Consider the following 55,839-nt stretch of genomic DNA (forward strand, 5'->3'; position numbering starts at 1 on the left):
CGCCGATGGTAGTTGGGACCTTGTCCCTGTGAGAGTAGGACGTCGCCAAGCAACTAAAACACGAGTCAAATGACTCGTGTTTTTTCGTGTTTCTTTTTATAATTCATAGTAATTTAAAAAATCTTTACTTAAAGAATCGTCCTTTTGATTAAAGACTGGGAAATGTGGCTAGGATAGTGAATAAGCAAAAGAGTTGCAAATTTTTTTAATACGTATATAATTAAAGTCAAAGATAGTCAAAGTCAATAAAGGTGGCGGATAAATGAGAAATATATCTGATATCATTGAGAAATATCTAAAGCAAGTTATTGACTTAAGCAATAATAATGCGATTGAAATCAAGAGGAATGAGGTCGCTGATCGATTCGATTGTGTGCCGTCTCAAATCAACTATGTAATCAATACCCGTTTTACGTTAGAAAGAGGATTCGTAGTAGAAAGTAAACGAGGTGGAGGAGGTTACATTCGCATTATAAAAGTCAAACTGCATGATGATATAGACATTATTGATCAAATGCTTCATATGATTGATCATAGCGTTGCACAAGGAAATGCAGAAAGCATGATTATACGTTTAATAGAAGAGGGTATTATAACAAATCGTGAAGCTAAACTTATGTTAAGTGTACTAGATCGTTCTGTATTATTAATGGATGTTCCTTCTCGAGATGAACTTAGGGCTCGAATATTATGCGCAATGTTAAGAACACTGAAATATAAATAAATATAACTTTTGTTAAGAATGATAACTAAGATAATGCAGTTTAATATTGTAGGGATTTTGAAAGATGACATGTGCTTTTACTAAATGGATTAAGGAAAGAGAACAATCTAGTAATGTATGAAAAGTATCATGAGATAGATCGTTCCTGTTGTAAAGGTGGGGGATAGCGATGACTTGTCAAAACTGTAATATAAGACCAGCAACTTTACATTATACAAAAGTAATCAACGAAAAAAAGGCGGAAGTTCATCTTTGCGAGCAATGTGCAGAACAAAGTGGCTATACGTCTTTCTTTCAATCACCGCAGTCTAATTTTTCATTCCATGACCTATTAGCCGGATTATTGCATGGTGAACCAGCAATGTTTGAAGAAGGGCAAGATGCATTTTCAAATACAAATATATCAAGATGTCCAAATTGTAAGATGACATATGAACAATTTACAAAAGTGGGACGCTTTGGATGTGCTTCTTGTTACGATACATTTAAGGGGCATTTAAAACCATTGTTAAAACGTCTTCACGGTGGGCATACAGATCATTGTGGAAAAATTCCTGAACGTATAGAAGGAAATATCTACTTAAAGAAAGAATTAGATGAACTAAAACTCAATCTGAAACAATATGTACAGAAAGAGGAATTTGAGAAAGCGGCTGAAGTACGAGATAAAATTCGATGTCTTGTAAATCAGCTTAGTGAGCATAGAGAGGGGGAATAGTTCTATGTCACTGGACAGAATTATGAATGAAGCGATTAGTCCATGGATGAAGGGGGATGGCCCTGATTCTGATATTGTTTTAAGTAGTCGAATTCGTTTGGCTCGTAACTTTAAAAAATATCAATTCTCTACTATGCAAAACGAGGAAGAAGCTAAACAGATTCATGAGTTATTTAAGAAGAAGTTTATAAATAAACCTGTAGAACCTTTTGGGGAGTTTGAACTATTAAAAATGAATGAATTAAATCCTCTTCAAAGGAGAGTTTTAGTTGAGAAGCATTTAATTAGTCCAAATCTTGCAGGAACAGAATACGGAGCATGCCTACTATCAGAAAGTGAACATATAAGTATCATGCTTAATGAAGAGGATCATGTTAGGATTCAGTGCCTATTTTCAGGTTTACAGTTATCAGAGGCGCTTCAAAGTGCCAATCAAATAGATAACTGGATCGAGGAACAGGTTGAATATGCTTTTGATGAATCGCTTGGATATATTACGAGTTGCCCCACTAACGTCGGTACAGGATTAAGGGCTTCGGTAATGATTCATTTGCCGGGACTGGTTTTAACGAAAAGAATTAACCGTATTATACAAGTAATTCAAAAATTAGGGCTAGTAGTAAGAGGAATATACGGTGAAGGTAGCGAAGCGTTAGGTAATATATTTCAAGTGTCAAATCAAATGACACTAGGGAAGTCAGAAGAAGATATTATTGCAGATTTAAAGAGTGTCATTCAACAAATCATCCATCAAGAAAAAATGGCTAGAGAATTAATTGTACAAAATTCAAGTATTGAGCTTGAAGATAAAGTATATCGTTCTTACGGAATACTAGCTAACAGTCGTTTAATTCAATCTGCAGAAGCAGCTACTTGCTTATCAGATGTACGACTTGGTATTGACCTAGGATATATACAAGGTATATCGAGAAATATTTTAACTGAGTTAATGGTTCTTACTCAGCCGGGCATTTTGCAACAATATGCAGGAGGACCTCTAGGACCAGAAGAAAGAGATTATCGAAGAGCAACCTTAATCCGTGAGCGATTACGAATTGAACAAAATTAAGCGCAAGTAGGAGGCGATTTCTATGATGTTTGGAAGATTTACAGAACGAGCACAGAAAGTATTAGCTTTATCTCAAGAGGAAGCAATTCGCATTGGGCATAATAATATTGGAACAGAACATATTTTACTTGGGCTTGTACGCGAAGGTGAAGGAATTGCAGCAAAAGCGTTAATTGCTCTTGGATTAAGTCCAGAGAAAGTTCAAAAGGAGGTAGAAGCATTAATTGGACGTGGAACGGAAGCTTCTCAAACAGTACATTACACACCTCGTGCTAAAAAAGTTATTGAGTTGTCTATGGACGAAGCTCGTAAATTGGGCCATTCCTACGTTGGAACAGAACATATTTTACTTGGTTTAATCCGTGAAGGTGAAGGTGTAGCAGCACGTGTTTTAAATAATTTAGGTGTAAGCCTAAACAAAGCAAGGCAACAAGTGTTACAACTTCTTGGAAGTAATGAAGCTAGTTCAGGTCACCAAGGTGGTTCATCAACAAATGCGAATACACCTACACTTGACAGTCTAGCACGTGATTTAACAGTTGTTGCACGTGAAAATCGTTTAGATCCTGTTATTGGGCGTAGTAAAGAAATTCAACGTGTAATTGAAGTGTTAAGCCGTAGAACAAAAAACAATCCAGTATTAATTGGAGAACCTGGTGTAGGTAAGACAGCAATTGCGGAAGGATTAGCACAGCAAATTGTAAATAATGAAGTTCCTGAAACTTTAAGAGATAAGCGTGTTATGACATTAGATATGGGTACAGTTGTTGCTGGAACAAAATATCGTGGTGAATTTGAGGATCGTTTAAAGAAAGTGATGGATGAGATTCGCCAAGCTGGTAACATCATTCTATTTATTGATGAGCTTCATACGTTAATTGGTGCAGGAGGGGCGGAAGGTGCAATTGATGCATCGAATATTTTAAAACCATCTTTAGCACGTGGTGAATTACAATGTATTGGTGCAACAACTTTAGACGAATATCGTAAATATATTGAAAAGGATGCGGCATTAGAAAGACGTTTCCAACCAATTCATGTTGATGAACCAAACTTAGAAGAATCAGTTCAAATTTTAAAAGGTTTACGTGACCGTTATGAGGCGCATCACCGCGTATCTATTACAGATGATGCAATCGATGCGGCTGTAAAACTTTCAGATCGTTACATTACAGACCGTTTTTTACCTGATAAAGCAATCGATTTAATTGATGAGGCTGCATCAAAAGTGCGCTTACGTTCTTATACAACACCGCCAAACTTAAAAGAGCTTGAAGTGAAGCTTGAGGAAATTAGAAAAGAAAAAGATGCAGCTGTACAAAGCCAAGAATTTGAAAAAGCTGCTTCCTTACGTGATATGGAACAACGTTTACGTGAAAAGTTAGAAGATACAAAGCGTCAGTGGAAAGAGAAACAAGGACAAGAAAACTCAGAAGTAACAGTAGAAGATATTGCAAATGTCGTTTCCACATGGACACGTATTCCAGTTTCTAAACTTGCACAAACAGAGACAGATAAATTATTAAACTTGGAATCAATTTTACATGATCGTTTAATTGGGCAGGATGAAGCAGTTGTAGCTGTGGCAAAAGCTGTTCGTCGTGCGAGAGCGGGATTAAAAGATCCGAAACGTCCAATTGGCTCATTTATTTTCCTAGGACCGACTGGTGTAGGTAAAACAGAACTAGCGAGAGCTTTAGCAGAATCTATGTTCGGTGATGAGGATGCAATGATCCGCATCGATATGTCTGAGTATATGGAAAAGCATTCTACTTCTCGCTTAGTTGGATCTCCTCCAGGATATGTTGGATATGAAGAAGGTGGACAATTAACAGAGAAAGTTCGTCGTAAGCCATATTCAGTTGTCTTATTAGATGAAGTAGAGAAAGCTCATCCGGATGTGTTTAATATTTTACTACAAGTATTAGAAGATGGCCGTTTAACAGATTCTAAAGGACGTACAGTTGATTTCCGTAATACAATTGTTATTATGACGTCTAATGTTGGTGCAGACGCATTAAAACGTAATAAACATCTTGGATTTAACGTACAAGATGAGAGCCGCGATTATTCAGATATGAAAGGTAAAGTAATGGATGAATTGAAAAAGGCATTTCGTCCAGAATTTTTAAACCGTATTGATGAAATTATCGTGTTCCATATGCTTGAGAAAAAACATATTCAAGAAATTGTAACTCTTATGGTGAATCAGTTGGTGAATCGCTTAAAAGAACAAGAGATTGAATTGCACTTAACAGAAGGAGCAATTTCAGCAATTGCTGATAAAGGATTTGATCGAGAGTACGGTGCTCGTCCGCTTCGTAGAGCAATTCAAAAACATGTAGAAGATAGACTATCAGAAGAACTGTTAAAAGGTGCTATTGAGAAAGGGCAAAAAGTTATCTTTGATATAGAAGGAGAATCATTTGTCATTCATAGTGCGGAAAAGGTAAAATAAGTATAGACAAACAAAGAGGGCTACGCGATAGCCCTCTTTCTTGTACGAGAAGGATAAACGTTTGTAGATGAAAGTGAAGTGAACTATAAAAGATATGGCTAAAAAGAAAACAAAATTCACATGTCAAGAGTGTGGTTATCAGTCGCCAAAATATATGGGGAAATGTCCTGGATGTGGTAAATGGAATACGCTTGTTGAAGAGATGGAGCCAGTTGTATCATCAAGGCGCCTTAATTATGTCAATGCAATTCAATCAGAAGTAACAAAACCAAGACGCTTAACAGAGGTAGAAACAAATTCTGAGGCGCGTATTGAAACGAAATTTCAAGAGTTTAACCGTGTACTTGGTGGCGGGATTGTAGATGGATCTTTAGTACTTATTGGTGGAGACCCTGGGATTGGAAAATCAACATTGTTATTACAAATTTCATCGCAATTAGCAGATTCTTCATATGATGTACTATACATATCAGGCGAGGAGTCAGCAAAGCAGATTAAACTTCGTGCAGATCGTTTGCATGTAAAGGGTAGTAATCTATTTGTTGTAGCAGAAACTGATCTACAGCGAATTGCAGCGCACATTGAAGAGATGAATCCAGCTTTTGTTGTTATTGACTCTATTCAAACGATACATTTACCTGAAGTGACGTCAGCCCCAGGAAGTGTAGCGCAAGTACGTGAATGTACAGCGGAATTAATGAAGCTTGCAAAGACGAAAGGGATTCCTATTTTTATCGTCGGACATGTGACAAAAGAAGGGGCAATTGCAGGACCACGTATGCTAGAACATATGGTTGATGCAGTTCTTTACTTTGAAGGAGATCGTCACCATACATATCGTATTTTGCGAGCTGTGAAGAACCGTTTTGGTTCCACAAATGAAATGGGTATCTTTGAAATGAAGGAACTAGGTCTTGCAGAAGTACTAAATCCTTCTGAAATTTTCCTTGAGGAACGTCCAGTTGGAGTTGCAGGATCCACAGTGGTTGCTTCAATGGAAGGAACCAGACCGGTTTTAGTAGAAATACAAGCATTAATCTCCCCTACTAGTTTTGGAAATCCTCGAAGAATGGCGACAGGAATTGATCATAACCGCGTTTCACTTATTATGGCAGTGCTAGAAAAAAGAACAGGTTTATTGTTGCAAAATCAAGACGCATATTTAAAAGTCGCGGGTGGCTTGAAATTAGATGAACCAGCAATCGATTTAGCTGTTGCCTTAAGTATTGCTTCAAGTTTCAGAGATAAAGCTACTGCACCAACCGATGCGGTAATAGGAGAAGTAGGCCTAACTGGAGAAATAAGAAGAGTATCAAGAATTGAACAACGTGTACAAGAAGCAGCAAAATTAGGATTTCAACGTGCTATTATTCCTAGGAAAAATTTGGGAGGATGGACAATTCCAGATGGGATTGAGGTAGTAGGTGTTTCTAATTTAGGAGAGGCGCTTCGTTTGACATTAGGAGGCTAGGCTATGGAGGAAAACAAGCAACGTGTCAAAAGTATGATTAACATTCTACAGCTCGTTGCCCCAGGAACACCACTACGCGAAGGGATAGATAATGTACTTCGTGCGCAAACTGGAGGGCTAATTGTTCTTGGGTATAATGAGCAGATTAAAAGTATTGTTGATGGAGGATTTCACATTAATTGTGCATTCTCACCGGCTAGTTTATATGAATTAGCAAAAATGGATGGGGCACTTATTTTAAATGAAACTGGGAGCAAAATTTTAATTGCAAATGCACAATTAGTTCCAGATCCATCCATTGATTCTATTGAAACAGGTATGCGTCACCGAACGGCAGAGCGTGTAGCAAAGCAGACGGCTAGCCTTGTTGTGGCTATTTCACAAAGACGTAACGTAATTACACTATATCAAGGGAACTTACGTTATACACTAAAAGATATAGGTGTAATTTTAACAAAGGCAAACCAAGCTATTCAAACGTTAGAAAAATATAAAGCTGTATGGAATGATGGGATTACGAATTTGGGCATTCTAGAATTTGAAGAGGTCGTTACAATGTCCGAGGTAGTTCACGTTTTACATAGTGTTGAAATGGTACTGCGTATTAAAAATGAAATAGTGAGCTACATTCATGAGTTAGGAACGGAAGGAAGGTTAATTCGTTTACAACTTACAGAATTACTAGCCGACTTAGAAGCAGAGGCAGCGTTATTAATTAAGGATTATTATCAAGAAAAAACGCAGGATCACCATCAAATTTTGAAAAAGTTACAAGATCTTGCAAATACACAGCTTTTAGAGGATAGCGATTTAGTTAAATTGCTTGGCTATCCAGGGCAAATGAGCTTAGAAGAAAGCGTGACACCGAGGGGATACCGAATCGCAAGCAAAATTTCTCGTGTTCCACCACTTATCATTGAAAATTTAATTAATCGATTTAAAACGCTACAAGGTGTTTGTCGTGCAACTATTAATGAATTGGATGATGTGGAAGGAATTGGGGAAGTTAGGGCGAAGAAAATACGAGAGGGCCTAAAAAGAATTCAAGAGCATCTCTATATGAGTAGACACAATTAAGAATATTACATTGATTCCATAATATAACGACACTAGAACATTTTTGGTATATGATATGGTATATTGGTAAATAAAACTATTTATATAAAAAAAACACGTCCGCTTTTGCATTCGGCGTTTTGATTAGCAAAACAATGGTTAATAATGAGTAGGAGGTGGTTGGATGTTAAAAAGGATCGTACAGCTCTTCTTTTTAGTGATCGGGGGAGCGTTAGGGATTTTTCTAATCCCAAAAGTTATTAATGTATTGGACGTCGGTGCTGTTCCTTGGCTTGAGGGATCGTACGTTCGTGCAATTATTGGTGCAATTATTTTATTTTTAACAACATTTTGGCTTGTGGATTATATTGTTCAACTTATTAAACATATCGAAGAAGCCCTTGTAAAGGCACCGGTAGCGGATGTTTTATTTGGTACATTAGGGTTGATCTCTGGTCTTATTGTTGCATATTTAATTTTGATACCAATTCGTGAATTCACGATTCCAGTCATTAGTACAGTATTACAAGTGTTCTTTACTCTTTTACTTGGTTATTTAGGATTCCAAGTAGGATTTAAAAAGAGAAATGAATTGCTAGGATTATTTACATTACCCCAGCGCGGAGGTAAGAAGAAAAACAATAGCGAGAACGAAGAGGTAGAGGTAGAAAAATCTACAACTCATTGGAAAATTCTCGATACAAGTGTAATTATTGATGGACGTATTGCGGATATTTGCCAAACGAAGTTTTTAGAAGGAACAATTGTGATTCCACAATTCGTATTAGAAGAGCTTCAGCATATTGCCGATTCTTCTGATGCTTTAAAGCGTAATCGTGGTCGCAGAGGATTAGACATTTTAAATCGTATTCAAAAAGAGCTACTAATTCCGGTGGAAATTTATGAAGGCGATTTTGAGGATATCCAAGAGGTGGATAGCAAGCTTGTAAAGTTAGCTAAAATCACTGGTGGAACTGTTGTAACAAATGATTTCAACTTAAACAAAGTTTCTGAACTACAAGGAGTAACAGTGTTGAACATTAACGATTTAGCAAATGCAATTAAACCAGTCGTACTCCCTGGTGAAGAATTAAGTGTTTATGTTGTGAAAGATGGTAAAGAACAAAATCAAGGTGTTGCATACTTAGATGATGGCACGATGATTGTAGTAGAAGACGGTAGAGAATATGTCGGTTCGCAACTTAATGTACTAGTTACAAGTGTGTTGCAAACATCGGCTGGTCGTATGATTTTCGCAAAACGTAAATTATTAGAAAAAGCATTATAAGTAGAGGATTATTAATATGTATACATTAATTATTCCGGCAGCGGGTCAAGGGAAACGGATGGGTGCTGGTAAAAACAAGTTGTTCTTACTTATAAATGGAGTACCTATCATTGTGCATACATTACGTGCTTTTGAAAAAGATAAAGCATGTAAACGTATTATCATGGCAATTAACGAAGAGGAACGTCCTTATTTTGAGGAGTTAATACAGAAGTACCCGGTTGAAAAGCAGGTGCAATTTATTCAAGGCGGGGCTGAAAGACAAGATAGTGTGTATAATGCGCTTCAGTATGTGAGCGGAGTTGAGTATGTTCTCGTACACGATGGTGCGCGCCCGTTCGTAACGAATAAGATGATGCAAGATGTATTAACTGTAGCAGAGAAATATGGAGCTTCCATTTGTGCAGTGCCAGTGAAGGATACAATTAAGAAAGTAGAACAGGGTGTTGTTGTTGAAACGGTAGAACGTTCTCAGCTTAAAGCGGTTCAAACACCGCAAGGATTTTCTGTTCCTCTTTTATTAGAAGCTCATAGAAGTGCAAAGCAAAGTTGTTTTCTTGGTACAGATGATGCAAGTCTCGTAGAACGTGTCGGGAAGCAAGTAGGCGTGGTAGAGGGGAGTTACTATAATATTAAAGTGACGACTCCAGAGGATTTACTAATTGCTGAAAGTTTCCTTCATGTTCAGAAGAAATAGAAGTGATGGTATTATAGTAAAGAAAAGCTCGGCAGTTGCCGAGCTTTTCTTTATAGAGATAGCAATATAATATAGAATTCATAAAGTAGTTTAGATTGAGGAGGATGTAAAGAATGTTTCGAATTGGACAAGGTTTTGATGTACATGAATTTGCGGAAGGTAGACCGTTAATTATCGGCGGAATTACAATTCCTCATGAAAAAGGATTAATCGGTCACTCGGATGCAGATGTATTGTTACATACGATTGCTGACGCATGTCTAGGAGCAATTGCAGCAGGAGATATTGGAAAACATTTTCCTGATACAGATCCTGCCTTTAAAGATGCGGATTCAGCTGTATTGTTACAAAAGGTTTGGGAATTTGTGTGTGAACAAGGTTATGAGCTAGGGAACCTAGATTGTACAATTATTGCCCAAAAGCCAAAAATGGCACCGCATATTGAAAGCATGCGTAAACGCATTAGTGAACTACTAGAAACGTCTATTGATAATATTAATGTAAAGGCAACAACAACAGAAAAATTAGGATTTACAGGTAGAGAAGAAGGGATTGCTTCTCAAGCGGTTGTTTTATTACAGAAAAAATAGTGATTTTTAATTCGTAAGATGGATAATCACGTTTTTTTGGTGTACAATTATAGAATGTGTTGACATTAAGATTGGAAGGTGTACCAACTATGGAAAAGCAAGTGAGAGTGCGCTATGCGCCAAGTCCAACAGGACACTTACATATCGGAAATGCGCGTACGGCATTATTTAATTATTTATTTGCTCGTCATCAAGATGGTAAGTTTATTATTCGTATTGAAGATACTGATGTGAAACGTAATGTTGCTGGTGGAGAAGAAAGCCAATTAAAATACTTGAAATGGCTCGGTATGGACTGGGATGAAGGTGTTGATGTTGGTGGTGAATTTGGACCATATCGTCAAACAGAGCGTTTAGATATTTATAAAAAATTATATGAAGATTTATTAGAGCGTGATTTAGCTTACAAATGTTATATGACAGAAGAAGAGCTAGAGGCAGAGCGTGAAGGACAAATCGCTCGTGGTGAAACACCGCGTTATGCAGGAAACCACCGTGATTTAACTGAGGAGCAAATTAAAGGATTTGAGGCTGAAGGCCGTATTCCAAGTATTCGCTTCCGTGTGCCGGCTGATAGCGACTTCACGTTTAAAGATATCGTAAAAGATGAAGTTGCATTCCATTCAAATGATTTTGGTGATTTCGTTATCGTGAAAAAAGATGGAATTCCAACTTATAACTTTGCGGTAGCGGTAGATGATCACTTAATGGAGATTACACACGTACTTCGTGGTGATGATCATATTTCAAACACGCCAAAACAAATGATGATTTATGAAGCTTTCGGTTGGGATATCCCGAAGTTCGGTCATATGACTTTAATTGTAAACGAAAGCCGTAAAAAGCTAAGTAAGCGTGACGAATCTATTATTCAATTTATTGAGCAATATAAAGAGCTTGGATATCTTCCAGAAGCAATCTTTAACTTTATTGCATTACTAGGTTGGTCACCAGTAGGTGAAGAAGAAATCTTCTCTCAAGATGAGTTTATCAAAATGTTTGATGCAGCTCGTTTATCAAAATCACCTGCATTATTTGATTCTCAAAAACTAAAATGGATGAACAACCAATATATGAAAAAACAAGATTTAGATACGGTTGTTGAACTAAGCTTACCGCATTTAGTGAAAGCGGGTCGCGTAGGTGAAAACTTAAGTGAACAAGAACAAGCATGGGTTCGTGATGTAATTGCTTTATATCATGACCAAATGAGCTTTGGAGCTGAAATTGTAGAGCTTTCTGAAATGTTCTTTAAAGATCATGTTGATCATGAAGAAGAGGGACAAGAAGTATTGAAGGGTGAACAAGTACCTGAAGTACTTCGTACATTTGCCGATCAATTAGAAGCTTTAGAAGCAATGGAGCCAGCGGCAGTTAAGGCGGCTATTAAAGCAGTTCAAAAGGAAACAGGACATAAAGGTAAAAACCTATTTATGCCAATCCGTGTTGCTACTACTGGACAAACACATGGTCCAGAGCTTCCTAACGCTATTGCTCTTCTTGGAAAAGAAAAAGTTTTAAATCGTATTCAAAAAGTAATTGGTTAACATTTTCTAGGTTTAGCAATATAATAAGTATACCTAAAATCTAATAAGGAAAAGCGACGAGAAGGAGAAGTAGAAAATCAGGCTTTTTACAGAGAGAACCACCCTTAGGCTGGAAGTGGTTTATAAGCGGATTTTTGAAATGCCCCTTCGAGTCTTCTGTTGAACAGCGAAGTATTTCGCGGAACGTCTTAGGGCGCAAAGTAAACAGAAGCGGTGTAAACCGTTATCATGGATGAGTTTGAGGCTTCTTTAGCCTAAACAGAGTGGAACCGCGCTTAAAAGGCGTCTCTGTCTATATGACAGAGGCGTCTTTTTTTTATACCATGTAAATGGGTGTGAGTATAAGTTTTATCCCCTTGTATAAAGATTCAGGGAGAGTTAGGGGAGTTAGTTCACTCGAAAAAAGCAGCCCATAAAGGGGAGGGAACATCGATGTTTAAGAGGCTTCGGGAAGATATTGAAGTCGTTTTTGAACAGGATCCAGCGGCACGAAGTTATTTCGAAGTCATTTTAACTTACTCTGGATTACATGCAGTTTGGGGCCATCGAATTGCACATGCTTTTTATAAAAGGAATTTTTTCTTTATGGCACGTTGGATTTCGCAAGTTAGTCGTTTTTTTACTGGCATTGAGATTCATCCAGGAGCAACTATTGGTCGTCGTTTTTTCATTGATCATGGAATGGGGGTTGTAATTGGCGAAACGTGTGAAATTGGCGAAAACGTAACAATTTATCAAGGTGTCACATTAGGTGGTACAGGTAAAGAAAAAGGAAAGAGGCACCCTACAATTCAGGATAATGTATTAATTGCAACAGGTGCTAAAGTACTAGGTTCTATTACTGTTGGAGAGAATTCTAAAATTGGAGCAGGATCTGTCGTGTTGAAGGAAGTTCCTGCACATTCTACAGTTGTAGGTATACCTGGCCGAGTCGTTATTCAAAATGGAGTAAAGATTGGTCAAGAATTAAATCATTCTGATCTCCCGGATCCGATTTTTGATAAATTAAAGGTTATGGAAGCAGAACTTGATAAATTGAGAAAGCAACTCGAAGTAAAGGTAGAAAGGAAGGATAAAAATGACTATTCACATTTATAATACGTTAACGCGTCAAAAAGAAGAGTTTATGCCATTAGAAGAAAATAAGGTAAAGATGTATGTGTGCGGACCTACAGTGTATAACTACATTCACATTGGGAATGCAAGACCACCTATGGTATTTGATACAGTACGCCGTTACTTAGAATATAAAGGATATGATGTGCAGTATGTATCTAACTTTACTGACGTGGATGATAAATTAATTAAGGCGGCAAATGAATTAGGTGAAGATGTGCCAACAATTGCAGATCGTTTTGTTGAAGCTTACTTTGAAGATGTAACGGCACTAGGTTGCAAGCATGCAACGGTTCATCCACGTGTAACAGAAAATATGGATATCATTATTGAATTTATTCAAGAACTTGTGAATAAAGGGTATGCATATGAATCAGAAGGTGATGTGTACTTTAAAACGAAAGAATTCGAAGGTTACGGTAAATTATCACATCAACCGATTGCAGATTTACGTCACGGTGCACGTATTGAAGTAGGAGAAAAGAAACAAGACCCTCTTGACTTTGTTTTATGGAAAGCTGCGAAAGAAGGAGAAATCTTCTGGGAAAGCCCTTGGGGGAAAGGACGCCCAGGGTGGCATATTGAATGCTCAGCAATGGCGCGTAAATATTTAGGGGATACAATTGATATTCATGCTGGTGGTCAAGATTTAGCATTTCCTCATCATGAAAATGAAATTGCGCAGTCTGAGGCGTTGACAGGAAAAACATTTGCACGTTATTGGATGCATAATGGATATATTAATATTAATAACGAGAAGATGTCTAAGTCGCTTGGAAACTTCATTTTAGTTCACGATATCATCAAACAATATAATCCACAGTTAATCAGGTTCTTTATGCTATCGGTACATTACCGTCACCCAATTAACTTTAGTGAAGATTTATTGCAAAGTACGAATAATGGACTAGAAAGAATTAAAACAGCTTACGGTAACTTAAAGCATCGTATGGAAAGTAGTACGGATTTAACGGACCATAATGAAAAATGGTTAGCTGAAATGGAAAAGTTCCAGGTTGCATTCGAAGAAGCGATGGATGATGATTTCAATACGGCTAATGCGATTACTGAATTATATAACGTAGCAAATCACGCAAATCAATATTTGTTAGAAGAACATACTTCTAAAATTGTAATTGAAGCGTATGTAAAACAACTTGAAACATTATTTAGTATTTTAGGATTAGAATTAGCGCAAGAAGAGTTGCTTGATGAAGAAATTGAAGCACTAATCCAGAAGCGTATTGAAGCTCGTCAAAATCGTGACTTCGCATTATCTGATCAAATTCGCGATGATTTAAAAGGACGTAATATTATTTTAGAAGATACCGCTCAAGGTACAAGATGGAAAAGAGGATAAGAATGATTGATGCAAAGCAATTGAACAGCTTAGCGTTAGCATATATGGGTGATGCGGTATACGAACAATATATCCGCTATCACCTCCTTCAAAAGGGGAAAGTTCGCCCTAATCAATTACATCGCTTAGGGACGAGCTTTGTTTCGGCAAAAGCACAGGCGAAAGTTGTTTATCATTTATTAGAGACGGCATTTTTGACAGAAGAGGAAGAGGCGGTATTAAGAAGAGGGCGTAATGCGAATTCGGGTACTGTTCCAAAAAATACAGATGTACAAACATATCGACACAGTACAGCCTTTGAAGCGCTAATCGGTTATCATCACTTGTTGAATAATCGTGAAAGATTGGACGAGATTGTATATAAGGCGATTGACGTTTTGGACGAAAAGGAAGGGAGCACATCATCATGAGTAGTGAATATATTATCGGACGTAACCCTGTAATTGAAGCTTTAAGAGCGGGGCGAGATATTAATAAAATTTTGGTAGCAGAAGGTGCTGCCAAAGGACAAGTGCAGATTGTACTAGCATTAGCAAAAGAGAATAAGGTTATTTTGCAACACGCACCAAAGAAGAAATTAGATCAATTGGTTGAGGGAAATCATCAAGGTGTAATTGCTCAAGTAGCTGCATATCAATATGCTGAGTTAGAGGATTTGTTTAAATTAGCAGAAAAACGCAATGAAGATCCGTTCTTCTTAATTTTAGATGAAATTGAAGACCCACATAACTTAGGTTCTATTATGCGTACTGCGGATGCAGCAGGGGCTCATGGGGTTATTATTCCAAAAAGAAGAGCGGTAGGACTTACAGCGTCAGTTGCGAAAGCGTCGACTGGGGCAATTGAATATATTCCTGTTGCACGTGTAACAAATTTATCGCGTACAATTGATGAATTAAAAGAACGCGGACTTTGGATTGCTGGTACAGATGCCAAAGGGAAAACAGATTACCGTAATTTAGATGGTAATATGCCAATCGGACTAGTAATTGGTAGTGAAGGAAAAGGTATGAGTCGTATTATTGGTGAAAAGTGTGATTTCCTAATTACTTTACCGATGGTCGGTAAAGTTACATCCTTAAATGCTTCAGTAGCCGCAAGTTTGTTAATGTATGAGGTATATCGTAAACGTCACGAAATTGGTAAATAAAAAATGAACGATATTTTAATCGTTGACGGTTACAACATTATCGGGGCTTGGGGAGACTTGAAGAAACTGCGGGATGTAGATTTACAGTCATCAAGAGACGCACTTATTGATAAGATGGCGGATTATCAAGGCTATACAGGCACAAAGGTAATGATTGTCTTTGATGCCTATACAGTCTATGGTATTGAAAAAAAGATGAAACAATCGCGGGTGGAAGTAATATTCACGAGAAAGAATCAAACTGCAGATGAAAAGATAGAACAACTTGCGATTGAGCTTAGAAATATAAATACACAAATATACGTTGCAACTTCGGATTATACGGAGCAATGGATTATATTTGCGCAAGGTGCACTTCGAAAATCTGCGCGTGAATTAGAGTTAGAAGTGCAAGCGATGGAACAACAAGTAAGAAGGTGTACAAAAGACACGAAAGAAAAGCAACCCGCCATGCGAAAGATATTTAGTGAGGATATTACAGAAAAATTAGAAAAATTAAGAAGAGGAGAGCGTTGAGGCATTGACGCTCTTTATCTTTTTACTGTATAATATTGCTAAATATATAGCGGTCGGAGGGATCAGGGTGGAAGCAGGCTTCGTAAGTGTAGGCGACGTTACATTTCGTGATTTAGAGGATGAGGCAATCGTTGAGTTAGTTCGAAAAGGTAATACTGACGCTCTAGAATATTTAATTCACAAATATAAGAACTTTGTTCGCGCGAAATCAAGATCTTATTTCTTAGTGGGTGCCGATCGAGAAGACATTGTTCAAGAAGGCATGATTGGGTTGTTTAAAGCCATTCGTGATTATAAAGGGGACAAGCTGTCTTCGTTCAAAGCATTTGCTGAACTGTGTATCACTCGACAAATTATTACCGCTATTAAAACAGCAACAAGGCAAAAACATATTCCGTTAAATTCGTATGTGTCTTTAGACAAGCCAATTTACGATGAGGAATCTGATCGAACACTATTAGATGTTATTTCGGAATCGAAAGTAACTGATCCAGAAGAGATGATTATCAGTCAGGAAGAATATACAGACATAGAATCAAAAATATCTGAATTATTAAGCGATTTAGAAAGAAAAGTGCTCTCTTTATACTTAGATGGTCGTTCCTATCAAGAAATTTCAGAACAGTTAAACAGGCACGTGAAATCTATTGATAACGCATTGCAGCGTGTAAAAAGGAAATTAGAAAGATATATGGAGATGAGAGAGAGTACAACTTTAAATTCATAGCAAGTGCCGCAGGTGTAAAATAATTCACCTGTTTTCTTTTTGTTAAGAGAGTGAAAGTCATGACATTGACATTGTCTTTTGTTGTATGATACATTTTTAGGGACAATGTTACAAGGTTGGTGTAACTAATGAGGAAAAAAGTTGTACTCTCATGTGAAGAGTGTAAAAATCGAAACTACTCTACGATGAAAGATACGAGCTCAGTAGAGCGACTTGAGATAAAGAAGTTTTGTAAAACATGCAATAAGCATACAGTTCACAAAGAAACAAAATAAATAATACACTGGAGGTCCCGTAGATGCGTTTAACGAACTTTTTCGGCGATGTAGGTCGCGAAATGAAAAAAGTAAGTTGGCCTAAAAAAGATGAATTACTCCGCTCAACAACGACTGTTATCGCGACAGTTGTGTTCTTTGCGATTTTCTTCGCAGTGGTTGATATGGGCATTTCTTCTTTAATTCGGTTAATTCTTGGTTAATTCTTGAATAAGAAGCACTTATCCATGATATAATGTTATTTATAAGAACTGTGTAAAAGCCCGGTGAACGGGTTTTTTCATTTGCGCAAAAAAATGTACGTCAGGGAGGGAAGGACGCTCGTCCTAAATGAATGGAAAAAAGTTGGTATGTTGTCCATACTTATTCTGGATATGAAAATAAAGTAAAAGCAAACCTAGAGAAACGTGTAGAATCAATGGGTATGCAAGATAAAATTTTCCGTGTTGTTGTCCCGGAAGAAGTAGAAGTAGAAATGAAAAATGGTAAAGAAAAAATAACGAAAAGAAAAGTGTTCCCAGGTTACGTATTAGTAGAACTAATCATGACTGACGATTCTTGGTATGTTGTTCGTAATACGCCAGGAGTAACAGGTTTTGTTGGTTCTTCTGGTTCAGGATCTAAACCATCGCCTCTATTGGAAGAGGAAGTTGTTACCATCATGAAGCATATGGGAATGGACAATGAAGTGGTTGATTTCGAATTTGAACTTCATGAAACAGTGCGTGTAAATGAGGGGCCATTCGCGGATTATACAGGTGCGATTGAAGAAATTGATGTGGAAAAGAAAAAAGTTAGCGTGCTTGTAGACATGTTCGGTCGCGAGACTCCGGTTGAACTTGATTTCCATCAAATTGAAAAATTATAAAATGAAACTTGAAATGAATTGTAAAAAGTGATAATATCTTTTAAGTCAGTACGTCTTCGGTAACGGAGACGTTTTTTGAAAAAGATTTTATCATTATGATAAAATATGAAGTGGGAGGGCAAATCACTGCCCAATTGACCACATCACGGACTTAAGGAGGTGTGTCTCGTGGCTAAAAAGGTAATTAAAATAGTAAAACTTCAAATTCCTGCAGGTAAAGCTAATCCAGCTCCGCCGGTTGGTCCAGCATTAGGACAAGCAGGTGTTAACATCATGGGCTTCTGTAAAGAGTTTAACGCTCGTACAGCTGATCAAGCTGGTCTTATCATCCCTGTTGAAATTACGGTATTTGAGGACCGTTCATTCACTTTCATTACTAAAACTCCTCCTGCTGCTGTTCTTCTTAAGAAAGTAGCTGGTATTGAGTCTGGTTCTGGTGAACCAAACCGTAATAAAGTGGCAACTGTTAAGCGTGATAAAGTACGCGAAATCGCTGAAACTAAAATGCCTGACCTAAACGCTGCTAGTGTAGAAGCTGCAATGCGTATGGTTGAAGGTACTGCGCGCAGTATGGGCATCGTTATCGAAGACTAATTCGATTTGTTTTTTGTAAAAAAGGTTGCGGGTCTGGAATTCCAATTCGCAACCTTTATTATCGTAAATGATTATCATTTTTAAATAAATGGATGGGCGCACATCCTCGGGGGTTCCCGGAATGAAGGCGTAAACGTGGGAGGTTATTCCGCTAAAACCACATTCAAGGAGGAAACAAACATGGCTAAAAGAGGTAAAAAGTACGTTGAAGCTGCGAAGCTTGTTGATCGTGCATCTGCTTACTCTGCAACAGAAGCAGTAGAATTAGTAAAGAAAACAAACACAGCTAAATTTGATGCAACTGTAGAAGCTGCATTCCGTTTAGGTGTTGACCCTAAGAAAGCTGACCAACAAATTCGTGGTGCAGTTGTTCTTCCACACGGTACTGGTAAAGTACAACGTGTATTAGTATTCGCTAAAGGCGAAAAAGCAAAAGAAGCAGAAGCTGCTGGCGCTGAATTCGTAGGCGATGCTGATTACATCGGTAAAATCCAAAAAGGTTGGTTCGATTTCGATGTAGTAGTAGCAACTCCTGATATGATGGGTGAAGTTGGTAAACTTGGTCGTGTATTAGGACCTAAAGGTTTAATGCCAAACCCTAAAACTGGAACAGTTACTTTCGATGTAACTAAAGCTGTTAACGAAATCAAAGCTGGTAAAGTTGAATACCGCGTTGATAAAGCTGGTAACATCCACGTTCCAATCGGTAAAGTATCTTTCGAAGATGCTAAATTAGTAGAAAACTTCAAAACAATTGCTGACACGCTACAAAAAGCTAAGCCAGCTGCTGCAAAAGGTACTTACATGAAGAACGCAACTGTTGCTTCTACAATGGGACCTGGCGTACGCGTAGACGTTTCTACACTTGCGTAAAAATTGGAAGTTGACTTCTTAAAGAAGTTTTAATATAATCATTTATGTTGTGAATTTTAATAGTGTACCGTAGACAGTAGGAGTCGATTCGACTTAATTCCCTACCTAGGTGTTAATATACGAAGCGGAATCTTTTTTCTGTGACTATATGCCTCCATGTCTACAAGTTGGGCATGGAGGTTTTTAGTGCACTTTCGGTACATCTTCTATATAATCTACAGGAGGTGTAATAACATGAGCAAAGTAATCGAAACTAAACAACAAGTTGTAACTGAAATCGCTGAAAAACTTCGCGCGAGTAAATCTACAATTGTTGTTGACTACCGTGGTTTAACAGTTTCTGAAGCAACAGAATTACGTAAAAACTTACGTGAAGCTGGCGTTGAGTTCAAAGTTTACAAAAACTCTTTAACTCGTCGTGCTGCAGAGTCTGCTGAAATGGCTGAGTTAAACGAATTCTTAACAGGACCAAACGCAATCGCGTTCAGTAACGAGGATGTAGTTGCTCCTGCGAAAGTATTAAACGACTTCGCTAAAAATCATGAAGCTTTAGAAATTAAAGCAGGCGTAATCGAAGGTAAACTTGTAACACTTGATGAGGTTAAAGCTATCGCTACTCTTCCATCACGTGAAGGCTTACTTTCTATGCTTCTTAGCGTTCTTCAAGCTCCAATCCGTAACCTTGCACTTGCTACTAAAGCAGTTGCAGATCAAAAGGAAGAGCAAGGCGCTTAATTTTTTAAAAGATAATTACTTGTTATCTATAAAACAATACAAACCTATTTAAGGGAGGATATTTACAATGACTAAAGAACAAATCATTGAAGCAGTTAAATCTATGACTGTATTAGAACTTAACGACTTAGTAAAAGCTATCGAGGAAGAATTCGGCGTAACTGCTGCTGCTCCTGTAGCTGTAGCTGGTGGCGCTGGTGAAGCTGCTGCTGAGCAAACTGAATTTGACGTAGTACTTGCAAGTGCTGGCGCTCAAAAAATCAAAGTTATCAAAGCTGTACGTGAAATCACTGGTCTTGGCTTAAAAGAAGCTAAAGAATTAGTTGACAACACTCCAAAAGCAATCAAAGAAGGCGTTACTAAAGAGGAAGCTGAAGAAATGAAAGCTAAACTTGAAGAGGTTGGCGCTGCTGTAGAAGTTAAGTAATTAACTTTTGGTGCTTTTAAAAAAAGCTCGCTCTCATGCGAGCTTTTTTTTTAACTGTAAAGAAAAGAGGTGGCCATATGGCAGACCATTATTTTTCTAACGACCCTTCTAGTAAAAGTGATCGTAAACGATGGGAATTTACACTTCGTGAATCTCGATTTACTTTTTTATCTGACCATGGGGTGTTCTCGAAAAACGAAGTGGACTTTGGTTCTCGTCTTTTAATTGAAGCGTTTCAAATGCCAGATGTTAAAGGTAATGTGTTAGACGTAGGATGTGGGTACGGTCCAATCGGTTTGTCGTTAGCGAAAGAGTTTCAAGATCGTGAAATTCACATGGTGGATGTGAATGAAAGGGCCTTGGGACTTGCAAAAGAAAATGCCGCTAATAACAGAATTGAAAATATACGTATTTTGCAAAGTAGTGTCTATGAAAATGTAGATGGCAAGTATGCTGCTATTCTATCTAATCCTCCAATTCGTGCTGGTAAAGATATCGTGCATGAGATTTTAGAAAAGGCTGTGGAGTATTTAGTTTCAGGTGGAGAATTGTGGATTGTTATTCAAAAGAAACAAGGTGCGCCATCTGCGCTTAAAAAACTAGAAGAAGCATTTTCTGAAGTTGAAGTTGTAGAAAAGAAAAAAGGATATTATATCATAAAATCAAAAAAGCGTTGACGGTTATTTTTGGCTATGTTAACATTATACAATGCCAATATATGATTTTCTGCGTTGAGAAAGATGTATATTTTTGTTTCTCTTGGAAAAGATAGTAAAATCAGCAGATTATGAAACAGAATGATGGTTTTCTTATAGAAGCCATTTTTCTTTTTTGAGCAGATAGAAAGACTCAACGTATCTATCTTTAAGAGAAAAAAACTACGCTAATAGCAGTAGTTGTATTTATTTGTGATTTTTGCACAAATTTTTTTGTGCATTTATAATACTCATGATTTGAGGGGTGAAGCAGTTGACAGGTCAACTAGTTCAATACGGACGCCACCGCCAACGAAGAAGTTATGCCCGTATTAGTGAAGTATTAGAGTTACCAAATCTTATCGAAATTCAAACCTCTTCTTATCAGTGGTTTCTTGATGAGGGTTTGCGAGAAATGTTCCAAGACATTTCTCCGATCGAAGACTTTACGGGAAATCTATCGCTTGAATTTATCGACTACAGCTTAGGTGAACCTAAATACTCTGTAGAAGAATGCAAAGAGCGTGATGTGACGTATGCAGCACCACTTCGTGTAAAAGTGCGTCTAATCAACAAGGAAACTGGTGAAGTAAAAGAACAAGATGTGTTCATGGGAGATTTCCCACTCATGACAGAGACTGGAACATTCGTAATTAACGGTGCAGAACGTGTTATCGTTTCCCAGTTAGTTCGCTCTCCAAGCGTATACTATAGTGGCAAAGTGGATAAAAACGGAAAACGTGGTTTTACTGCTACTGTAATTCCAAACCGCGGAGCTTGGTTAGAGTATGAAACAGATGCTAAGGATGTTGTATATGTGCGTATTGACCGTACGCGTAAACTTCCTGTAACTGTTTTGTTACGCGCATTAGGGTTTGGCTCTGATCAAGAAATCACCGAGCTTTTAGGTGATAACGAATACTTAAGCAATACGTTAGAAAAAGACAACACAGATAGCACAGAGAAAGCATTGCTTGAAATTTATGAGCGTCTACGCCCTGGTGAACCACCAACAGTAGAAAATGCAAAGAGCTTACTTGTGTCTCGTTTCTTTGATCCGAAGCGCTACGATTTAGCAAATGTAGGTCGCTATAAGATCAACAAAAAGCTACACATTAAAAACAGATTGTTTAACCAACGTTTAGCTGAAACACTGGTGGATCCAGAAACTGGTGAAATTTTAGCGGCAGAAGGAACAGTCTTAGATCGTCGTACACTGGATCGTATTCTACCTTACTTAGAGAAAAACATTGGATTCAAAACAGCGAAACCAATGGGTGGAGTGGTAGCAGGCGATGTTGAGCTGCAATCTATTAAGATCTATGCTCCAGAATCAGAAGGCGAACGATCTATAAACGTAATTGGGAATGCAAATATTACTCGTGATATAAAAAACATCACACCAGGTGATATTCTTGCTTCTATTAGCTACTTCTTTAACTTGCTATATAAAGTAGGGGATACAGATGATATTGACCACTTAGGAAATCGTCGTCTGCGTTCTGTAGGAGAGTTACTACAAAACCAATTCCGTATCGGTCTTTCTCGTATGGAACGTGTTGTTCGTGAGAGAATGTCGATTCAAGATACAAATGCAATTACACCACAAGCGTTAATTAACATTCGCCCGGTTATTGCATCTATTAAAGAGTTCTTCGGAAGTTCTCAGTTATCTCAGTTCATGGATCAAACAAACCCATTAGCAGAGTTAACTCACAAACGAAGACTATCTGCATTAGGACCCGGTGGTTTAACGCGTGAGCGCGCAGGCTTTGAAGTACGTGACGTTCACTACTCTCACTATGGTCGTATGTGTCCAATCGAAACACCAGAGGGACCAAACATCGGTTTGATTAACTCATTATCTTCGTTTGCGAAAGTAAATGAGTTTGGTTTCATTGAAACGCCATACCGTCGTGTTGACCCAGAAACTGGTCTTGTAACAGGGCAGGTTGATTATTTAACAGCAGATGAAGAAGATAACTATGTTGTAGCCCAAGCGAATATGAAATTATCTGAAGTAGGGGAATTCCTTGATGAAGATATCGTAGCTCGTTTCCGTGGTGAAAACATTGTCACAAATAAAGAACGCATCGACTACATGGATGTATCTCCAAAACAAGTAGTGTCGGCAGCGACAGCTTGTATTCCGTTCTTAGAAAACGATGACTCTAACCGCGCACTTATGGGAGCGAACATGCAACGTCAGGCGGTTCCGTTAATAAATCCGGAATCTCCGATTGTAGGTACAGGTATGGAGTACGTATCAGCAAAAGACTCAGGTGCTGCAGTAATCTGTAAACAGCCTGGTGTTGTTGAGCGCGTAGAAGCACGTGAAGTTTGGGTACGTCGCTATGTAGACGTTGACGGTCAAACAGTAAAAGGCGACTTAGATCGCTACAAAATGCAAAAATTCATTCGTTCTAACCAAGGAACTTGCTACAACCAACGTCCAATCGTAAGTGTTGGAGACCAAGTTGTAAAAGGTGAAATCCTTGCGGATGGTCCTTCTATGGAACTAGGTGAACTAGCTCTTGGACGTAACGTGCTTGTTGGCTTTATGACATGGGACGGTTATAACTATGAGGATGCGATCATCATGAGTGAGCGCCTTGTAAAAGATGATGTGTACACTTCTATCCATATTGAAGAATATGAATCAGAAGCTCGTGATACGAAGCTTGGACCAGAAGAAATTACACGTGATATCCCGAATGTTGGAGAAGATGCACTTCGTAATCTTGACGAGCGCGGTATTATTCGCGTCGGTGCTGAAGTAAAAGATGGAGATCTACTTGTTGGTAAAGTAACGCCAAAAGGTGTAACAGAATTAACGGCAGAAGAACGTCTATTACATGCAATCTTCGGTGAGAAAGCACGTGAAGTACGTGATACATCACTACGTGTACCACACGGTGGTGGCGGTATTATCTTAGACGTAAAAGTGTTTAACCGTGAAGATGGCGATGAATTGCCACCAGGCGTGAATCAACTTGTACGTGCATATATCGTTCAAAAGCGTAAAATTTCTGAAGGTGACAAAATGGCCGGTCGTCATGGTAACAAAGGTGTTATTTCCCGTATTTTACCGGAAGAAGATATGCCTTACTTACCAGATGGTACGCCAATCGATATCATGTTAAACCCATTGGGGGTACCATCTCGTATGAATATCGGTCAGGTATTAGAGCTTCATCTTGGTATGGCAGCAAGATACCTTGGTATTCACATTGCAACACCGGTATTCGATGGTGCTCGTGAGGAAGATGTATGGGGCACAATTGAAGAAGCTGGTATGGCAAATGACGCGAAAACAATCCTGTATGACGGACGTACTGGTGAGCCATTCGATAACCGTGTATCTGTTGGTGTCATGTATATGATCAAACTTGCGCACATGGTTGACGATAAGCTTCATGCTCGTTCTACTGGACCATACTCACTTGTAACGCAGCAACCTCTTGGAGGTAAAGCTCAGTTCGGTGGACAGCGTTTCGGTGAGATGGAGGTTTGGGCACTTGAAGCTTATGGTGCCGCTTATACTCTTCAAGAAATCTTAACAGTGAAGTCTGATGATGTTATTGGACGTGTTAAGACGTATGAAGCAATTGTTAAAGGTGAAAATGTTCCAGAACCAGGCGTTCCTGAATCATTCAAAGTATTGATTAAAGAACTGCAAAGTTTAGGTATGGACGTTAAAATGATGTCGATCAACGATACAGAAATTGAAATGCGTGATACGGAAGATGATGATCATCAATCAGCAGATAAATTGAATGTTGAAGTTGAGACAACTAAGGAATAATTGGGATAACCTGTAGACTAAAAGGGAGGTAGGCCCCTTGATAGATGTAAATAACTTTGAATATATGAAGATTGGACTTGCTTCACCTGACAAGATTCGTTCTTGGTCATACGGTGAAGTTAAGAAACCAGAAACAATTAACTATCGTACGTTAAAGCCTGAAAAAGATGGCTTGTTCTGTGAGCGTATTTTCGGACCACAAAAGGACTGGGAATGTCATTGCGGAAAATATAAACGTGTACGTTATAAAGGTGTAGTTTGTGATCGATGTGGCGTTGAAGTAACGCGTGCAAAAGTTCGTCGTGAACGTATGGGTCATATCGAATTAGCTGCTCCTGTATCTCATATTTGGTATTTCAAAGGTATCCCGAGCCGCATGGGACTTGTCTTAGACATGTCCCCTCGCGCGCTTGAAGAAGTAATTTATTTCGCTTCTTATGTTGTAACAGAAAGTGGAGATACACCACTTGATAAGAAGCAATTACTTTCTGAAAAAGAATACCGTGCATATCGTGATCGATATGGCAGTACATTCCATGCTGCTATGGGTGCAGAAGCGATTAAAAAATTACTGCAAGACATCGATTTAGATAAAGAAGTAGACTTCTTAAAAGAAGAATTAAAAACAGCACAAGGACAACGCCGTACTCGTGCTATTAAACGTCTAGAAGTATTAGAAGCATTCCGTAACTCTGGAAATCACCCATCTTGGATGATCTTAGAGGTTCTTCCAGTTATCCCACCAGAACTACGCCCGATGGTACAGTTAGATGGTGGACGTTTTGCTACTTCTGACTTAAATGACTTATATCGTCGTGTAATTAACCGTAACAACCGTTTAAAACGTCTATTGGACTTAGGTGCACCAAGCATCATCGTTCAAAACGAAAAACGTATGTTACAAGAAGCTGTAGACGCATTAATCGATAATGGTCGCCGTGGCCGTCCAGTTACTGGACCAGGTAACCGTCCATTAAAATCACTATCTCACATGCTTAAAGGTAAACAAGGACGTTTCCGTCAAAACTTATTAGGTAAACGTGTTGACTACTCTGGCCGTTCTGTAATCGTTGTAGGACCGAACTTAAAGATGTACCAATGTGGATTGCCGAAAGAAATGGCACTTGAATTGTTTAAACCTTTCGTTATGAAAGAGTTAGTTGGAAAAGGATTAGCACACAACATTAAGAGTGCTAAACGTAAAATCGAGCGTGTACACCCTGAAGTTTGGGACGTTTTAGAATCTGTGATCAAAGAGCATCCAGTACTTCTAAACCGCGCACCAACACTTCACCGTCTTGGTATCCAGGCGTTTGAACCTACACTAGTAGAGGGTCGTGCAATCCGTCTTCACCCACTTGTATGTACTGCATACAACGCGGACTTTGACGGTGACCAAATGGCGGTTCACGTTCCGTTATCATCAGAGGCACAAGCGGAAGCTCGTATTCTTATGTTAGCGGCACAAAACATCTTGAATCCAAAAGACGGAAAACCAGTTGTTACTCCATCTCAAGATATGGTATTAGGTAACTATTACTTAACACTTGAGCGCGAGGGTGCAATCGGTGAAGGTATGGTCTTCAAAGATGCAAACGAAGCAATACTTGCATACCAAAATGGATATGTACATCTGCACACACGTGTTGCAGTTGCTGCGAGTTCGGTAAATAATGTAACGTTTACTGAAGAGCAAAAGAGTAAGCTTCTATTAACAACAGTTGGTAAATTAATATTTAACGAAATCTTACCAGAGTCGTTCCCTTATATTAATGAACCAACAAACTCAAACCTTGAAAAAGAAACACCAGCGGAATATTTCGTTGAAAAAGGTGCGAACATTAAAGAAATTATTGCTAGTCGCGAAGAAGTGGCGCCATTTAGCAAGAAAATCCTTGGTAACATTATTGCGGAAGTATTCAAACGTTTCCAAATTACGGAAACATCTCGCATGCTTGACCGTATGAAAAACTTAGGATTTAAATACTCTACAAAAGCTGGTATTACAGTTGGGGTATCAGACATTCTTGTATTAGGCGAAAAAAATGAAATTCTCCATGAAGCACAAGCAAAAGTAGATAATGTAATTAAACAATTCCGTCGCGGTTTAATCACGGAAGAAGAACGTTACGATCGCGTTATCTCTATTTGGAGTAATGCAAAAGATGTTATCCAAGGAAAACTGATGAAATCCTTGAATAAACGCAACCCAATCTTCATGATGAGTGATTCCGGTGCCCGTGGTAACGCATCGAACTTTACTCAGCTTGCTGGTATGCGTGGTCTGATGGCCAATCCATCTGGTCGTATCATTGAGCTTCCGATCAAATCAAGTTTCCGTGAAGGTTTAACAGTACTTGAGTACTTCATCTCTACGCATGGTGCGCGTAAAGGTCTTGCCGATACAGCACTTAAAACTGCCGATTCTGGTTACTTAACACGTCGTCTTGTAGACGTTGCACAAGATGTAATTGTTCGTCAAGATGATTGTGGGACAGATCGTGGTTTACTAATTGGTGCGATTAAAGAGGGTAATGAAGTTATTGAGTCACTATATGATCGTCTTGTTGGACGTTTTGCGAGAAAAACTGTAAAACATCCTGAAACAGGTGAAGTATTAATTGCTGAAAATCAATTAATTACTGAAGATATTGCTCATATCGTTGAAAAGTCGGGTGTTGAAACTGTAAATATTCGTTCAGCGTTTACGTGTAATACTCGCCATGGTGTATGTAAAAAGTGTTACGGTCGTAACTTAGCAACTGGTACAGACGTAGAAGTAGGAGAGGCGGTAGGTATTATCGCAGCTCAATCTATCGGTGAGCCAGGTACACAGTTAACGATGCGTACGTTCCATACAGGTGGGGTTGCCGGAGATGATATCACACAAGGTTTACCTCGTATCCAAGAGATCTTCGAAGCTCGTAATCCGAAAGGTCAGGCAGTTATCAGTGAAATCGACGGTGTTATCGCAGCGATCAACGATGTTAAAGATCGCCAAGAAGTAGTTGTACAGGGTGAAGTTGAAGCTCGTACGTATGCTATTCCTTACGGTGCTCGTCTGAAAGTAACTCTAGGACAGCCAATTAGCCACGGTAAAGAGTTAACAGAAGGTTCTATTGATCCGAAGGAATTACTAAAAGTAACGGACATTACAGCAGTTCAAGAATACTTATTACGTGAAGTTCAAAAAGTATACCGTATGCAAGGGGTAGAAATTGGTGACAAACACGTAGAAGTAATGGTACGTCAAATGCTACGTAAAGTTCGTGTAAGTGATGCGGGTGAAACAGATGTATTACCAGGAACATTACTAGACATCCATCAGTTTACTGATGCGAATGCGAAGGTGTTACTGAAAGGTAAACAACCAGCAACAGCTAGACCGGTTCTACTTGGTATTACTAAAGCTTCACTTGAAACTGATTCGTTCTTATCTGCAGCATCGTTCCAAGAAACAACTCGTGTTCTAACAGATGCAGCAATTAAGGGTAAACGCGATGAGCTTCTAGGATTGAAAGAGAATGTTATTATCGGTAAGCTTGTTCCTGCTGGAACAGGTATGAATCGTTATCGCCAAGTGGATCTTGTAAAAACAACACAAGATAACATGAATGTAGAAAACGATGAAGTTTATGTGGAACAGTAAAATTTTCCGTCGTAAATTTTGTATAAAAACAGCTAATCCTAGTTGACATTGTATGAGACAAAATGTTACTATAATCAAGGTTGCTCCTGAACGATGCTTTGGAGGATATTTATATGTCTTATCAAAAAGTGTCAAATGCTGAAAATGTAGTCGTTGGTTATAAACGAACATTGGAAGCAATCAAAAATGGTATAGTTAAAGAAGTTGTTATTGCGGAAGATGCTGATGTGCGGTTAACCCATGTTATCATTCGTACTGCCTTGCAACATAACGTACCCATAACCAAAGTTGAATCAGTTCGTAAGCTTGGAAAAGTTTCGGGGATTCAAGTGGGAGCTTCAGCAATAGGAATAATAAGTTAAAACTGTTTTTGTGAGGAGAGAGCATTTGCTCTTCCTTGCAAAAACTTTGTTTTCAACTAATAATGAACCACCTGGATATGTGGTCATACAAACATGCGAAGGGAGGATAAACAAATGCCTACTATTAACCAATTAGTGAGAAATGGTCGTACTGATAAAGTATGGAAGTCTAAATCACCTGCGTTAAACAAAGGTTTTAATTCTTTAAAGAAAAAATCAACTGATATCTCTGCACCTCAAAAACGTGGTGTGTGTACTCGTGTTGGTACAATGACTCCGAAGAAACCGAACTCAGCGTTACGTAAATACGCTCGTGTACGTTTAACAAATGGTATTGAAGTTACAGCTTACATCCCAGGTATCGGTCATAACCTACAAGAGCATAGCGTAGTATTAATTCGCGGTGGTCGAGTAAAGGATTTACCAGGGGTACGTTACCACATCGTTCGTGGTGCGCTTGATACAGCTGGTGTTGACAAACGTATGCAAGGACGTTCTAAATATGGTACTAAGCGACCAAAACCTGCTAAAAAATAATAAACTTATAATGAAAGGAGGAACTCAATATGCCTCGTAAAGGACCTGTTGCGAAACGTGACGTGTTACCAGATCCAATGTACAATTCTAAGCTTGTAACACGCCTAATCAACAAAATGATGGTTGACGGTAAAAAAGGTAAATCTCAAACAATTCTTTATAACGCTTTCGAAATCGTTCGTGAACGTTCAGATAAAGAACCAATGGAAGTATTCGAGCAAGCTCTTAAGAACATCATGCCTGTTCTTGAAGTACGCGCTCGTCGTGTTGGTGGTGCTAACTACCAAGTTCCGGTTGAGGTTCGTCCAGAACGCCGTACAACTTTAGGTCTTCGCTGGTTAGTAAACTATGCTCGTCTTCGTGGTGAAAAAACTATGGAAGAGCGTCTAGCTTACGAAATCTTAGATGCATCTAACAACGCTGGTGCAGCTGTTAAGAAACGTGAAGACACTCATAAAATGGCAGAAGCTAACAAAGCATTTGCTCATTACCGTTGGTAGGATTCAACGTAAAATAAATGTAAGCATAAACCGCTTTATTTGTCGCTTATGGAAGTGTGGAGAGGGAGAATGCCTCTCCCTTTCGTTGGGCGCTCGTTTTACATAATGAGGGTACTGGACACTGGCATATGTAACAATATAAAGTGGCTTTTTTGCTACTTAAAATAAAATAATCCAATCCATATATGGAAGGAGCAAGACACCAAATGACTAGAGAGTTCTCTTTAGAAAACACTCGTAATATTGGTATCATGGCTCACATCGATGCTGGTAAAACAACAGCAACTGAGCGTATTCTGTATTACACAGGACGTATTCATAAAATCGGTGAAACTCATGAAGGTGCATCTCAGATGGACTGGATGGAGCAAGAGCAAGAACGTGGTATCACAATTACTTCTGCTGCAACTACAGCACAATGGAAAGGTCACCGTGTAAATATCATTGACACTCCAGGACACGTAGATTTCACAGTAGAAGTAGAACGTTCTTTACGCGTACTTGATGGCGCAGTAGCAGTACTTGATGCGCAATCTGGTGTAGAACCACAAACAGAAACTGTTTGGCGTCAGGCTACTACTTATGGTGTACCTCGTATCGTATTCGTTAACAAAATGGATAAGATTGGTGCAGATTTCTTATACTCTGTAGGAACAATCCACGATCGTTTACAAGCAAACGCACATCCAATTCAGTTACCAATCGGTGCTGAAGATGAGTTCAATGGTATCATTGACCTTGTTGAAGAGTGTGCTTACATGTACGCTAACGATTTAGGAACAGACATCGAGCGTGTCGAAATTCCTGAAGAGCACAAAGAATTAGCTGAAGAATACCGTGGAAAACTTATTGAAGCGGTAGCTGAGCTTGATGAAGAAATGATGATGAAGTACCTAGAAGGTGAAGAAATCACTGTAGAAGAGCTTAAAGCTGGTATCCGTAAGGCTACAACTTCTGTTGAATTCTTCCCAGTAATCTGTGGTTCTGCATTCAAAAATAAAGGTGTTCAAATTCTGTTAGACGCAGTTATTGACTACCTACCATCTCCATTAGATGTACCTGCTATTAAAGGTACTCTTCCGGATACGGAGGAAGCTATCGAGCGTAAGTCTAGCGATGAAGAACCATTCGCAGCTCTAGCATTCAAAATCATGACTGACCCTTATGTTGGTAAGTTAACGTTCTTCCGTGTGTATTCTGGTGTGTTAAACTCTGGATCATACGTGAAAAACTCAACTAAAGGTAAGCGTGAGCGTGTAGGTCGTATCCTACAAATGCACGCTAACAGCCGTGAAGAGATTTCAACAGTTTACGCTGGTGATATCGCTGCTGCTGTAGGTTTAAAAGATACTACTACTGGTGATACTCTTTGTGACGAGAAGAGCCTTGTTATCCTTGAGTCTATGGAATTCCCAGAGCCAGTTATCTCTGTAGCTATCGAACCAAAATCTAAAGCTGACCAAGATAAAATGGGTACAGCATTATCTAAGCTTTCTGAAGAAGATCCAACATTCCGTGCTCACACTGACCAAGAAACTGGCCAAACAATCATCGCTGGTATGGGTGAACTTCACCTTGATATCATCGTTGACCGTATGCGCCGTGAATTCAAAGTGGAAGCAAACGTTGGTGCTCCTCAGGTAGCATACCGTGAGACTTTCCGCGCTGCTGCGAAAGTTGAAGGTAAGTTCGCTCGTCAATCTGGTGGTCGTGGACAATTCGGTCACGTTTGGATTGAGTTTGAACCTAATGAAGAAGGTAAAGGATTCGAATTCCAAAACAAGGTTGTCGGTGGTGTAGTTCCACGTGAATACATCCCAGCTGTTGGAGCGGGTCTTGAAGACTCACTTAAAAATGGTGTACTAGCTGGTTATCCACTAGTTGACATTAAAGCTGCGTTAGTTGACGGATCTTACCATGATGTTGACTCCTCTGAGATGGCGTTCAAAATCGCTGCATCTATGGCGCTTAAAGCTGCGGTTTCTAAATGTAGCCCAGTAATTCTTGAGCCAATGATGAAAGTTGAAGTTGTAATTCCTGAAGAGTACATGGGTGACATTATGGGTGACGTAACATCTCGTCGTGGACGTGTAGAAGGTATGGAAGCTCGCGGTAACGCACAAGTTGTTCGCGCTATGGTTCCACTTTCTGAAATGTTCGGTTATGCAACGGCATTACGTTCTAACACTCAAGGACGCGGAACATTCTCAATGACATTTGATCATTATGAAGAAGTACCGAAGTCTGTTTCTGAAGAAATTATTAAAAAAAATAAAGGTGAATAATTGATTTTTATCGATTGTTCAAGTATAACTACTTATGTAAGCTTAGAAAGTGAGACTTAAGTTTCACTTTCTAGTCTAAATATAAAATAACCTATATAAACTAAGGAGGAATTTAGAATGGCTAAAGCTAAATTCGAACGTTCTAAACCCCATGTTAACATCGGTACAATCGGCCACGTTGACCATGGTAAAACTACATTAACTGCTGCGATCACTACAGTTCTTGCAAAAGCTGGTGGTGCTGAAGCACGCGGATACGATCAAATCGACGCTGCTCCAGAAGAAAGAGAGCGCGGAATCACAATCTCAACTGCACACGTTGAGTACGAAACTGAAACTCGTCACTATGCACACGTTGACTGCCCAGGTCATGCTGACTATGTTAAAAACATGATCACTGGTGCTGCTCAAATGGACGGCGGTATCTTAGTAGTATCTGCTGCTGATGGTCCAATGCCTCAAACACGTGAGCACATCCTTCTTTCTCGTCAAGTAGGTGTTCCTTACATCGTTGTATTCTTAAACAAATGCGACATGGTAGACGACGAAGAATTATTAGAATTAGTTGAAATGGAAGTTCGCGACCTATTATCTGAATACGGATTCCCAGGCGACGATATTCCTGTAATTAAAGGTTCTGCTCTTAAAGCTCTTCAAGGAGAAGCTGAGTGGGAAGAAAAAATCATCGAATTAATGGCTGAAGTTGATGCTTACATCCCAACTCCAGAACGTGAAACTGACAAACCATTCTTAATGCCTATCGAGGATGTATTCTCTATCACAGGTCGTGGTACAGTTGCAACTGGTCGTGTTGAGCGTGGAATCGTTAAAGTTGGTGACGTAGTAGAAATCATCGGTCTTGCTGAAGAGAATGCTAATACAACTGTAACTGGTGTAGAAATGTTCCGTAAGCTTCTTGACCAAGCTCAAGCTGGAGATAACATCGGTGCTCTACTTCGTGGGGTTGCTCGTGAAGACATCCAACGTGGACAAGTTCTTGCTAAAACTGGCTCTGTAAAAGCACACGCTAAATTCAAAGCTGAGGTTTTCGTATTATCTAAAGAAGAAGGTGGACGTCACACTCCATTCTTCGCTAACTACCGTCCACAGTTCTACTTCCGTACAACTGACGTAACTGGTATCATCCAATTACCAGAAGGTACTGAAATGGTAATGCCTGGTGACAACATCGAAATGACTATCGAACTTATCGCTCCAATCGCTATCGAAGAGGGAACTAAATTCTCTATTCGTGAAGGTGGACGTACAGTAGGTTACGGTGTAGTTGCTACAATCGTTGCTGAGTAGTCTTTAATTAGATTATTAAAAACTCAAGGGATTCTCCCTTGAGTTTTTTTATTGCTTATTACTATAGAAGAAAGAGATGCATTTTCTATTTTTGAATGAGTTTCTTCTATAGTATATAAAACGAAAGTGACACCCAAAAACTGTAAGTTAAATAAGAGTAGATGAAAACTTGATATTCTTTAAAGTGCCATGTATAATAGCAAAAGTAGAGAAAAGCAGATGCAAACAAAAAGATGCTTGCATCTAGACGAATAACATTGTATAATAGACAATGTTGGTCTTTGACTGCGATGAAGTGGAAGGTTGCTGACACACCCGGCCGCTTTGCCATGGCATGGTGTGGGGAAATTTCCATGGAGAAGGTCTATTTTAGAAATAGGCGAACGAAGGAGGGAAAATAATGGCAAAAGAAAAAATTCGTATCCGTTTAAAAGCTTATGATCACCGTATTCTTGATCAATCAGCTGAGAAAATTGTAGAAACAGCTAAGCGTTCTGGGGCAACAGTTTCTGGTCCGATCCCATTACCAACTGAGAAGACTATTTACACAATTCTTCGTGCTGTTCATAAGTACAAAGATTCTCGTGAACAATTCGAAATGCGCACGCACAAACGTTTAATCGACATCGTGAGTCCTACTCCACAAACAGTAGATTCATTAATGCGTTTAGACTTACCATCTGGTGTAGATATCGAAATCAAATTATAATTCATATAACTTAAAAATGTAGGAGGTGTAACTCATGACCAAAGGAATCTTAGGAAGAAAGATCGGTATGACTCAAGTATTTGCTGAGAACGGTGAGTTAATCCCAGTAACGGTAATCGCTGCTAATCCAAACGTTGTTCTTCAAAAGAAAACAACTGAAACTGATGGCTACAACGCAATTCAGTTAGGATTTGAAGATAAACGTGAAAAGTTAACTAACAAACCTGAACAAGGCCACACTGCTAAAGCATCTACAACTCCTAAGCGCTTCATTCGCGAAATCCGCGATGCAGACGTGGACGGATTAGAGGTTGGTCAAGAGGTAAAAGTTGAAGTTTTCGCTGCAGGTGAAATCGTTGACGTAACAGGAATTTCTAAAGGTAAAGGTTTCCAAGGTGTTATTAAACGCCACGGACAATCTCGCGGACCTATGTCTCATGGTTCTCGCTATCACCGTCGTCCAGGTTCAATGGGGCCAGTTGCTCCGAACCGTGTATTCAAAGGCAAAAAACTTGCTGGACGTATGGGTGGAGACCAAGTTACTATCCAAAACTTAGAAATCGTTCAAGTTGACACTGAGCGCAACTTATTACTAGTAAAAGGTAACGTTCCAGGTGCTAAGAAATCTCTTGTAGTTGTTCAAGGCGCTGTGAAGGTTAGCAAATAATTCACAATAGGAAGGAGGAATTCCAATGCCAAAAGTTACTGTATATAACCAAACTGGTTCACAGGTTGGTGAAATCGAATTAGCTGAAGCTATTTTCGGTATCGAACCAAATGAAGCTGTACTATTTGAAGCTGTAATGATGCAACGTGCATCTTTACGTCAAGGTACACACAAAGTAAAAACTCGCTCTGAAGTTCGCGGTGGTGGTCGTAAACCATGGCGTCAAAAAGGAACTGGACGTGCTCGTCAAGGTTCTATCCGCTCTCCTCAATGGCGTGGTGGTGGTACGGTATTCGGACCTACACCAAGAAGCTATGCGTACAAACTTCCTAAGAAAGTTCGTCGTTTAGCAATCAAATCTGCATTAGCTACTAAAGTAGTTGAGAACAACATTGTAGTTCTTGAAGACCTAGTGTTAAATGCACCAAAAACAAAAGACATGGTAGCAGTACTTAAAGGATTAACTGTTGAGAAGAAAGCTCTTATCGTAACTGCTGATGCAAACGAATCTGTAGAGTTATCTGCTCGCAATATCCCAGGAGTAACAGTAATCACTGCTGATGGCGTAAACGTGCTAGATGTGCTTCATCATGATAAGCTAATCATGACAAAAGCGGCAGTGGAAAAAGTAGAGGAGGTGCTTGCATAATGAGAGATCCTCGTGATATCATTAAGCGCCCAGTTATCACTGAACGTTCTATGGAAATGATGGCTGAAAAAAAATACACGTTCGACGTGGACGTTAAATCTAATAAAACAGAAGTTAAAGACGCGATAGAAGCGATCTTTGGTGTTAATGTAGACAAAGTAAATATCATGAACTACAAGCCGAAAGCAAAACGCGTTGGTCGTCACGCTGGTTTTACTAGCCGTCGTCGTAAAGCAATCGTTAAGCTAACTGCTGACAGCAAAGAAATCGAAATCTTCCAAGGCGTTTAATTCTTACTAAAGAAGGAGGGAAATTGAGATGGGAATTAAAAAGTATAATCCAACTACTAACGGTCGTCGTAATATGACTACGAATGATTTCGCTGAAATCACGACCGACAGACCGGAAAAGTCTTTACTTGCTCCTTTAAGCAAAAAGGCTGGTCGTAATAACCAAGGTAAAATTACTGTACGTCATCAAGGTGGCGGACATAAGCGTCAATACCGTATCATCGACTTTAAGCGTAACAAAGATGGAATTCCAGGACGCGTTGCTACGATCGAATATGATCCAAACCGCTCTGCGAATATCGCATTAATTAATTACGTTGACGGTGAAAAACGTTACATTCTTGCTCCTAAAACTTTAGAAGTAGGTATGGAAGTTGTGTCTGGCCCTGAAGCTGACATTAAAATCGGTAACGCATTACCATTAATCAACATTCCAGTAGGTACTGTTGTTCATAACATCGAGCTTAAGCCTGGTCGTGGCGGACAATTAGTTCGTTCTGCTGGTACATCTGCTCAAGTACTTGGTAAAGAAGGAAAATACGTACTTGTACGTTTAACTTCTGGTGAAGTACGTTTAGTATTATCTGCTTGTCGCGCTTCAATCGGTCAAGTTGGTAACGAACAACACGAACTTATCAAAATCGGTAAAGCAGGTCGCTCTCGCTGGTTAGGTAAGCGTCCAACAGTTCGTGGTTCTGTAATGAACCCGGTTGATCACCCACACGGTGGTGGTGAAGGTCGCTCTCCAATCGGACGTAAGTCTCCAATGTCTCCATGGGGTAAACCAACTCTTGGATTCAAGACTCGTAAGAAAAACAAAGCGTCTGATAAATTTATCGTTCGTCGTCGTAAAAAATAATGGGATTGTAGTACGGTTCGCTTCAAGAACCGTACGCCAATCACGAAGGGAGGCACCAAAATGGCTCGTAGCTTAAAAAAAGGACCATTTGTCGATGATCACTTAATGAACAAAATGGAAAAATTAGTTGCATCTGAGCAAAAACAAGTTGTTAAAACTTGGTCTCGCCGTTCAACAATCTTCCCTCAGTTCATCGGACATACAATTGCTGTATATGATGGTCGTAAACACGTACCTGTGTACATCACTGAGGATATGGTTGGCCATAAGTTAGGTGAATTCGCACCAACTCGTACGTATAAAGGTCACCTTGCTGACGATAAGAAAACTAGAAGATAATGAGAGGAGGCACTTCAATGCAAGCTAAAGCAGTAGTGAGAACAGTTCGTATTGCTCCTCGTAAGGTTCGTTTAGTAGTAGACTTAATCCGAGGTAAGCAAGTGGGTGAAGCGATTGCTATCCTTAACCACACACCAAAAACTGCTTCTCCAGTTGTAGAAAAAGTTTTAAAATCTGCAATCGCAAATGCAGAGCACAATTATGAGATGGATATTAACAACCTAGTTGTTGAAAAAGTCTTCGTTGACGAAGGTCCAACGTTGAAACGTTTCCGTCCACGTGCAATGGGTCGTGCAAGCCAAATTAACAAACGCACAAGCCACATCACAGTTGTGGTATCAGAAAAGAAGGAGGGATAATCGATGGGTCAGAAGGTTAATCCAATTGGTCTTCGTGTCGGTATTATCCGCGACTGGGAATCTCGTTGGTTCGCTGAGAAAGATTATGCTACGTTATTACATGAAGACATCAAAATCCGTGAGTACATTACTGTACGCTTAAAAGATTCTGCTGTTGCTAAAGTAGAAATCGAACGTGCAGCAAATCGTGTAAATGTTACAATTCACACTGCGAAACCTGGTATGGTAATTGGTAAAGGTGGTACTGAAGTTGAAGCACTTCGTAAAGCTCTTAACCAATTAACAGGCAAGCGTGTACACATCAACATTTTAGAAGTTAAGAGAGCTGATCTTAACGCTAAATTAGTAGGCGAAAACATCGCTCGTCAATTAGAAAACCGTGTATCATTCCGTCGTGCACAAAAGCAAGTTATTCAACGTGCTATGCGTGCAGGAGCAAAAGGTATTAAAACACAGGTTTCTGGTCGTCTTGGCGGAGCTGATATCGCTCGTGCAGAATCTTACAGTGAAGGAACTGTTCCACTTCATACACTTCGCGCTGATATTGACTATGCAGCAGTTGAAGCTGATACAACATACGGTAAATTAGGCGTAAAAGTATGGATCTACCGTGGAGAAGTCCTTCCTACAAAAAAGAAAGCTTCTGAGGAAGGAGGAAAATAATATGTTAATGCCTAAACGCGTAAAATATCGTAGAGAGCATCGTGGTAAAATGCGTGGTCGTGCAAAAGGTGGAACTGAAATCGCTTTTGGTGAATTCGGTTTACAAGCACTAGCTGCTTCATGGATTACAAACCGTCAAATCGAAGCTGCTCGTCGTGCAATGACTCGTCACATGAAACGTGGCGGTAAAGTATGGATTAAAATTTTCCCTTCTAAACCTTACACTGCAAAACCTCTAGAAGTACGTATGGGTTCCGGTAAAGGGGCACCAGAAGGCTGGGTAGCAGTAGTAAAACCTGGGAAAATTATGTTTGAAATTGCGGGTGTATCTGAAGAGGTAGCACGCGAAGCATTACGTCTTGCAGCTCACAAATTACCAGTGAAATGTAAATTCGTAAAACGTGAAGTAAATGGTGGTGAATCTAATGAAAACTAATGATATTCGTGAATTAACCACTGCCGAAATCGAAACAAAAGTTAAAGCTTTAAAGGAAGAGTTGTTTAATCTTCGCTTCCAACTTGCTACAGGACAATTAGAGAATCCAACTCGCATCCGTGAAGTACGTAAAGCGATTGCTCGTATGAAAACTGTAGTTTGTGAAAGAGAGATCGGAATTAATCGATAAATTGAGGGGAGGTTTGCATAGTGAGCGAACGTAACCAACGCAAAGTTTATACTGGTCGTGTTGTTTCTGACAAAATGGACAAAACGATTACAGTTTTAGTTGAAACTTACAAAACTCATTCCTTGTACGGAAAACGTGTTAAGTATTCTAAAAAGTATAAAGCCCATGATGAGCAAAACCAAGCGAAACTTGGCGATATCGTTAAAATCATGGAAACTCGCCCGCTTTCTGCTACTAAGCGTTTCCGTTTAGTTGAAATCGTTGAAGAAGCGGTTGTTATCTAAATAGACGAATCGGAATTTTTAGTCCGAAGGGAGGTTTCATAACATGATCCAACAAGAATCTCGTTTGAAAGTTGCTGACAACTCTGGTGCCCGCGAACTTTTAACAATTAAAGTATTAGGCGGCTCTGGTCGTAAATATGCTTATATTGGTGATATTATCGTTGCTACGGTAAAACAAGCAACACCAGGTGGCGTTGTTAAAAAAGGTGACGTTGTTAAGGCAGTAGTGGTACGTACGAAGAGCGGAGCTCGTCGTCCGGACGGTTCTTACATTAAATTTGATGAAAACGCAGCGGTTATCATCAAAGACGATAAGAGCCCACGTGGTACTCGTATCTTCGGACCAGTAGCTCGTGAATTACGTGATAGCAACTTCATGAAGATCGTTTCTTTAGCTCCAGAAGTTCTATAATTTAAGGTATTGCCTTGCTAAGGAGGTGCAGAATTAAGATGCATGTAAAAAAAGGTGATAAAGTTCAGGTAATCACTGGTAAAGACAAAGGAAAACAAGGTGTTATCCTTGTGGCTTTCCCAAAGCAAAACCGTGTTATCGTTGAGGGTGTTAACATCGTTAAAAAACACTCTAAGCCATCTCAATTAAATCCACAAGGTGGAATTATTACGAAAGAAGCACCTATTCACGTTTCTAATGTTATGGTATTAGATCCGAAAACAGGCGAACCTACTCGCGTAGGCTTCAAAGTAGAAGATGGTAAAAAAGTGCGTATTGCAAAAAAATCTGGTGAATTATTAGATAAATAATTTTCTTAAGAAAGGAGGTCACTTCATTGAATCGCCTTAAAGAGAAGTTCCAAAAGGAAATTACTCCTGCTCTAATGAGCAAGTTTAACTATAAATCTGTGATGGAAGTACCGAAAATCGAAAAGATCGTAATCAACACTGGTGTTGGTGACGCGGTATCTAACTCAAAAGCTTTAGACAATGCAGTAGAAGAATTAACTCAAATCGCAGGTCAAAAACCTGTTGTAACTCGCGCTAAAAAATCAATCGCTGGTTTCCGTCTTCGTGAAGGTATGCCAATCGGTGCGAAAGTAACTTTACGCGGTCAGCAAATGTATGAGTTCTTCGACAAATTAGTATCAGTTTCTTTACCACGTGTACGTGATTTCCGTGGTGTTTCTAAGAAATCATTTGATGGTCGTGGGAACTACACATTAGGTGTTAAAGAGCAACTAATTTTTCCTGAGATTGATTATGATAAAGTAAGTAAAGTCCGAGGTATGGACATCGTAATCGTTACTACAGCGAAAACTGATGAAGAAGCTCGTGAACTTTTAACACAATTCGGTATGCCATTCCAAAAATAATGGAAGCCAACGCTAAGTAGAGGAGGCGAAAACGTGGCTAAAAAATCTATGATCGCGAAACAAAAGCGTACTCCTAAGTTTAAAGTACAAGAGTATACACGTTGCGAACGCTGCGGTCGTCCGCATTCTGTATACCGCAAATTTAAGCTTTGCCGTATTTGTTTCCGTGAACTTGCATATAAAGGTCAAATTCCTGGTGTTAAAAAAGCTAGTTGGTAAAACCCACAAATGGGAAGGAGGTAAAACACATGGTGATGACAGATCCAATTGCAGACATGCTTACTCGCATCCGTAATGCGAACATGGTACGTCATGAGAAATTAGAGGTTCCTGCTTCTAAAATCAAAAAAGAGATCGCTGATCTTTTAAAACGTGAAGGTTTCATTCGTGATGTAGAATACATCGGGGATAACAAACAAGGTATCCTTCGTATTTTCCTGAAATATGGTGCAAACAATGAACGTGTAATCACTGGATTAAAACGTATCAGTAAACCTGGCTTACGCGTTTACGCAAAAGCTGATGAAGTACCTCGTGTACTTAACGGATTAGGTATCGCTCTTGTTTCTACATCTAAGGGAGTAATGACGGACAAAGACGCTCGTCAATTACAAACTGGTGGAGAAGTAGTAGCATACGTTTGGTAATATATATTTAAAACGAACGGAGGTGTGACCACATGTCTCGTATTGGTAAAAAGATTCTTGAAATCCCTGCAGGTGTTACTATTACAGTTGCAGAAGACAATACTGTAACAGTAAAAGGCCCTAAAGGTGAATTAACTCGTACTTTCAAAACTGATATGTCTATCAAAATTGAAGAAAATACACTAACAGTTGAGCGTCCATCTGAACAGAAGGAACACCGTGCATTACACGGTACAACTCGTGCTTTAATCGGAAACATGGTTGAAGGTGTAACTACAGGTTTTGCACGCGGACTTGAATTAGTCGGTGTTGGTTACCGTGCTCAAAAACAAGGTGATAAACTTGTTTTAAGCGTAGGTTATTCTCATCCAGTAGAAATGACTCCAGAAGCAGGACTTGAAGTTGAAGTACCTGTACCAACTAAAATCGTAATTAAAGGTATCGACAAGCAACGTGTTGGCGAATTTGCTGCTAACATCCGTGCTGTACGTGCTCCTGAACCATATAAAGGTAAAGGTATTCGTTACGAAGGCGAAGTTGTTCGTCGTAAAGAAGGTAAAACTGCTAAGTAAACCCGTTAGGTGAAAGAAAGGAGTGACAAGAATGATCACTAAAGCTGCTAAAAATGCGACTCGTAAGAAAAGACATGCACGTGTACGTGCTAAACTTACTGGTACTGCAGAACGTCCACGTTTAAACGTGTACCGTTCTAACCAACATATTTACGCTCAAGTTATTGATGATGTAAATGGTGTAACATTAGTAAGTGCATCTACTCTTGATAAAGACCTTGCTCTTAACGGTACTAGCAATACTGAAGCTGCTACGAAAGTTGGAGAATCAGTTGCTAAGCGTGCTGTAGAGAAAGGCGTTAAAGAAGTAGTATTTGATCGCGGTGGTTACTTATACCATGGCCGTGTTAAAGCTCTAGCTGAAGCTGCTCGTGAGGCTGGATTACAATTTTAATGGTCAAAGGAGGGAAAATTGATGCAACGCATTGACCCAAGTAAATTAGAACTTGAAGAACGTGTAGTTACGATAAATCGTGTCGCGAAAGTTGTTAAGGGTGGTCGTCGTTTCCGCTTTGCTGCACTAGTTGTAGTTGGCGATAAAAACGGTCATGTTGGATTCGGTACTGGTAAAGCACAAGAGGTACCAGACGCAATCCGTAAAGCTATCGAAGACGCTAAGAAAAACCTAATCGCAGTACCATTAGTTGGTACAACAATTCCACACACAATCAACGGTCATTTTGGAGCTGGTGAAGTATTCTTAAAACCTGCTGCTGAGGGTACTGGTGTTATTGCTGGTGGACCTGTTCGTGCGGTACTAGAATTAGCTGGTGTACAAGATATTCTTTCGAAATCTCTTGGTACTAACACACCAATCAACATGATTCGCGCTACTGTGAACGGATTAAGCGAACTTAAGCGCGCTGAAGATGTTGCAAAATTACGCGGTAAATCTGTAGAAGAGCTACTAGGTTAAGGAGGGAAAACAAATGGCGAAAAAGTTAGAAATTACCCTCACTCGTAGTGTAATTGGTCGTCCACAAGATCAACGTGCGACGGTAGAAGCTTTAGGTCTTAAAAAGTTGAATTCAACTGTAGTTAAGGAAGAAACTCCTGCTATTCTTGGTATGATCAACAAAGTTTCTCACCTTATAACTGTAAAAGAAGCTTAAGGATAACTCATTAATATAAGGAGGTGCCTGGGAATGAAACTTCATGAATTAAAACCTGCAGAAGGTTCTCGTAAAGTACGTAACCGTGTCGGTCGTGGTATCGGTTCTGGTAACGGTAAAACTGCTGGTAGAGGTCATAAAGGACAAAACGCACGTTCTGGCGGCGGTGTTCGTCTTGGCTTCGAAGGTGGTCAAACTCCACTATTCCGTCGTTTACCAAAACGCGGCTTCACAAACATTAACCGTAAAGAGTTTACTATTGTAAACTTATCAACGTTAAATCGTTTTGAAGATGGTACAGAAGTAACACCTGAATTATTGCTGGAAACTGGCGTTATCAGCAAATTAAACGACGGTGTTAAAATTCTTGCAAGCGGAGCAGTAGAGAAAAAATTAACTGTTAAAGCGCACAAGTTCTCTTCAAGTGCTAAAGAAGCAATTGAAGCAGCTGGCGGATCAGTTGAGGTGATCTAATGTTTCGTACAATCTCCAACTTTATGCGCGTTGCTGAGATAAGACGTAAAATATTATTCACTTTAGCGATGTTAGTCGTATTCAGAATTGGCACGTTTATCCCAGTGCCATTTACAAATGGAGACGTACTGAAAGCACAAGATCAATTAAATGCCTTAGGTATCCTAAATACATTTGGCGGTGGCGCCTTGAAGAACTTCTCCATCTTCGCGATGGGAATCATGCCGTATATTACAGCATCCATCATCGTGCAATTATTGCAGATGGATGTTGTTCCTAAATTTTCGGAATGGTCGAAGCAAGGCGAAATGGGCCGTCGTAAACTAACGCAATTCACGCGTTACTTTACAATTGTTCTTGCGTTTATTCAGGGGTTTGGTATGTCAATCGGTTTTAACGGTATGGTAGGTGGGCAATTAATTTTGAATCCAGGTTGGAGCACTTATTTATACATTGCTACGGTACTGACTGCTGGTACTGCATTTTTAATGTGGTTAGGTGAACAGATTACATCTAAAGGTGTAGGTAATGGTATTTCCATTCTTATCTTTGGTGGTATTGCCGCAGCGATCCCAAGTGTTATATCTCAAGTGTATCAACAACAGTTTCAAAATATCGGAGATCAATTGTTCATGAGTATCGTTAAAGTTGCATTGATTTTACTAGCTGTGCTAGCAGTTATTGTTGGTGTTATTTTCATTCAACAGGCTGTTAGAAAGATCCCAATTCAATACGCGAAGCGTGTAACAGGAGGGAATGGGAATCATGCTGGAGCACAAAACACTCATTTACCACTTAAGGTAAATAGTGCGGGTGTTATTCCAGTCATTTTTGCTGTTTCATTCTTAATTACGCCTCCAACTATTGCACAGTTCTTCCCGAAACATGATGTATCGCAGTGGATTATTGCAAACTTTAACTATTCTCACCCAGTGGGAATGATCATATATGTTGCGCTCATTGTGGCCTTCACATACTTCTATGCATTTGTTCAGGTTAATCCAGAGCAAATGTCAGAGAATCTAAACAAGCAAGGTGGATATGTTCCAGGTATTCGTCCGGGTAAGAATACAGAACAATATCTAACAAAAATCTTGTATCGTTTGACCTTTGTGGGATCAATTTTCCTAGCAGCGATTGCAATCTTACCAGTTATCTTTACGAAATTGGGAAATCTTCCTCCATCTGCACAGATTGGCGGAACGAGTATGTTAATCGTTGTCGGCGTTGCTTTAGAAACAATGAAGCAGCTAGAAAGCCAATTAGTAAAACGCCATTACAAAGGGTTTATCAAGCAGTGAGTAAGTGGGAAGAATTATCTTCCCTACATGCTCATGTACTGAGGGGGAACAAGGATGAACTTAATTTTAATGGGGCTTCCTGGTGCTGGTAAAGGTACACAAGCCGAACAGATTGTTGCCAAGTATAACATCCCTCACATCTCAACGGGAGATATGTTCCGTGCAGCTATGAAGGCTGAAACTGAACTTGGTTTACAAGCAAAATCTTTTATTGATAAAGGTGCGCTTGTTCCAGATGAAGTTACAATCGGAATTGTTCGTGAACGTTTAAGTCAAGAAGACTGTATTAAAGGATTCTTATTAGATGGTTTCCCACGAACTGTTGCACAAGCATCAGCTCTTGAAGAGATTATGAAAGATCTTGGCAAAAAAATCGATTATGTTTTAAACATTAATGTGGATTCAGGGTTGTTATTAACACGCCTTACAGGTCGTCGCATTTGTAAAGAGTGCGGTGCGACTTACCACTTAGAATTCAATCCGCCAGCAAAAGCTGATGTGTGCGATAAATGTGGTGGCGAATTATATCAACGCTCTGATGACAACGAGGAAACTGTAGCAAATCGTTTAGATGTAAATATTAAGCAAACAAAACCTTTGCTTGATTTCTACGGGGAGCTTGGTTACTTAGAAAGCATTAATGGTGAGCAAGATATCAATAAAGTATTTGCTGATATCGATGTTCTCATCGGGTGCTTAGCGTAATGATCATCTGCAAAACTCCTCGCGAGATAGAAATCATGCGAGAAGCTGGCAGGATCGTTGCTTTAACTCATCAAGAGTTGAAACAACATATTACTCCAGGAATTACAACGAAAGAGCTCAATCAAATAGCGGAAAAGACGATTCGAAAATATGGTGCTACGCCATCTTTTAAAGGATATAACGGATTTCCGGGGAGCATATGTGCTTCTGTAAATGAAGAGCTTGTACACGGGATTCCAGGGAAGCGTAAGCTCGAAGAGGGCGATATCATCAGTATCGATATTGGTGCGAAATACAATGGGTACCATGGAGATTCTGCATGGACATATCCAGTTGGAAACATTTCTGAATCTGTTCAAAAGTTACTTGATGTCACAGAAAAATCGTTGTATCTTGGTCTAGAACAAGTAAAACCAGGCGAAAGATTATCAAATATCTCACATGCGGTTCAAACCCATGCTGAAGAGAATGGATTCTCGATCGTTAGGGAGTATGTTGGTCACGGAATCGGGCAAGACTTACATGAGGACCCTCAAATCCCGCACTATGGTCCACCAAATAGAGGCCCTAGATTAAAGCCGGGAATGGTCATCTGTGTTGAGCCGATGGTGAATCAAGGAAGACGATATGTAAAAACACTATCTGATGACTGGACAGTGGTAACGGTAGATGGTAAATGGTGTGCCCACTTTGAGCACACGATTGCTCTTACAGAAGCAGGATACGAAATCCTTACCACTTTATAAGTAGCTGGCTCTCCGGGATTTCAGAGCAGTGTAAAATGTTACTGATTTGAAGAAGGGAGAACTATTGAATGGCTAAAGATGATGTAATTGAAGTCGAAGGTACCGTTCTTGAAACGTTGCCAAATGCTATGTTCAAAGTAGAATTAGAGAATGGGCATGTCGTATTGGCTCACGTTTCTGGTAAAATCCGTATGAACTTTATTCGTATTTTACCAGGAGACAAAGTTACGGTAGAATTATCTCCGTACGATTTAAATCGTGGTCGTATTACGTACCGTTTTAAATAATATAGCACTCCGTAATCTTTAAGGAGGTTCGAGACATGAAAGTAAGACCGTCAGTTAAACCAATCTGCGAAAAATGTAAAGTTATTCGTAGACGTGGAAAAGTAATGGTTATTTGTGAAAACCCTAAACATAAACAAAAACAAGGTTAATCAGAAGGAGGTGCATTCATAATGGCACGTATCGCAGGTGTAGATATTCCTCGTGACAAGCGCGTTGTTATTTCTTTAACTTACGTATTCGGCATTGGTCGCCCAACTGCTGAAAAAATTCTTACAGAAGCTGGTATTTCTTCGGAAGCACGAGTTCGTGATTTATCGGAAGATGAATTAGGACGTATCCGTGATATCATCGATCGTATTAAAGTTGAGGGAGACCTTCGTCGTGAAGTATCTCTTAACATTAAACGTCTAATGGAGATCGGTTCTTACCGTGGTCTTCGTCACCGTCGTGGTTTACCAGTTCGTGGTCAAAACTCTAAAAACAATGCTCGTACACGTAAAGGTCCACGTCGTACAGTAGCAAATAAAAAGAAATAATAAGTAAAGGAGGTTGAACTAACAATGGCACGTAAAACAAACACTCGTAAAAAACGTGTGAAAAAGAATATTGAAGCTGGTATAGCTCATATTCGTTCTACTTTCAACAACACAATCGTAACACTTACAGATACTCACGGTAACGCACTTTCTTGGTCTAGTGCTGGTGCACTTGGTTTCCGTGGATCTCGTAAATCTACTCCATTCGCTGCGCAAATGGCTGCTGAAGCTGCTTCTAAAGTTGCAATGGAGCATGGTTTAAAAACTTTAGAGGTTACTGTTAAAGGTCCTGGTGCTGGTCGTGAAGCTGCAATTCGTGCTCTTCAAGCGGCAGGTCTAGAAGTAACAGCAATTAGAGATGTTACTCCAGTTCCTCATAATGGATGTCGTCCACCAAAACGTCGTCGTGTGTAATTTTTCTGTATAGAATTTTCCCTTTTGTCTATAATGGATATGATGCATTATCGAGAAATTTCGTACAGAAACATCGCTTGTTGTGCACAATCGGGAACTGCCTAAGGGGGACTTTCGGTTAAACAGAGGTTTTTCCTTTGTTTAACCGGGGTTTCGACGTTTTGAAGGAGGGTTTAGTTAATGATTGAAATCGAAAAACCGAAAATCGAAACGGTTGAACTTAACGAAGATGCTAAGTATGGCAAATTCGTGATTGAACCGCTTGAGCGTGGATATGGTACTACTTTGGGTAACTCCTTACGTCGTATTCTTTTATCCTCACTCCCTGGTGCCGCTGTAACTGCTATCCAAATCGATGGCGTTTTACACGAATTTTCAACAGTAGAGGGCGTAGTAGAGGATGTTACTACGATGATCTTAAACTTGAAAAAGTTAGCTCTTAAAATCTACTCTGAAGAAGAGAAGACGTTGGAAATCGATGTACAGGGCGAAGGTATTGTCACAGCTGCTGATATTACTCACGATAGTGATGTTGAAATCTTAAATCCAGATTTACACATTGCAACGTTAGCAAAAAATGCGCATTTCCGCATGCGTTTAACTGCAAAGCGTGGCCGTGGGTATACGCCAGCTGTTGCAAATAAAAGCGAAGATCAACCAATAGGAGTAATTCCTATTGATTCTATTTATACTCCAGTATCACGTGTGACTTACCAAGTGGAAAAGACACGTGTCGGACAAGTGGCTAATTATGATAAGCTTACGCTTGATGTATGGACGGATGGAAGCATCGGGCCAAAAGAAGCTATCTCTTTAGGTGCCAAAATCTTAACTGAGCATTTAAATATCTTTGTTGGTTTAACTGACGAAGCACAAAATGCTGAGATTATGGTCGAGAAGGAAGAAGATCAAAAAGAAAAAGTTCTTGAGATGACTATCGAAGAACTAGATCTTTCTGTTCGTTCTTATAATTGCCTAAAACGTGCAGGAATTAATACTGTACAAGAGCTTGCGAACAAAACAGAAGAAGATATGATGAAAGTTCGTAACTTAGGACGTAAATCCCTAGAAGAAGTTAAACATAAACTTGAGGAATTAGGTTTAGGTTTACGTAAAGACGACTGAGGATTTAAACCCATCAACAAAGGAGGGAACTACGAATGGCATACAGAAAATTAGGCCGTACAAGTGCGCAACGTAAAGCTATGTTACGTGATTTAGCTACTGATTTAATTATCAACGAGCGCATCCAAACGACAGAAACTCGTGCAAAAGAACTTCGTTCTGTAGTGGAAAAAATGATCACTTTAGGTAAACGCGGAGATCTTCATGCTCGTCGTCAAGCAGCAGCTTTCATCCGTAATGAGGTTGCTAACGCTGAGACTGGTCAAGATGCACTTCAAAAATTATTCGCTGATGTAGCTCCACGCTATGCTGAGCGCCAAGGCGGATACACTCGTATTGCAAAAATTGGTCCACGTCGCGGAGACGCAGCACCAATGGTAATTATCGAGTTAGTATAATGATGATTAAAAGGGCAGGACAGTTCTTTTCAAGTAACTGGTCATGGCCCTTTTTTTTTAAGTATAAAAAAATAGGCTAACTTGGCGGAAGAAAGGGTGCCTTGTATTGAAAAAAGAGAAACTTCGGACAGAAAATATATCATTTCAATATCCTGGGGCAGCCTCTTATGCATTAAAAGATGTTTCGTTTTCCTTATATGAAGGAGAATGGGTATCTGTTATTGGACAAAATGGTTCAGGGAAGTCTACACTTGCAAAATTATTGAATGGCTTATTTTTACCGGAATCAGGGACAATTACTTTAAATGATACAATGATTTTATCAGAGGAAACAGTATGGGATGTTCGAAAGCAAATTGGGATGGTATTTCAAAATCCAGATAATCAATTTGTTGGAACGACAGTACAAGATGACGTTGTATTCGGCCTAGAGAACATCGGAATGCCAAGGGAGCAGATGATAGAAAGACTAGAACAAGCTCTGCAACTTGTCCGTATGGAAGATTTTTTAAATGAAGAACCCCATTCGTTATCTGGTGGACAAAAGCAGCGAGTCGCAATAGCGGGTGTTCTAGCACTTCAGCCATCTATTTTAATACTAGATGAAGCAACTTCAATGTTAGACCCTCAGGGGAGACGTGAAGTAGTAGAAACGGTCAGACAACTTGTTAATCAAAAGGGTATTACGGTGTTATCGATTACGCACGATTTAGAAGAAGCGGCACAGTCAGACCGTATTATTATTTTGAACAAGGGAGAAATATTAGAGGAAGGTACTCCAGAGAAAATTTTCAAATCCTCTCATATGCTCCAAGAGATTGGATTAGATGTACCTTTTTCGGTGAAAATAGCAGAATTATTAAAAAGAAATGAAATTCACTTGCAAAATACGCATCTTACAATGGAAAGCTTGGTGAACGAACTTTGGAGATTACATTCCAAAAAGTAGAACATCGTTATCAATATAAAACTCCATTTGAAAGACGCGCACTTTATGATGTAGACGTGTCGTTTCCAAGTGGGGGCTATTATGCCATTATCGGTCATACTGGTTCAGGTAAGTCGACGATGATTCAACATTTAAATGGTTTATTGCAGCCGACAAATGGTACGGTTCAAATTGGTGAACATTTAATTTCAGCAGGGAAGAAAGAGAAGAAACTTAAGCCGCTACGAAAAAAAGTAGGGGTTGTCTTTCAGTTTCCAGAACATCAACTATTTGAAGAAACAGTTGAAAAGGACATTTGTTTTGGGCCTACTAATTTTGGTGTATCTGAAGAAGAGGCGAAACAAAAGGCGAAAGATGCAATCCAGCTTGTTGGATTGGACATAGAGTTATTAGCACGTTCTCCGTTTGAATTAAGCGGTGGGCAAATGAGGCGTGTTGCAATCGCAGGTGTACTTGCGATGGAACCCGAAGTGCTTGTATTAGATGAACCTACAGCAGGGCTTGATCCGAAAGGACAGCACGAGCTCATGGAGATGTTTTACAATTTGCATAAGGAGCAGGGGCTTACAGTCATTCTTGTTACCCATAATATGGAGGATGCCGCTAAGTATGCAGATCAAATAGTGGTCATGCATAAAGGAACGGTCTTTTTGCAAGGAAGAGCAGAGGAAGTATTTTCACATGCTGATGAATTAGAACAAATCGGTGTGGATCTTCCAATGTCTTTAAAGTATAAACGTGCAATTGAAGAGAAGTTTGGTATTTCAATTTCGAAGGCTACCTTATCTTTAGAGGATCTTACTCATGAAGTTGTGCAGGTGTTACGAAAAGGTGGTCATGAATCATGCAGCAGTTGATTATTGGGAGATACATTCCAGGTCAGTCACTCATTCATCAACTTGATCCTCGTACGAAGCTGTTGATTGTCTTTTTATATGTATTTGTTGTTTTCTTAGCAAATAATGCGATTTCATATGGATTTTTATTTTTATATGCACTCATTGCTTTATTTTTTGCAAAAGTGCCGATTCGTTATGTACTTTCGGGCTTAAAACCAATTTTATGGATTTTTCTTTTTACATTTTTCCTGCATATTTTTACAAATAAAGAAGGGGAAGTACTATTCCAGCTTGGTTGGTTTTCGATACATGAAAAAGGATTAGAGCAAGGGATCTACATTTCTATACGATTTTTCGTTATTATTTTAATGACGACATTATTAACGTTAACAACGACACCAATTGAGATTACAGATGGTTTAGAGACGTTATTAAAGCCGTTGAAGCGTATGAAAGTTCCTGTTCATGAAATCGCATTAATGATGTCAATTTCTCTTCGATTTATCCCCACATTAATGGATGAAACGAGTAAAATTATGAAAGCGCAGGCGTCACGTGGTATTGATTTTGCTGGAGGACCGATAAAAGATAGGATGAAAGCTATTATCTCACTACTCGTTCCACTATTTATCAGTGCTTTTAAGCGTGCAGAGGACTTAGCGATTGCGATGGAATCTCGTGGATATAAAAGTGGCGAAGGACGTACTAAATTTAGGCAACTACGCTGGAAAATAAGTGATACAGTAACAATTGTAAGCTTACTTTGTTTAGCTTGTATTTTGGCATGGGTGCGGTCGTAATGGAGAATAGAGAAATGGAAAGAATAAAATGTACAGTTGCATATGATGGCATTCATTTTTGTGGTTACCAAATTCAACCACAGCATCGTACTGTTCAACAAGAAATAGAGAAAGCATTGCAGAAGTTGCATAAAGGAGAACTTGTTCGTGTGCAGGCATCAGGCAGAACGGATTCTACCGTTCACGCCAAAGGACAAGTGATACACTTTGATACACCTTTGTCTCTTGAAGAGTGGCAATGGAGTAATGCTTTAAATACAATGTTGCCAGATGATATTATTATCAGGCAGGTAGAGAAGAAAACAGAAGAATTTCATGCACGTTACGGTGTCGAGAAAAAAGAATATCGCTATCGTGTATTATTATCAAAGACTGCAGATGTATTCCGTAGAAATTACGTATATCAATATCCATATCCGCTCGAAATAAACTCTATAAGAAAAGCGATTCCTTATTTTATTGGAACGCATGACTTTACTTCTTTTTGTTCGGCAAAAACTGACAAAAAAGATAAAGTGCGAACAATTTATGAAATCGAATTAATTGAGCAAGACGATGAATTAATTTTTCGCTTTGTAGGTAATGGATTTTTATATAATATGGTCAGAATTATTGTTGGTACGTTACTTAGCGTAGGCCAAGGAAAGCTTGATTCTGATAGTATTCCAGAGATTTTAGCGAAACAAAATCGCCAGTTTGCTGGAAAGATGGCTCCAGGTCATGGACTTTACTTATGGCAGGTAAACTATAACAACTAATCCTGGTGTAACATTTGCTTGACATTAGAAACTCAAAAGTATATCATAACATATGGTATTGTTTCTAAAACCACGATTAGCCCCGGAAGGAAATCGTGTTTAAGATAAACAATAGATTTTTTCTATGGAAAAGATAACGAGGAGGGAAACACATGCGTACGACTTTTATGGCAAAAGCTAACGAAGTTGAGCGTAAATGGTATGTGGTTGATGCTGAAGGTCAAACTTTAGGTCGCCTATCTACTGAAGTAGCATCCATTTTACGTGGTAAACACAAACCTACATTTACACCACACGTTGACACGGGTGATCATGTAATTATTATTAACGCTGAGAAAATTCATTTAACAGGTAATAAATTAAACGATAAAATTTACTACCGTCACACTAACCACCCAGGTGGACTTAAGCAAAGAACAGCTCTAGAAATGCGTACAAACTACCCTGTACAAATGTTAGAGCTTGCAATTAAAGGCATGCTTCCAAAAGGACGTTTAGGACGTCAAGTGTCTAAGAAATTAAACGTGTATGCTGGAGCAGAGCATCCACACCAAGCACAACAACCAGAAGTTTACGAACTTCGCGGATAATTAATTAAAGGAGGGCTTACTTTGGCACAGGTTCAATACTATGGCACTGGACGTCGTAAGAGTTCAGTAGCGCGCGTACGCCTAGTTCCAGGCGAAGGACGCGTTATTATTAACGGTCGTGATTTTGAAAACTATATCCCATTTGCTGCATTACGTGAAGTAGTGAAACAACCTCTAGTTGCAACAGAAACTTTAGGTAACTACAATGTACTTGTAAACGTAAATGGTGGTGGATACACTGGTCAAGCTGGTGCTATTCGTCACGGTATTTCTCGCGCTTTATTAAAAGCTGATCCAGAATACCGTCTAACATTAAAACGTGCAGGTCTATTAACTCGTGACGCACGTATGAAAGAGCGTAAAAAATACGGTCTTAAAGGCGCACGTCGTGCACCTCAGTTCTCAAAACGTTAATTTTTGTGAACTTCAAACCCCAACCATTTTGGTTGGGGTTTTTTTATGTTTAATTCTTCTTTTGTAATTTTTTTAGCTTGGAATATTTTAGTGCTATCGTCCTGCGTATGCTTCTTCTTTAGAAGCTTAGACTAATACGTATTAGGGAGGTTTATAAGTACTATGAATGTCATTGTCAGCTTACAAGAAAAACAAAAAGAAAAGCAGTTAAAATACGAGCGGAAAATGCTGCGAGAATTATCATTAAAAACATTGCGTTCAAATATTCGTGATGCCTTTCAGATGCAAGAACTTCATCGTCAGTATGAAGATTATTGTATTGAACTAGGGATAGAATCTTATTTATTAGGAGCGAGATACAGTAAATTTGGTTATCATGGTGAATCATTCTTTGATGTGAAATATAGGGCTTTAGAAGAAGAACAACAATTAACTGAAACGTTATTTCAATTTTTAACGAGTATGACTATACGTGAAATTAAGTTGCAAGACGAGGAATTGCTTTTTGAATCTTGCCAGCAGTTTATCGGCTTGTGGTGGCAGGAAGGGTATGAAAAAGGCGAAAGAAGATATCGATTAAAGCTACACTAAGACAAGCATAAACTTTCCTCTTGTCCCATATAAGTAATTAGAGGGACTAGCTGGAGGAGGAAAGGTATGAAGAGAATTCGAATTATCTCTTTTGCGCTCGCTGCGGTTGTTTTGTTTTTTTTAGTTAAACAAGAATTTCAAATTACAAAATCGTGGCGAGCTTGGAATTTACCCTTATCAGGGAAAGTGATTGTACTAGATGCTGGGCATGGTGGGCCAGACGGAGGGGCTGTTGGTGGAAAGGATATTGTAGAAAAAGATATTACGCTTGAGATTACAAAAAAGGTACAAGATTATTTACAAGAACAAGGTGCTTTAGTTATTTTAACGCGTGAAGGAGATTATGATTTAGCTAATAAAGATACAAAGTCATATAGTAGACGTAAAGCAGAGGATTTAAAAAAGCGTGTTGAGATCATTAATAAGCCTGATGTAGACTTTTTTGCGAGTATTCATTTAAATGCCCTAACTAGTAGTGGATCTAAGGGCGCACAAACGTTCTACTACCGTTCTTCGATTGAAAACGAACGGGCTGCGAAATTTATACAAGCTGAATTGAGAACAAGCTTAGAAAATACGAATCGTTCTGCTAAAACAATTCCTCACGTGTATTTATTGAAGTATGCCAAAAAACCAGGTGCTTTAATTGAGGCTGGCTTTTTATCGAACGTGAATGAAAGATATATGTTAAATTCGGAGAAATACCAGCAAAAAGTAGCGGCTGCAATATATCGTGGTATATTACGTTATTTTACGGAAAAAGGAAATCCTCCAGAATAAGGAGGATTTTTCGAGTTTCTCTCGTTAACGAAGTTTTCCGAAAATATGTTATACTGGAAATGTAAACGCATTTATTTCAAAAATAAAGAGAGATAAATTTAATTAACATTACGTTATTTTTCATACAGGGGGCTGGGCTAATTATGGTAACAAAAGAGCAGGTAGTGGAAGCATTGGAAGGGATTGTAGATCCGTTTATACATAAAACGTTAAAAGAAACAAATGCAATTAAAGAGGTAACAGTCAAGCCTGAGAAGGAACATGTAAGTGTTAAAATTGCAATTGTAAAGACAGGTACAGCGGAACAAATGCAGTTGCAGTCTGGAATTGTAAAGTTAGTAAAAGAACTTGGAGCAACAACAGTTGGACTTCGTTTTGCAGAATTTACAGAAGAGGAATTAGCTCAGTTTGCACCAACGCAAGAGGAAGAGAAAAGTGAATCCTTATTATCACCGAACTCAAATACAACATTTTTAGCAGTAGCAAGTGGAAAAGGTGGAGTAGGGAAATCGACTGTTTCAGTTAACCTTGCAATTGCTTTAGCTCGTTTAGGAAAAAAGGTTGGTATCATTGATGCGGATATTTATGGTTTTAGTGTACCGGATATGATGGGTATAGAAAAACGCCCAATTGTAAGAGGTGATAAGATAATACCAGTGGAGCGTCTAGGTGTGAAAGTAATCTCAATGGGATTCTTTGTAGAAGATAACGCACCTGTTATTTGGAGAGGACCGATGCTTGGGAAAATGTTAAATCACTTTTTCACAGAAGTAGAATGGGGTGATTTAGATTACTTAGTATTGGATCTACCACCAGGTACGGGTGATGTTGCTTTAGATGTGCATTCGATGTTGCCGGCTTGTAAAGAGATTATTGTAACAACGCCGCATCCAACAGCGGCATTTGTAGCAGCGCGCGCTGGAGCCATGGCTTTACGTACAGAACATAGTATTCTTGGTGTTGTTGAAAATATGGCGTATTTTGAAAGTAAAGCAACTGGTGAAAAAGAGTATGTGTTTGGAAGAGGTGGAGGAGATAAACTAGCTACGGAACTCCAAACGGATGTACTTGGCCGAATTCCACTTCAACAACCTGATTGGAATAAAGAGGACTTTGCGCCGTCAGTATATGAAGATACACATACAACGGGTCTTATTTATCGTACGATAGCTGAGACAGTTATTGATAAAACAGCTGTTACACAAAAATAAAGTAGTAATGAGTGGACAATATATACATTGTCCGCTCATTACTATAATTTTTATTGTTGTTCTTTGTTCCCATCTTGAGAACCACCTTCACCACCTGCGCCTTTCTTATCAGACCCACCTTTTTCGGCTTTTTGTACACCTTTACTAATGATGTCAATCATCTTAGCTTGGAAGATTGGACTTTCGGCAGTTTCGGTTAGTACTTGCTGTAAATATTGACGATATTCTTTACTCTTCATTGTTTGTAACATAATTTTCTCTACTTCAGGATTTTTCATAATCTCTATAACACCTGATTGGTATTCAGGATCTTTTAGTAAAGTTTTCATTAAGTTCGTTTGTTCTTTTCCCATACTTTTAGCAAATTTCGATGAGAACTCAGGGTCTTTAAAGAGCTTTTCCCAGAATTGTTGCCCT

General features: G+C 39.1%; 71 protein-coding genes and 2 other annotated features (1 of these 73 only partly in view). Of the genes, 70 read left to right on the plus strand and 1 reads right to left on the minus strand.

Translation table 11 applies throughout. The features are described from left to right. Window positions 1–262 precede the first annotated feature (262 nt). The 70 genes from ctsR to salA all read left to right on the plus strand — a co-directional run bounded on the left by ctsR (window position 263) and on the right by salA (window position 55,422). Entirely contained in the window at window positions 263–724 is a 462-nt protein-coding gene (gene ctsR, locus AB3X48_RS01290) for a transcriptional regulator CtsR (RefSeq protein WP_002029353.1), read from the plus strand. 169 nt (window positions 725–893) lie between these two features. Beyond that, on the plus strand, window positions 894–1,442 hold the full coding sequence (mcsA, locus tag AB3X48_RS01295) for a protein-arginine kinase activator protein McsA (RefSeq protein ID WP_002159618.1): 549 nt from the start codon (window positions 894–896) through the stop codon (window positions 1,440–1,442). Between the two features lie 4 nt (window positions 1,443–1,446). Beyond that, window positions 1,447–2,511: a protein-arginine kinase McsB gene (mcsB, locus tag AB3X48_RS01300; protein ID WP_002091490.1), complete on the plus strand. Its 1,065-nt coding sequence runs from the start codon at window positions 1,447–1,449 to the stop codon at window positions 2,509–2,511. Between the two features lie 22 nt (window positions 2,512–2,533). Continuing rightward, window positions 2,534–4,969, plus strand: a complete 2,436-nt coding sequence (clpC, locus tag AB3X48_RS01305) for an ATP-dependent protease ATP-binding subunit ClpC (RefSeq protein ID WP_002063405.1) — start codon at window positions 2,534–2,536, stop codon at window positions 4,967–4,969. A gap of 94 nt (window positions 4,970–5,063) precedes the next feature. After that, entirely contained in the window at window positions 5,064–6,440 is a 1,377-nt protein-coding gene (gene radA / locus AB3X48_RS01310) for a DNA repair protein RadA (RefSeq protein ID WP_002159617.1), read from the plus strand. A gap of 3 nt (window positions 6,441–6,443) precedes the next feature. Continuing rightward, window positions 6,444–7,517: a DNA integrity scanning diadenylate cyclase DisA gene (disA, locus tag AB3X48_RS01315; RefSeq protein WP_000392162.1), complete on the plus strand. Its 1,074-nt coding sequence runs from the start codon at window positions 6,444–6,446 to the stop codon at window positions 7,515–7,517. 163 nt (window positions 7,518–7,680) lie between these two features. Continuing rightward, on the plus strand, window positions 7,681–8,784 hold the full coding sequence (locus tag AB3X48_RS01320) for a PIN/TRAM domain-containing protein (protein ID WP_016103294.1): 1,104 nt from the start codon (window positions 7,681–7,683) through the stop codon (window positions 8,782–8,784). Between the two features lie 16 nt (window positions 8,785–8,800). Beyond that, entirely contained in the window at window positions 8,801–9,481 is a 681-nt protein-coding gene (gene ispD, locus AB3X48_RS01325; protein WP_016103295.1) for a 2-C-methyl-D-erythritol 4-phosphate cytidylyltransferase, read from the plus strand. A gap of 113 nt (window positions 9,482–9,594) precedes the next feature. Beyond that, a complete protein-coding gene (ispF, locus tag AB3X48_RS01330; RefSeq protein WP_002159614.1) occupies window positions 9,595–10,071 on the plus strand; it encodes a 2-C-methyl-D-erythritol 2,4-cyclodiphosphate synthase in 477 nt (158 codons plus the stop codon). A gap of 89 nt (window positions 10,072–10,160) precedes the next feature. After that, a complete protein-coding gene (gene gltX, locus AB3X48_RS01335) occupies window positions 10,161–11,618 on the plus strand; it encodes a glutamate--tRNA ligase (RefSeq protein ID WP_016103296.1) in 1,458 nt (485 codons plus the stop codon). Between the two features lie 47 nt (window positions 11,619–11,665). Beyond that, window positions 11,666–11,911: a binding site (T-box leader), on the plus strand. Between the two features lie 139 nt (window positions 11,912–12,050). After that, a complete protein-coding gene (gene cysE, locus AB3X48_RS01340; protein ID WP_016103297.1) occupies window positions 12,051–12,716 on the plus strand; it encodes a serine O-acetyltransferase in 666 nt (221 codons plus the stop codon). Next, window positions 12,697–14,094 carry a cysteine--tRNA ligase gene (gene cysS, locus AB3X48_RS01345; protein WP_016103298.1) on the plus strand — a complete coding sequence of 466 codons (1,398 nt, stop codon included), beginning with the start codon at window positions 12,697–12,699 and terminating at the stop codon, window positions 14,092–14,094. The genes cysE and cysS overlap by 20 nt, the downstream gene beginning before the upstream one ends. A gap of 2 nt (window positions 14,095–14,096) precedes the next feature. Then, complete coding sequence (locus AB3X48_RS01350; protein WP_002159611.1) at window positions 14,097–14,504, plus strand: Mini-ribonuclease 3; 408 nt, start codon at window positions 14,097–14,099, stop codon at window positions 14,502–14,504. Continuing rightward, window positions 14,501–15,244 (plus strand): 23S rRNA (guanosine(2251)-2'-O)-methyltransferase RlmB, encoded by a 744-nt coding sequence (gene rlmB, locus AB3X48_RS01355; protein ID WP_016103299.1) that lies wholly within the window; start codon window positions 14,501–14,503, stop codon window positions 15,242–15,244. The genes AB3X48_RS01350 and rlmB overlap by 4 nt, the downstream gene beginning before the upstream one ends. Before the next feature lie 3 nt (window positions 15,245–15,247). Continuing rightward, entirely contained in the window at window positions 15,248–15,760 is a 513-nt protein-coding gene (locus AB3X48_RS01360; RefSeq protein WP_002009801.1) for an NYN domain-containing protein, read from the plus strand. Between the two features lie 67 nt (window positions 15,761–15,827). After that, window positions 15,828–16,487, plus strand: coding sequence for an RNA polymerase factor sigma-70 (locus AB3X48_RS01365; protein WP_002009799.1), 660 nt, complete (start codon window positions 15,828–15,830; stop codon window positions 16,485–16,487). A gap of 128 nt (window positions 16,488–16,615) precedes the next feature. Beyond that, window positions 16,616–16,762 carry a 50S ribosomal protein L33 gene (gene rpmG / locus AB3X48_RS01370; protein ID WP_012260172.1) on the plus strand — a complete coding sequence of 49 codons (147 nt, stop codon included), beginning with the start codon at window positions 16,616–16,618 and terminating at the stop codon, window positions 16,760–16,762. 23 nt (window positions 16,763–16,785) lie between these two features. Further along, entirely contained in the window at window positions 16,786–16,965 is a 180-nt protein-coding gene (secE, locus tag AB3X48_RS01375) for a preprotein translocase subunit SecE (RefSeq protein ID WP_002009797.1), read from the plus strand. Window positions 16,966–17,096: 131 nt separating this feature from the next. Beyond that, window positions 17,097–17,630, plus strand: coding sequence for a transcription termination/antitermination protein NusG (gene nusG / locus AB3X48_RS01380; protein ID WP_002009795.1), 534 nt, complete (start codon window positions 17,097–17,099; stop codon window positions 17,628–17,630). A 168-nt stretch (window positions 17,631–17,798) separates the two neighbouring features. Next, on the plus strand, window positions 17,799–18,224 hold the full coding sequence (gene rplK / locus AB3X48_RS01385) for a 50S ribosomal protein L11 (protein WP_002159610.1): 426 nt from the start codon (window positions 17,799–17,801) through the stop codon (window positions 18,222–18,224). A gap of 180 nt (window positions 18,225–18,404) precedes the next feature. Continuing rightward, window positions 18,405–19,097 (plus strand): 50S ribosomal protein L1, encoded by a 693-nt coding sequence (gene rplA / locus AB3X48_RS01390; RefSeq protein ID WP_002009792.1) that lies wholly within the window; start codon window positions 18,405–18,407, stop codon window positions 19,095–19,097. A gap of 49 nt (window positions 19,098–19,146) precedes the next feature. Then, window positions 19,147–19,292 (plus strand) — a sequence feature (ribosomal protein L10 leader region). Window positions 19,293–19,331: 39 nt separating this feature from the next. After that, complete coding sequence (gene rplJ, locus AB3X48_RS01395) at window positions 19,332–19,832, plus strand: 50S ribosomal protein L10 (RefSeq protein ID WP_002009790.1); 501 nt, start codon at window positions 19,332–19,334, stop codon at window positions 19,830–19,832. 67 nt (window positions 19,833–19,899) lie between these two features. Further along, entirely contained in the window at window positions 19,900–20,259 is a 360-nt protein-coding gene (rplL, locus tag AB3X48_RS01400) for a 50S ribosomal protein L7/L12 (RefSeq protein WP_002009788.1), read from the plus strand. A 77-nt stretch (window positions 20,260–20,336) separates the two neighbouring features. Beyond that, the gene (locus tag AB3X48_RS01405; protein WP_016103300.1) at window positions 20,337–20,936 is read left to right on the plus strand and encodes a class I SAM-dependent methyltransferase; all 600 of its coding nucleotides are present in this window, start codon (window positions 20,337–20,339) and stop codon (window positions 20,934–20,936) included. A 292-nt stretch (window positions 20,937–21,228) separates the two neighbouring features. Further along, complete coding sequence (gene rpoB / locus AB3X48_RS01410) at window positions 21,229–24,759, plus strand: DNA-directed RNA polymerase subunit beta (protein WP_002159608.1); 3,531 nt, start codon at window positions 21,229–21,231, stop codon at window positions 24,757–24,759. A 37-nt stretch (window positions 24,760–24,796) separates the two neighbouring features. Then, window positions 24,797–28,408, plus strand: coding sequence for a DNA-directed RNA polymerase subunit beta' (rpoC, locus tag AB3X48_RS01415; RefSeq protein ID WP_002091510.1), 3,612 nt, complete (start codon window positions 24,797–24,799; stop codon window positions 28,406–28,408). 113 nt (window positions 28,409–28,521) lie between these two features. Further along, entirely contained in the window at window positions 28,522–28,770 is a 249-nt protein-coding gene (locus tag AB3X48_RS01420) for a ribosomal L7Ae/L30e/S12e/Gadd45 family protein (RefSeq protein ID WP_088098626.1), read from the plus strand. A 114-nt stretch (window positions 28,771–28,884) separates the two neighbouring features. Then, entirely contained in the window at window positions 28,885–29,307 is a 423-nt protein-coding gene (rpsL, locus tag AB3X48_RS01425; protein ID WP_001142341.1) for a 30S ribosomal protein S12, read from the plus strand. A 29-nt stretch (window positions 29,308–29,336) separates the two neighbouring features. Continuing rightward, window positions 29,337–29,807 carry a 30S ribosomal protein S7 gene (gene rpsG, locus AB3X48_RS01430; RefSeq protein ID WP_002063416.1) on the plus strand — a complete coding sequence of 157 codons (471 nt, stop codon included), beginning with the start codon at window positions 29,337–29,339 and terminating at the stop codon, window positions 29,805–29,807. A gap of 206 nt (window positions 29,808–30,013) precedes the next feature. After that, complete coding sequence (fusA, locus tag AB3X48_RS01435; protein WP_002159606.1) at window positions 30,014–32,092, plus strand: elongation factor G; 2,079 nt, start codon at window positions 30,014–30,016, stop codon at window positions 32,090–32,092. A gap of 117 nt (window positions 32,093–32,209) precedes the next feature. Then, window positions 32,210–33,400, plus strand: a complete 1,191-nt coding sequence (gene tuf / locus AB3X48_RS01440; protein ID WP_002159605.1) for an elongation factor Tu — start codon at window positions 32,210–32,212, stop codon at window positions 33,398–33,400. Between the two features lie 400 nt (window positions 33,401–33,800). Then, entirely contained in the window at window positions 33,801–34,109 is a 309-nt protein-coding gene (rpsJ, locus tag AB3X48_RS01445; RefSeq protein ID WP_001040595.1) for a 30S ribosomal protein S10, read from the plus strand. Window positions 34,110–34,143: 34 nt separating this feature from the next. Beyond that, entirely contained in the window at window positions 34,144–34,776 is a 633-nt protein-coding gene (rplC, locus tag AB3X48_RS01450; RefSeq protein WP_000160209.1) for a 50S ribosomal protein L3, read from the plus strand. Between the two features lie 25 nt (window positions 34,777–34,801). Further along, the gene (gene rplD, locus AB3X48_RS01455) at window positions 34,802–35,425 is read left to right on the plus strand and encodes a 50S ribosomal protein L4 (protein WP_001127261.1); all 624 of its coding nucleotides are present in this window, start codon (window positions 34,802–34,804) and stop codon (window positions 35,423–35,425) included. Continuing rightward, window positions 35,425–35,715 (plus strand): 50S ribosomal protein L23, encoded by a 291-nt coding sequence (gene rplW / locus AB3X48_RS01460; protein WP_001205557.1) that lies wholly within the window; start codon window positions 35,425–35,427, stop codon window positions 35,713–35,715. The genes rplD and rplW overlap by 1 nt, the downstream gene beginning before the upstream one ends. A 28-nt stretch (window positions 35,716–35,743) precedes the next feature. Continuing rightward, window positions 35,744–36,574, plus strand: coding sequence for a 50S ribosomal protein L2 (gene rplB, locus AB3X48_RS01465; RefSeq protein ID WP_002159604.1), 831 nt, complete (start codon window positions 35,744–35,746; stop codon window positions 36,572–36,574). Between the two features lie 60 nt (window positions 36,575–36,634). Beyond that, a complete protein-coding gene (rpsS, locus tag AB3X48_RS01470) occupies window positions 36,635–36,913 on the plus strand; it encodes a 30S ribosomal protein S19 (RefSeq protein WP_000124452.1) in 279 nt (92 codons plus the stop codon). A gap of 17 nt (window positions 36,914–36,930) precedes the next feature. Further along, window positions 36,931–37,272, plus strand: coding sequence for a 50S ribosomal protein L22 (gene rplV / locus AB3X48_RS01475; protein ID WP_002009773.1), 342 nt, complete (start codon window positions 36,931–36,933; stop codon window positions 37,270–37,272). A gap of 3 nt (window positions 37,273–37,275) precedes the next feature. Beyond that, window positions 37,276–37,935 carry a 30S ribosomal protein S3 gene (gene rpsC / locus AB3X48_RS01480; RefSeq protein WP_002009771.1) on the plus strand — a complete coding sequence of 220 codons (660 nt, stop codon included), beginning with the start codon at window positions 37,276–37,278 and terminating at the stop codon, window positions 37,933–37,935. A 1-nt stretch (window position 37,936) separates the two neighbouring features. Further along, window positions 37,937–38,371 carry a 50S ribosomal protein L16 gene (rplP, locus tag AB3X48_RS01485; RefSeq protein WP_002159603.1) on the plus strand — a complete coding sequence of 145 codons (435 nt, stop codon included), beginning with the start codon at window positions 37,937–37,939 and terminating at the stop codon, window positions 38,369–38,371. Then, window positions 38,361–38,561, plus strand: a complete 201-nt coding sequence (gene rpmC / locus AB3X48_RS01490; protein ID WP_002091523.1) for a 50S ribosomal protein L29 — start codon at window positions 38,361–38,363, stop codon at window positions 38,559–38,561. Before rplP ends, rpmC begins: the two co-directional genes overlap by 11 nt. A gap of 20 nt (window positions 38,562–38,581) precedes the next feature. After that, window positions 38,582–38,845 carry a 30S ribosomal protein S17 gene (rpsQ, locus tag AB3X48_RS01495; RefSeq protein ID WP_002091526.1) on the plus strand — a complete coding sequence of 88 codons (264 nt, stop codon included), beginning with the start codon at window positions 38,582–38,584 and terminating at the stop codon, window positions 38,843–38,845. Between the two features lie 43 nt (window positions 38,846–38,888). Continuing rightward, window positions 38,889–39,257 carry a 50S ribosomal protein L14 gene (rplN, locus tag AB3X48_RS01500; protein ID WP_002063420.1) on the plus strand — a complete coding sequence of 123 codons (369 nt, stop codon included), beginning with the start codon at window positions 38,889–38,891 and terminating at the stop codon, window positions 39,255–39,257. A gap of 38 nt (window positions 39,258–39,295) precedes the next feature. Continuing rightward, on the plus strand, window positions 39,296–39,607 hold the full coding sequence (rplX, locus tag AB3X48_RS01505; RefSeq protein ID WP_000558201.1) for a 50S ribosomal protein L24: 312 nt from the start codon (window positions 39,296–39,298) through the stop codon (window positions 39,605–39,607). Between the two features lie 26 nt (window positions 39,608–39,633). Continuing rightward, window positions 39,634–40,173, plus strand: coding sequence for a 50S ribosomal protein L5 (rplE, locus tag AB3X48_RS01510; RefSeq protein WP_002091528.1), 540 nt, complete (start codon window positions 39,634–39,636; stop codon window positions 40,171–40,173). Between the two features lie 33 nt (window positions 40,174–40,206). Next, complete coding sequence (rpsN, locus tag AB3X48_RS01515; protein WP_001085700.1) at window positions 40,207–40,392, plus strand: 30S ribosomal protein S14; 186 nt, start codon at window positions 40,207–40,209, stop codon at window positions 40,390–40,392. A gap of 29 nt (window positions 40,393–40,421) precedes the next feature. Next, a complete protein-coding gene (gene rpsH / locus AB3X48_RS01520; protein ID WP_002091529.1) occupies window positions 40,422–40,820 on the plus strand; it encodes a 30S ribosomal protein S8 in 399 nt (132 codons plus the stop codon). 32 nt (window positions 40,821–40,852) lie between these two features. After that, window positions 40,853–41,392, plus strand: coding sequence for a 50S ribosomal protein L6 (gene rplF / locus AB3X48_RS01525; RefSeq protein ID WP_002063425.1), 540 nt, complete (start codon window positions 40,853–40,855; stop codon window positions 41,390–41,392). Window positions 41,393–41,423: 31 nt separating this feature from the next. Beyond that, on the plus strand, window positions 41,424–41,786 hold the full coding sequence (rplR, locus tag AB3X48_RS01530) for a 50S ribosomal protein L18 (protein ID WP_002009761.1): 363 nt from the start codon (window positions 41,424–41,426) through the stop codon (window positions 41,784–41,786). 21 nt (window positions 41,787–41,807) lie between these two features. Further along, window positions 41,808–42,308, plus strand: coding sequence for a 30S ribosomal protein S5 (rpsE, locus tag AB3X48_RS01535; RefSeq protein WP_002063426.1), 501 nt, complete (start codon window positions 41,808–41,810; stop codon window positions 42,306–42,308). 13 nt (window positions 42,309–42,321) lie between these two features. Continuing rightward, the gene (gene rpmD / locus AB3X48_RS01540) at window positions 42,322–42,504 is read left to right on the plus strand and encodes a 50S ribosomal protein L30 (RefSeq protein ID WP_001085231.1); all 183 of its coding nucleotides are present in this window, start codon (window positions 42,322–42,324) and stop codon (window positions 42,502–42,504) included. A 33-nt stretch (window positions 42,505–42,537) separates the two neighbouring features. Continuing rightward, on the plus strand, window positions 42,538–42,978 hold the full coding sequence (rplO, locus tag AB3X48_RS01545) for a 50S ribosomal protein L15 (RefSeq protein ID WP_002009754.1): 441 nt from the start codon (window positions 42,538–42,540) through the stop codon (window positions 42,976–42,978). Beyond that, window positions 42,978–44,279 carry a preprotein translocase subunit SecY gene (secY, locus tag AB3X48_RS01550; protein ID WP_002091534.1) on the plus strand — a complete coding sequence of 434 codons (1,302 nt, stop codon included), beginning with the start codon at window positions 42,978–42,980 and terminating at the stop codon, window positions 44,277–44,279. Before rplO ends, secY begins: the two co-directional genes overlap by 1 nt. 54 nt (window positions 44,280–44,333) lie before the next feature. Beyond that, window positions 44,334–44,984 (plus strand): adenylate kinase, encoded by a 651-nt coding sequence (locus AB3X48_RS01555; RefSeq protein WP_002091536.1) that lies wholly within the window; start codon window positions 44,334–44,336, stop codon window positions 44,982–44,984. After that, window positions 44,984–45,730 carry a type I methionyl aminopeptidase gene (gene map, locus AB3X48_RS01560; RefSeq protein WP_002091537.1) on the plus strand — a complete coding sequence of 249 codons (747 nt, stop codon included), beginning with the start codon at window positions 44,984–44,986 and terminating at the stop codon, window positions 45,728–45,730. Before AB3X48_RS01555 ends, map begins: the two co-directional genes overlap by 1 nt. 68 nt (window positions 45,731–45,798) lie before the next feature. Beyond that, entirely contained in the window at window positions 45,799–46,017 is a 219-nt protein-coding gene (gene infA, locus AB3X48_RS01565; protein ID WP_001029884.1) for a translation initiation factor IF-1, read from the plus strand. A gap of 35 nt (window positions 46,018–46,052) precedes the next feature. Beyond that, window positions 46,053–46,166: a 50S ribosomal protein L36 gene (gene rpmJ / locus AB3X48_RS01570; protein ID WP_000868344.1), complete on the plus strand. Its 114-nt coding sequence runs from the start codon at window positions 46,053–46,055 to the stop codon at window positions 46,164–46,166. Between the two features lie 21 nt (window positions 46,167–46,187). Next, window positions 46,188–46,553, plus strand: coding sequence for a 30S ribosomal protein S13 (rpsM, locus tag AB3X48_RS01575; protein ID WP_002159602.1), 366 nt, complete (start codon window positions 46,188–46,190; stop codon window positions 46,551–46,553). A 24-nt stretch (window positions 46,554–46,577) separates the two neighbouring features. Continuing rightward, entirely contained in the window at window positions 46,578–46,967 is a 390-nt protein-coding gene (rpsK, locus tag AB3X48_RS01580; protein ID WP_002009745.1) for a 30S ribosomal protein S11, read from the plus strand. Window positions 46,968–47,147: 180 nt separating this feature from the next. Beyond that, the gene (locus AB3X48_RS01585) at window positions 47,148–48,092 is read left to right on the plus strand and encodes a DNA-directed RNA polymerase subunit alpha (RefSeq protein ID WP_002091540.1); all 945 of its coding nucleotides are present in this window, start codon (window positions 47,148–47,150) and stop codon (window positions 48,090–48,092) included. A 35-nt stretch (window positions 48,093–48,127) separates the two neighbouring features. Continuing rightward, a complete protein-coding gene (gene rplQ / locus AB3X48_RS01590; protein ID WP_000331490.1) occupies window positions 48,128–48,490 on the plus strand; it encodes a 50S ribosomal protein L17 in 363 nt (120 codons plus the stop codon). Between the two features lie 106 nt (window positions 48,491–48,596). Beyond that, on the plus strand, window positions 48,597–49,439 hold the full coding sequence (locus AB3X48_RS01595; protein ID WP_002091544.1) for an energy-coupling factor ABC transporter ATP-binding protein: 843 nt from the start codon (window positions 48,597–48,599) through the stop codon (window positions 49,437–49,439). Beyond that, complete coding sequence (locus AB3X48_RS01600; RefSeq protein WP_002113327.1) at window positions 49,415–50,296, plus strand: energy-coupling factor ABC transporter ATP-binding protein; 882 nt, start codon at window positions 49,415–49,417, stop codon at window positions 50,294–50,296. The genes AB3X48_RS01595 and AB3X48_RS01600 overlap by 25 nt, the downstream gene beginning before the upstream one ends. Then, a complete protein-coding gene (locus AB3X48_RS01605) occupies window positions 50,284–51,078 on the plus strand; it encodes an energy-coupling factor transporter transmembrane component T family protein (RefSeq protein WP_002091546.1) in 795 nt (264 codons plus the stop codon). The genes AB3X48_RS01600 and AB3X48_RS01605 overlap by 13 nt, the downstream gene beginning before the upstream one ends. Before the next feature lie 14 nt (window positions 51,079–51,092). Next, window positions 51,093–51,836 (plus strand): tRNA pseudouridine(38-40) synthase TruA, encoded by a 744-nt coding sequence (gene truA, locus AB3X48_RS01610; protein ID WP_088098627.1) that lies wholly within the window; start codon window positions 51,093–51,095, stop codon window positions 51,834–51,836. 152 nt (window positions 51,837–51,988) lie between these two features. Then, window positions 51,989–52,426: a 50S ribosomal protein L13 gene (gene rplM / locus AB3X48_RS01615; protein ID WP_002029337.1), complete on the plus strand. Its 438-nt coding sequence runs from the start codon at window positions 51,989–51,991 to the stop codon at window positions 52,424–52,426. 21 nt (window positions 52,427–52,447) lie between these two features. Then, the gene (gene rpsI / locus AB3X48_RS01620) at window positions 52,448–52,840 is read left to right on the plus strand and encodes a 30S ribosomal protein S9 (RefSeq protein ID WP_002009728.1); all 393 of its coding nucleotides are present in this window, start codon (window positions 52,448–52,450) and stop codon (window positions 52,838–52,840) included. 162 nt (window positions 52,841–53,002) lie between these two features. Beyond that, window positions 53,003–53,431, plus strand: a complete 429-nt coding sequence (locus tag AB3X48_RS01625) for a DUF2521 family protein (RefSeq protein ID WP_002113330.1) — start codon at window positions 53,003–53,005, stop codon at window positions 53,429–53,431. Window positions 53,432–53,497: 66 nt separating this feature from the next. Beyond that, the gene (gene cwlD, locus AB3X48_RS01630; RefSeq protein ID WP_002113331.1) at window positions 53,498–54,211 is read left to right on the plus strand and encodes an N-acetylmuramoyl-L-alanine amidase CwlD; all 714 of its coding nucleotides are present in this window, start codon (window positions 53,498–53,500) and stop codon (window positions 54,209–54,211) included. A gap of 143 nt (window positions 54,212–54,354) precedes the next feature. Beyond that, entirely contained in the window at window positions 54,355–55,422 is a 1,068-nt protein-coding gene (gene salA / locus AB3X48_RS01635; RefSeq protein ID WP_002159599.1) for an iron-sulfur carrier protein/transcriptional regulator SalA, read from the plus strand. A 50-nt stretch (window positions 55,423–55,472) separates the two neighbouring features. On the opposite strand, the gene gerD is transcribed toward salA, so the two are convergent. Then, window positions 55,473–55,839, minus strand: partial view of a spore germination protein GerD gene (gerD, locus tag AB3X48_RS01640; RefSeq protein ID WP_016103303.1) — the 3' portion only. The gene runs 251 nt beyond the window's last position; 367 of the gene's 618 nt are visible here — the last part of the coding sequence; its start codon lies off the right edge, out of view; it ends in the stop codon at window positions 55,473–55,475.

The organism is Bacillus sp. S4, assembly GCF_040838205.1.
Taxonomy (GTDB): Bacteria; Bacillota; Bacilli; order Bacillales; family Bacillaceae_G; genus Bacillus_A; species Bacillus_A cereus_U.

Excerpts from the sequence above, each read along its gene's own strand:
- ctsR (WP_002029353.1), top strand. The coding sequence starts at position 263 with ATGAGAAATATATCTGATATCATTGAGAAATATCTAAAGCAAGTTATT.
- mcsA (WP_002159618.1), top strand. The coding sequence starts at position 894 with ATGACTTGTCAAAACTGTAATATAAGACCAGCAACTTTACATTATACA.
- mcsB (WP_002091490.1), top strand. The coding sequence starts at position 1,447 with ATGTCACTGGACAGAATTATGAATGAAGCGATTAGTCCATGGATGAAG.
- clpC (WP_002063405.1), top strand. The coding sequence starts at position 2,534 with ATGATGTTTGGAAGATTTACAGAACGAGCACAGAAAGTATTAGCTTTA.
- radA (WP_002159617.1), top strand. The coding sequence starts at position 5,064 with ATGGCTAAAAAGAAAACAAAATTCACATGTCAAGAGTGTGGTTATCAG.
- disA (WP_000392162.1), top strand. The coding sequence starts at position 6,444 with ATGGAGGAAAACAAGCAACGTGTCAAAAGTATGATTAACATTCTACAG.
- AB3X48_RS01320 (WP_016103294.1), top strand. The coding sequence starts at position 7,681 with ATGTTAAAAAGGATCGTACAGCTCTTCTTTTTAGTGATCGGGGGAGCG.
- ispD (WP_016103295.1), top strand. The coding sequence starts at position 8,801 with ATGTATACATTAATTATTCCGGCAGCGGGTCAAGGGAAACGGATGGGT.
- ispF (WP_002159614.1), top strand. The coding sequence starts at position 9,595 with ATGTTTCGAATTGGACAAGGTTTTGATGTACATGAATTTGCGGAAGGT.
- gltX (WP_016103296.1), top strand. The coding sequence starts at position 10,161 with ATGGAAAAGCAAGTGAGAGTGCGCTATGCGCCAAGTCCAACAGGACAC.
- cysE (WP_016103297.1), top strand. The coding sequence starts at position 12,051 with ATGTTTAAGAGGCTTCGGGAAGATATTGAAGTCGTTTTTGAACAGGAT.
- cysS (WP_016103298.1), top strand. The coding sequence starts at position 12,697 with ATGACTATTCACATTTATAATACGTTAACGCGTCAAAAAGAAGAGTTT.
- AB3X48_RS01350 (WP_002159611.1), top strand. The coding sequence starts at position 14,097 with ATGATTGATGCAAAGCAATTGAACAGCTTAGCGTTAGCATATATGGGT.
- rlmB (WP_016103299.1), top strand. The coding sequence starts at position 14,501 with ATGAGTAGTGAATATATTATCGGACGTAACCCTGTAATTGAAGCTTTA.
- AB3X48_RS01360 (WP_002009801.1), top strand. The coding sequence starts at position 15,248 with ATGAACGATATTTTAATCGTTGACGGTTACAACATTATCGGGGCTTGG.
- rpmG (WP_012260172.1), top strand. The coding sequence starts at position 16,616 with ATGAGGAAAAAAGTTGTACTCTCATGTGAAGAGTGTAAAAATCGAAAC.
- secE (WP_002009797.1), top strand. The coding sequence starts at position 16,786 with ATGCGTTTAACGAACTTTTTCGGCGATGTAGGTCGCGAAATGAAAAAA.
- nusG (WP_002009795.1), top strand. The coding sequence starts at position 17,097 with ATGGAAAAAAGTTGGTATGTTGTCCATACTTATTCTGGATATGAAAAT.
- rplA (WP_002009792.1), top strand. The coding sequence starts at position 18,405 with ATGGCTAAAAGAGGTAAAAAGTACGTTGAAGCTGCGAAGCTTGTTGAT.
- rplJ (WP_002009790.1), top strand. The coding sequence starts at position 19,332 with ATGAGCAAAGTAATCGAAACTAAACAACAAGTTGTAACTGAAATCGCT.
- rplL (WP_002009788.1), top strand. The coding sequence starts at position 19,900 with ATGACTAAAGAACAAATCATTGAAGCAGTTAAATCTATGACTGTATTA.
- AB3X48_RS01405 (WP_016103300.1), top strand. The coding sequence starts at position 20,337 with ATGGCAGACCATTATTTTTCTAACGACCCTTCTAGTAAAAGTGATCGT.
- AB3X48_RS01420 (WP_088098626.1), top strand. The coding sequence starts at position 28,522 with ATGTCTTATCAAAAAGTGTCAAATGCTGAAAATGTAGTCGTTGGTTAT.
- rpsL (WP_001142341.1), top strand. The coding sequence starts at position 28,885 with ATGCCTACTATTAACCAATTAGTGAGAAATGGTCGTACTGATAAAGTA.
- rpsG (WP_002063416.1), top strand. The coding sequence starts at position 29,337 with ATGCCTCGTAAAGGACCTGTTGCGAAACGTGACGTGTTACCAGATCCA.
- fusA (WP_002159606.1), top strand. The coding sequence starts at position 30,014 with ATGACTAGAGAGTTCTCTTTAGAAAACACTCGTAATATTGGTATCATG.
- tuf (WP_002159605.1), top strand. The coding sequence starts at position 32,210 with ATGGCTAAAGCTAAATTCGAACGTTCTAAACCCCATGTTAACATCGGT.
- rpsJ (WP_001040595.1), top strand. The coding sequence starts at position 33,801 with ATGGCAAAAGAAAAAATTCGTATCCGTTTAAAAGCTTATGATCACCGT.
- rplC (WP_000160209.1), top strand. The coding sequence starts at position 34,144 with ATGACCAAAGGAATCTTAGGAAGAAAGATCGGTATGACTCAAGTATTT.
- rplD (WP_001127261.1), top strand. The coding sequence starts at position 34,802 with ATGCCAAAAGTTACTGTATATAACCAAACTGGTTCACAGGTTGGTGAA.
- rplW (WP_001205557.1), top strand. The coding sequence starts at position 35,425 with ATGAGAGATCCTCGTGATATCATTAAGCGCCCAGTTATCACTGAACGT.
- rplB (WP_002159604.1), top strand. The coding sequence starts at position 35,744 with ATGGGAATTAAAAAGTATAATCCAACTACTAACGGTCGTCGTAATATG.
- rpsS (WP_000124452.1), top strand. The coding sequence starts at position 36,635 with ATGGCTCGTAGCTTAAAAAAAGGACCATTTGTCGATGATCACTTAATG.
- rplV (WP_002009773.1), top strand. The coding sequence starts at position 36,931 with ATGCAAGCTAAAGCAGTAGTGAGAACAGTTCGTATTGCTCCTCGTAAG.
- rpsC (WP_002009771.1), top strand. The coding sequence starts at position 37,276 with ATGGGTCAGAAGGTTAATCCAATTGGTCTTCGTGTCGGTATTATCCGC.
- rplP (WP_002159603.1), top strand. The coding sequence starts at position 37,937 with ATGTTAATGCCTAAACGCGTAAAATATCGTAGAGAGCATCGTGGTAAA.
- rpmC (WP_002091523.1), top strand. The coding sequence starts at position 38,361 with ATGAAAACTAATGATATTCGTGAATTAACCACTGCCGAAATCGAAACA.
- rplN (WP_002063420.1), top strand. The coding sequence starts at position 38,889 with ATGATCCAACAAGAATCTCGTTTGAAAGTTGCTGACAACTCTGGTGCC.
- rplX (WP_000558201.1), top strand. The coding sequence starts at position 39,296 with ATGCATGTAAAAAAAGGTGATAAAGTTCAGGTAATCACTGGTAAAGAC.
- rpsH (WP_002091529.1), top strand. The coding sequence starts at position 40,422 with ATGGTGATGACAGATCCAATTGCAGACATGCTTACTCGCATCCGTAAT.
- rplF (WP_002063425.1), top strand. The coding sequence starts at position 40,853 with ATGTCTCGTATTGGTAAAAAGATTCTTGAAATCCCTGCAGGTGTTACT.
- rplR (WP_002009761.1), top strand. The coding sequence starts at position 41,424 with ATGATCACTAAAGCTGCTAAAAATGCGACTCGTAAGAAAAGACATGCA.
- rpsE (WP_002063426.1), top strand. The coding sequence starts at position 41,808 with ATGCAACGCATTGACCCAAGTAAATTAGAACTTGAAGAACGTGTAGTT.
- rpmD (WP_001085231.1), top strand. The coding sequence starts at position 42,322 with ATGGCGAAAAAGTTAGAAATTACCCTCACTCGTAGTGTAATTGGTCGT.
- rplO (WP_002009754.1), top strand. The coding sequence starts at position 42,538 with ATGAAACTTCATGAATTAAAACCTGCAGAAGGTTCTCGTAAAGTACGT.
- secY (WP_002091534.1), top strand. The coding sequence starts at position 42,978 with ATGTTTCGTACAATCTCCAACTTTATGCGCGTTGCTGAGATAAGACGT.
- AB3X48_RS01555 (WP_002091536.1), top strand. The coding sequence starts at position 44,334 with ATGAACTTAATTTTAATGGGGCTTCCTGGTGCTGGTAAAGGTACACAA.
- map (WP_002091537.1), top strand. The coding sequence starts at position 44,984 with ATGATCATCTGCAAAACTCCTCGCGAGATAGAAATCATGCGAGAAGCT.
- infA (WP_001029884.1), top strand. The coding sequence starts at position 45,799 with ATGGCTAAAGATGATGTAATTGAAGTCGAAGGTACCGTTCTTGAAACG.
- rpmJ (WP_000868344.1), top strand. The coding sequence starts at position 46,053 with ATGAAAGTAAGACCGTCAGTTAAACCAATCTGCGAAAAATGTAAAGTT.
- rpsM (WP_002159602.1), top strand. The coding sequence starts at position 46,188 with ATGGCACGTATCGCAGGTGTAGATATTCCTCGTGACAAGCGCGTTGTT.
- rpsK (WP_002009745.1), top strand. The coding sequence starts at position 46,578 with ATGGCACGTAAAACAAACACTCGTAAAAAACGTGTGAAAAAGAATATT.
- AB3X48_RS01585 (WP_002091540.1), top strand. The coding sequence starts at position 47,148 with ATGATTGAAATCGAAAAACCGAAAATCGAAACGGTTGAACTTAACGAA.
- rplQ (WP_000331490.1), top strand. The coding sequence starts at position 48,128 with ATGGCATACAGAAAATTAGGCCGTACAAGTGCGCAACGTAAAGCTATG.
- AB3X48_RS01605 (WP_002091546.1), top strand. The coding sequence starts at position 50,284 with ATGCAGCAGTTGATTATTGGGAGATACATTCCAGGTCAGTCACTCATT.
- truA (WP_088098627.1), top strand. The coding sequence starts at position 51,093 with ATGGAAAGAATAAAATGTACAGTTGCATATGATGGCATTCATTTTTGT.
- rplM (WP_002029337.1), top strand. The coding sequence starts at position 51,989 with ATGCGTACGACTTTTATGGCAAAAGCTAACGAAGTTGAGCGTAAATGG.
- AB3X48_RS01625 (WP_002113330.1), top strand. The coding sequence starts at position 53,003 with ATGAATGTCATTGTCAGCTTACAAGAAAAACAAAAAGAAAAGCAGTTA.
- cwlD (WP_002113331.1), top strand. The coding sequence starts at position 53,498 with ATGAAGAGAATTCGAATTATCTCTTTTGCGCTCGCTGCGGTTGTTTTG.
- salA (WP_002159599.1), top strand. The coding sequence starts at position 54,355 with ATGGTAACAAAAGAGCAGGTAGTGGAAGCATTGGAAGGGATTGTAGAT.